At 65.3% G+C, this 56775-nt stretch carries 50 protein-coding genes and 1 pseudogene (2 of these 51 only partly in view); 30 read left to right on the plus strand and 21 right to left on the minus strand.

Annotated elements, in window-relative coordinates; genetic code table 11:
- Positions 1-52, plus strand: the end of a protein-coding gene (locus tag JMJ54_RS14660) for a carbon-nitrogen hydrolase family protein (RefSeq protein ID WP_203539304.1). 707 nt of this gene lie to the left of the window's left edge; the window shows 52 of its 759 coding nt (coding positions 708-759); its start codon lies off the left edge, out of view; the stop codon is at positions 50-52.
- Between the two features lie 102 nt (positions 53-154).
- On the opposite strand, the gene JMJ54_RS14665 is transcribed toward JMJ54_RS14660, so the two are convergent.
- From JMJ54_RS14665 to JMJ54_RS14680, 4 genes are all read right to left on the minus strand, one after another.
- The gene (locus JMJ54_RS14665) at positions 155-1288 is read right to left on the minus strand and encodes an ABC transporter ATP-binding protein (protein ID WP_203539305.1); all 1134 of its coding nucleotides are present in this window, start codon (positions 1286-1288) and stop codon (positions 155-157) included.
- A gap of 16 nt (positions 1289-1304) precedes the next feature.
- Positions 1305-2144, minus strand: a complete 840-nt coding sequence (locus JMJ54_RS14670; RefSeq protein WP_203539306.1) for a carbohydrate ABC transporter permease — start codon at positions 2142-2144, stop codon at positions 1305-1307.
- A 10-nt stretch (positions 2145-2154) separates the two neighbouring features.
- The gene (locus JMJ54_RS14675; RefSeq protein WP_203539307.1) at positions 2155-3069 is read right to left on the minus strand and encodes a carbohydrate ABC transporter permease; all 915 of its coding nucleotides are present in this window, start codon (positions 3067-3069) and stop codon (positions 2155-2157) included.
- 108 nt (positions 3070-3177) lie between these two features.
- Positions 3178-4428 carry an ABC transporter substrate-binding protein gene (locus tag JMJ54_RS14680; RefSeq protein ID WP_203539308.1) on the minus strand — a complete coding sequence of 417 codons (1251 nt, stop codon included), beginning with the start codon at positions 4426-4428 and terminating at the stop codon, positions 3178-3180.
- A 415-nt stretch (positions 4429-4843) separates the two neighbouring features.
- Here JMJ54_RS14680 and JMJ54_RS14685 point away from each other — a divergent pair, with 415 nt between their 5' ends.
- From JMJ54_RS14685 to JMJ54_RS14695, 3 genes are read left to right on the plus strand one after another with little or no spacing between them, the layout of a single operon-like run.
- Entirely contained in the window at positions 4844-6052 is a 1209-nt protein-coding gene (locus JMJ54_RS14685; RefSeq protein WP_203539309.1) for an ABC transporter substrate-binding protein, read from the plus strand.
- The gene (locus tag JMJ54_RS14690) at positions 6049-6750 is read left to right on the plus strand and encodes a response regulator (protein WP_203539310.1); all 702 of its coding nucleotides are present in this window, start codon (positions 6049-6051) and stop codon (positions 6748-6750) included. The genes JMJ54_RS14685 and JMJ54_RS14690 overlap by 4 nt, the downstream gene beginning before the upstream one ends.
- Positions 6750-8243, plus strand: a complete 1494-nt coding sequence (locus JMJ54_RS14695) for an ATP-binding protein (protein ID WP_203539311.1) — start codon at positions 6750-6752, stop codon at positions 8241-8243. The genes JMJ54_RS14690 and JMJ54_RS14695 overlap by 1 nt, the downstream gene beginning before the upstream one ends.
- Positions 8244-8389: 146 nt before the next feature.
- Here JMJ54_RS14695 and JMJ54_RS14700 read toward each other — a convergent pair whose 3' ends face one another.
- Together JMJ54_RS14700 and JMJ54_RS14705 are read right to left on the minus strand one after the other, a co-directional pair.
- Entirely contained in the window at positions 8390-9661 is a 1272-nt protein-coding gene (locus JMJ54_RS14700) for a carbohydrate-binding protein (RefSeq protein WP_203539312.1), read from the minus strand.
- Between the two features lie 173 nt (positions 9662-9834).
- Entirely contained in the window at positions 9835-11985 is a 2151-nt protein-coding gene (locus JMJ54_RS14705; RefSeq protein WP_203539313.1) for a glycosyl hydrolase family 18 protein, read from the minus strand.
- A 229-nt stretch (positions 11986-12214) separates the two neighbouring features.
- Between JMJ54_RS14705 and JMJ54_RS14710 the strand changes: the two genes are divergently transcribed.
- The 3 genes from JMJ54_RS14710 to JMJ54_RS14720 are packed head-to-tail and all read left to right on the plus strand — an operon-like array spanning position 12215 to position 17410.
- Complete coding sequence (locus tag JMJ54_RS14710) at positions 12215-15241, plus strand: hypothetical protein (protein WP_203539314.1); 3027 nt, start codon at positions 12215-12217, stop codon at positions 15239-15241.
- Positions 15238-16218 (plus strand): LacI family DNA-binding transcriptional regulator, encoded by a 981-nt coding sequence (locus JMJ54_RS14715; protein WP_203539315.1) that lies wholly within the window; start codon positions 15238-15240, stop codon positions 16216-16218. Before JMJ54_RS14710 ends, JMJ54_RS14715 begins: the two co-directional genes overlap by 4 nt.
- Before the next feature lie 4 nt (positions 16219-16222).
- Complete coding sequence (locus tag JMJ54_RS14720; RefSeq protein WP_203539316.1) at positions 16223-17410, plus strand: AGE family epimerase/isomerase; 1188 nt, start codon at positions 16223-16225, stop codon at positions 17408-17410.
- 38 nt (positions 17411-17448) lie between these two features.
- On the opposite strand, the gene JMJ54_RS14725 is transcribed toward JMJ54_RS14720, so the two are convergent.
- Genes JMJ54_RS14725 through JMJ54_RS14740 form a run of 4 tightly spaced genes read right to left on the minus strand, consistent with a single transcriptional unit; the run spans position 17449 to position 21142 of the window.
- Positions 17449-18273 carry a hypothetical protein gene (locus tag JMJ54_RS14725; protein ID WP_203539317.1) on the minus strand — a complete coding sequence of 275 codons (825 nt, stop codon included), beginning with the start codon at positions 18271-18273 and terminating at the stop codon, positions 17449-17451.
- Between the two features lie 16 nt (positions 18274-18289).
- Positions 18290-18808: a GNAT family N-acetyltransferase gene (locus tag JMJ54_RS14730; protein ID WP_203539318.1), complete on the minus strand. Its 519-nt coding sequence runs from the start codon at positions 18806-18808 to the stop codon at positions 18290-18292.
- A gap of 29 nt (positions 18809-18837) precedes the next feature.
- Complete coding sequence (locus JMJ54_RS14735; protein WP_203539319.1) at positions 18838-19872, minus strand: hypothetical protein; 1035 nt, start codon at positions 19870-19872, stop codon at positions 18838-18840.
- Between the two features lie 55 nt (positions 19873-19927).
- Positions 19928-21142, minus strand: coding sequence for an MFS transporter (locus tag JMJ54_RS14740; RefSeq protein WP_203539320.1), 1215 nt, complete (start codon positions 21140-21142; stop codon positions 19928-19930).
- A 160-nt stretch (positions 21143-21302) separates the two neighbouring features.
- On the opposite strand from JMJ54_RS14740, the gene JMJ54_RS14745 reads away from it, so the two are divergent.
- From JMJ54_RS14745 to fba, 4 genes and pseudogenes are all read left to right on the plus strand, one after another.
- Positions 21303-22472 carry a phosphoglycerate kinase gene (locus tag JMJ54_RS14745; protein WP_203539321.1) on the plus strand — a complete coding sequence of 390 codons (1170 nt, stop codon included), beginning with the start codon at positions 21303-21305 and terminating at the stop codon, positions 22470-22472.
- A gap of 116 nt (positions 22473-22588) precedes the next feature.
- Positions 22589-23887 carry a carbohydrate-binding protein gene (locus tag JMJ54_RS14750; RefSeq protein ID WP_203539322.1) on the plus strand — a complete coding sequence of 433 codons (1299 nt, stop codon included), beginning with the start codon at positions 22589-22591 and terminating at the stop codon, positions 23885-23887.
- Between the two features lie 92 nt (positions 23888-23979).
- On the plus strand, positions 23980-24864 hold the full coding sequence (locus JMJ54_RS14755) for an SEL1-like repeat protein (RefSeq protein ID WP_203539323.1): 885 nt from the start codon (positions 23980-23982) through the stop codon (positions 24862-24864).
- A gap of 226 nt (positions 24865-25090) precedes the next feature.
- Positions 25091-26083: pseudogene (fba, locus tag JMJ54_RS14760) on the plus strand (class II fructose-bisphosphate aldolase); the annotation flags it as partial.
- A gap of 54 nt (positions 26084-26137) precedes the next feature.
- On the opposite strand, the gene JMJ54_RS14765 reads toward fba, so the two are convergent.
- The gene (locus JMJ54_RS14765; protein WP_203539325.1) at positions 26138-27544 is read right to left on the minus strand and encodes a cryptochrome/photolyase family protein; all 1407 of its coding nucleotides are present in this window, start codon (positions 27542-27544) and stop codon (positions 26138-26140) included.
- A 98-nt stretch (positions 27545-27642) separates the two neighbouring features.
- Between JMJ54_RS14765 and JMJ54_RS14770 the strand changes: the two genes are divergently transcribed.
- The 5 genes from JMJ54_RS14770 to JMJ54_RS14790 all read left to right on the plus strand — a co-directional run bounded on the left by JMJ54_RS14770 (position 27643) and on the right by JMJ54_RS14790 (position 31422).
- Positions 27643-28200: a YqgE/AlgH family protein gene (locus JMJ54_RS14770; RefSeq protein WP_189462294.1), complete on the plus strand. Its 558-nt coding sequence runs from the start codon at positions 27643-27645 to the stop codon at positions 28198-28200.
- Positions 28197-28628 carry a Holliday junction resolvase RuvX gene (gene ruvX / locus JMJ54_RS14775; RefSeq protein ID WP_203539326.1) on the plus strand — a complete coding sequence of 144 codons (432 nt, stop codon included), beginning with the start codon at positions 28197-28199 and terminating at the stop codon, positions 28626-28628. Before JMJ54_RS14770 ends, ruvX begins: the two co-directional genes overlap by 4 nt.
- Positions 28629-28770: 142 nt before the next feature.
- Complete coding sequence (locus JMJ54_RS14780; RefSeq protein WP_203539327.1) at positions 28771-29742, plus strand: aspartate carbamoyltransferase catalytic subunit; 972 nt, start codon at positions 28771-28773, stop codon at positions 29740-29742.
- Positions 29739-31022 carry a dihydroorotase gene (locus tag JMJ54_RS14785; RefSeq protein ID WP_239000115.1) on the plus strand — a complete coding sequence of 428 codons (1284 nt, stop codon included), beginning with the start codon at positions 29739-29741 and terminating at the stop codon, positions 31020-31022. The genes JMJ54_RS14780 and JMJ54_RS14785 overlap by 4 nt, the downstream gene beginning before the upstream one ends.
- A 133-nt stretch (positions 31023-31155) precedes the next feature.
- Positions 31156-31422, plus strand: a complete 267-nt coding sequence (locus tag JMJ54_RS14790; RefSeq protein WP_203539328.1) for an acyl-CoA-binding protein — start codon at positions 31156-31158, stop codon at positions 31420-31422.
- A 63-nt stretch (positions 31423-31485) separates the two neighbouring features.
- Here JMJ54_RS14790 and gatB read toward each other — a convergent pair whose 3' ends face one another.
- Genes gatB through gatC form a run of 5 tightly spaced genes read right to left on the minus strand, consistent with a single transcriptional unit; the run spans position 31486 to position 36027 of the window.
- The gene (gene gatB, locus JMJ54_RS14795; protein WP_203539329.1) at positions 31486-32925 is read right to left on the minus strand and encodes an Asp-tRNA(Asn)/Glu-tRNA(Gln) amidotransferase subunit GatB; all 1440 of its coding nucleotides are present in this window, start codon (positions 32923-32925) and stop codon (positions 31486-31488) included.
- Between the two features lie 22 nt (positions 32926-32947).
- The gene (locus tag JMJ54_RS14800) at positions 32948-33691 is read right to left on the minus strand and encodes a GNAT family N-acetyltransferase (protein WP_203539330.1); all 744 of its coding nucleotides are present in this window, start codon (positions 33689-33691) and stop codon (positions 32948-32950) included.
- On the minus strand, positions 33691-35139 hold the full coding sequence (gene gatA / locus JMJ54_RS14805) for an Asp-tRNA(Asn)/Glu-tRNA(Gln) amidotransferase subunit GatA (protein ID WP_203539331.1): 1449 nt from the start codon (positions 35137-35139) through the stop codon (positions 33691-33693). Before gatA ends, JMJ54_RS14800 begins: the two co-directional genes overlap by 1 nt.
- A 7-nt stretch (positions 35140-35146) precedes the next feature.
- The gene (lpcA, locus tag JMJ54_RS14810; RefSeq protein WP_203539332.1) at positions 35147-35743 is read right to left on the minus strand and encodes a D-sedoheptulose 7-phosphate isomerase; all 597 of its coding nucleotides are present in this window, start codon (positions 35741-35743) and stop codon (positions 35147-35149) included.
- On the minus strand, positions 35740-36027 hold the full coding sequence (gene gatC, locus JMJ54_RS14815; protein ID WP_070532751.1) for an Asp-tRNA(Asn)/Glu-tRNA(Gln) amidotransferase subunit GatC: 288 nt from the start codon (positions 36025-36027) through the stop codon (positions 35740-35742). Before gatC ends, lpcA begins: the two co-directional genes overlap by 4 nt.
- 201 nt (positions 36028-36228) lie before the next feature.
- On the opposite strand from gatC, the gene JMJ54_RS14820 reads away from it, so the two are divergent.
- The 14 genes from JMJ54_RS14820 to JMJ54_RS14885 all read left to right on the plus strand — a co-directional run bounded on the left by JMJ54_RS14820 (position 36229) and on the right by JMJ54_RS14885 (position 52970).
- A complete protein-coding gene (locus JMJ54_RS14820) occupies positions 36229-37272 on the plus strand; it encodes a rod shape-determining protein (RefSeq protein ID WP_070530477.1) in 1044 nt (347 codons plus the stop codon).
- Between the two features lie 72 nt (positions 37273-37344).
- Positions 37345-38238: a rod shape-determining protein MreC gene (mreC, locus tag JMJ54_RS14825; RefSeq protein WP_203539333.1), complete on the plus strand. Its 894-nt coding sequence runs from the start codon at positions 37345-37347 to the stop codon at positions 38236-38238.
- Positions 38238-38744 carry a rod shape-determining protein MreD gene (gene mreD, locus JMJ54_RS14830; protein ID WP_203539334.1) on the plus strand — a complete coding sequence of 169 codons (507 nt, stop codon included), beginning with the start codon at positions 38238-38240 and terminating at the stop codon, positions 38742-38744. Before mreC ends, mreD begins: the two co-directional genes overlap by 1 nt.
- A gap of 28 nt (positions 38745-38772) precedes the next feature.
- The gene (gene mrdA, locus JMJ54_RS14835; RefSeq protein ID WP_203539335.1) at positions 38773-40698 is read left to right on the plus strand and encodes a penicillin-binding protein 2; all 1926 of its coding nucleotides are present in this window, start codon (positions 38773-38775) and stop codon (positions 40696-40698) included.
- Positions 40691-41803, plus strand: a complete 1113-nt coding sequence (gene rodA, locus JMJ54_RS14840) for a rod shape-determining protein RodA (RefSeq protein WP_308438013.1) — start codon at positions 40691-40693, stop codon at positions 41801-41803. The genes mrdA and rodA overlap by 8 nt, the downstream gene beginning before the upstream one ends.
- A 2-nt stretch (positions 41804-41805) precedes the next feature.
- On the plus strand, positions 41806-42738 hold the full coding sequence (locus JMJ54_RS14845) for an SPOR domain-containing protein (protein WP_203539336.1): 933 nt from the start codon (positions 41806-41808) through the stop codon (positions 42736-42738).
- 318 nt (positions 42739-43056) lie between these two features.
- A complete protein-coding gene (locus JMJ54_RS14850) occupies positions 43057-46140 on the plus strand; it encodes a bifunctional diguanylate cyclase/phosphodiesterase (protein ID WP_308438018.1) in 3084 nt (1027 codons plus the stop codon).
- Positions 46137-46757: a glutathione S-transferase family protein gene (locus tag JMJ54_RS14855; RefSeq protein WP_203539338.1), complete on the plus strand. Its 621-nt coding sequence runs from the start codon at positions 46137-46139 to the stop codon at positions 46755-46757. The genes JMJ54_RS14850 and JMJ54_RS14855 overlap by 4 nt, the downstream gene beginning before the upstream one ends.
- An 84-nt stretch (positions 46758-46841) precedes the next feature.
- On the plus strand, positions 46842-47864 hold the full coding sequence (dusB, locus tag JMJ54_RS14860; protein WP_203539339.1) for a tRNA dihydrouridine synthase DusB: 1023 nt from the start codon (positions 46842-46844) through the stop codon (positions 47862-47864).
- A complete protein-coding gene (locus tag JMJ54_RS14865; protein WP_070530493.1) occupies positions 47861-48106 on the plus strand; it encodes a helix-turn-helix domain-containing protein in 246 nt (81 codons plus the stop codon). The genes dusB and JMJ54_RS14865 overlap by 4 nt, the downstream gene beginning before the upstream one ends.
- Positions 48107-48137: 31 nt before the next feature.
- Positions 48138-49700: a bifunctional phosphoribosylaminoimidazolecarboxamide formyltransferase/IMP cyclohydrolase gene (purH, locus tag JMJ54_RS14870; RefSeq protein ID WP_203539340.1), complete on the plus strand. Its 1563-nt coding sequence runs from the start codon at positions 48138-48140 to the stop codon at positions 49698-49700.
- Positions 49701-49712: 12 nt separating this feature from the next.
- Entirely contained in the window at positions 49713-50270 is a 558-nt protein-coding gene (locus tag JMJ54_RS14875; protein WP_203539341.1) for a phospholipid:lipid A palmitoyltransferase, read from the plus strand.
- 24 nt (positions 50271-50294) lie between these two features.
- The gene (gene purD, locus JMJ54_RS14880; protein WP_203539342.1) at positions 50295-51569 is read left to right on the plus strand and encodes a phosphoribosylamine--glycine ligase; all 1275 of its coding nucleotides are present in this window, start codon (positions 50295-50297) and stop codon (positions 51567-51569) included.
- Between the two features lie 99 nt (positions 51570-51668).
- Positions 51669-52970, plus strand: a complete 1302-nt coding sequence (locus tag JMJ54_RS14885; protein WP_203539343.1) for an alpha/beta fold hydrolase — start codon at positions 51669-51671, stop codon at positions 52968-52970.
- Positions 52971-52977: 7 nt separating this feature from the next.
- Here the strand turns inward: JMJ54_RS14885 and JMJ54_RS14890 are convergent, their stop codons facing one another.
- The 5 genes from JMJ54_RS14890 to JMJ54_RS14910 form a co-directional block, all read right to left on the minus strand.
- Entirely contained in the window at positions 52978-53829 is an 852-nt protein-coding gene (locus JMJ54_RS14890) for a polysaccharide deacetylase family protein (RefSeq protein ID WP_203539344.1), read from the minus strand.
- A gap of 113 nt (positions 53830-53942) precedes the next feature.
- Entirely contained in the window at positions 53943-55187 is a 1245-nt protein-coding gene (locus tag JMJ54_RS14895) for a beta-ketoacyl-ACP synthase (protein ID WP_203539345.1), read from the minus strand.
- Entirely contained in the window at positions 55187-55924 is a 738-nt protein-coding gene (locus JMJ54_RS14900) for a 3-ketoacyl-ACP reductase FabG2 (RefSeq protein WP_203539346.1), read from the minus strand. Before JMJ54_RS14900 ends, JMJ54_RS14895 begins: the two co-directional genes overlap by 1 nt.
- The gene (locus JMJ54_RS14905; RefSeq protein ID WP_203539347.1) at positions 55921-56394 is read right to left on the minus strand and encodes a hotdog family protein; all 474 of its coding nucleotides are present in this window, start codon (positions 56392-56394) and stop codon (positions 55921-55923) included. The genes JMJ54_RS14900 and JMJ54_RS14905 overlap by 4 nt, the downstream gene beginning before the upstream one ends.
- Positions 56391-56775: the 3' end of a beta-ketoacyl-ACP synthase gene (locus tag JMJ54_RS14910; protein WP_203539348.1), read on the minus strand. 779 nt of this gene lie beyond the right edge of the window; only the last 385 of its 1164 coding nucleotides appear in the window; its start codon lies beyond the right edge, outside the window; it ends in the stop codon at positions 56391-56393. The genes JMJ54_RS14905 and JMJ54_RS14910 overlap by 4 nt, the downstream gene beginning before the upstream one ends.

Consider the following 56775-nt stretch of genomic DNA (forward strand, 5'->3'; position numbering starts at 1 on the left):
AAGCAAGGTGGCTGATCAATGGCGGGGGAGCTGTCGCTTGGTCGACGCTTAGCGAGCAGGTTGGGCTGAACGAAACGAAATCCGACATGCTGTGCAATCTGTAAAACAAAAAGCGCGGTCGAAGCCGCGCTTTTTGTTTGCCGGTACCGATGAATCAGCCCGTCGTACGATGCCGCGCCGCAACCATGTTGCCGGGTTTCAGCCGGCGCAGCGCAAGGCCGTCACGATTGAACACGTGGAAGGCCGCAGCCGGGGCCGACAGGGCGATGGTGTCGCCGATGTGCACGGCGCGTTCGCCGTCGCCGCGCACCACGACGTCCTGTCCGTTTTCCAGTGTCAGATACAGGTAGTTGGCTTCGCCGAGGTGTTCGACCAGATTGACGGTGCCGTGGAAGCGCTCGCTGCCGGCGTCGCCTTCCCACAGGTGCTCGGAGCGGATGCCGACGCTGACCTTGTCGCCGATGGCGATGCCGCTGCCGTCGACTTCGGTGCGGACGATCTGGTCGCCGGCGACCTTGACCGAGACGCCGGCGGCCGAGGCTTCGGTGACGATGCCGTCGATCAGGTTCATTTTCGGCGAGCCGATGAAGGTCGCGACGAACAGGTTGGCCGGCTGCTGGTACAGCTCGAGCGGGCTGCCGGCCTGCTGGATGTGGCCGTCGTGCATCACGACGATCTTGTCGCCGAGCGTCATCGCTTCGACCTGGTCGTGGGTCACGTAGACGATGGTCGCGGCCAGATCCTTGTGCAGCTTGGCGATCTCGAGCCGGGTCTGCACGCGCAGCGCGGCGTCGAGGTTCGACAGCGGTTCGTCGAACAGGAACAGCTTGGGTTCGCGGACGATGGCGCGGCCGATGGCGACGCGCTGGCGCTGGCCGCCGGAGAGTTCGCGCGGCAGCCGTTCGAGCAGATGGTCGATCTTGAGGATGCCGGCGGCGTGGCGGATGCGGCGGTCGATTTCGTCCTTCTTCGCACCGGCGATCTTCAGTCCGAACGCCATGTTCTTGTAGACGTTCATGTGCGGGTAGAGCGCGTAGCTCTGGAACACCATGGCGATGCCACGCTCGGCCGGCGGCAGTTCGTTGACGCGGGCATGGTCGATTTCCAGATCGCCGCCGCTGATCGATTCCAGCCCCGACAGCATGCGCAGCAGTGTCGACTTGCCGCAGCCCGACGGGCCGACCAGCACGACGAATTCGCCGTCCTGGATGTCGAGGTTGATGCCGGACAGCACGTTGTTCTTGCCGTCGTAGGATTTGGTCAGGTTCTTCAGTGCAACTTGGGACATGGCTGTTTACTCCGGATTACTTCACTGCGCCGGCGGTGATGCCGCGGATCAGTTGACGCGATGCGAACACGTACATGACGAGGACAGGCAGTACGGCGAGCGAGAGCGAGGCGAGCACGGCGTTCCAGTCGGTGACGTACTGGCCGATGAACTGCTGCACGCCGAGCGTGACCGTCTGGGTCTCTTCGCCGGGGGCGAGGATCAGCGGGAACCACAGGTCGTTCCAGATCGGCACCATGGTGAACACGGCGACGGTGGCAACGGCCGGGCGGATCAGTGGCAGGATGATCTGGAAGAAGATCTTGAACTCGCCAACGCCGTCGCAGCGTGCCGCTTCCTTCAGTTCCTTCGGCACCTGCTGGATGAATTCGCCGAGGATCATGATCGCCAGCGGCAGGCCCTGCGCCACGTAAACGAGGATCAGCGCGGTCAGCGTGTTGGTCAGTTCGAGCTTGACCACGAGTTCGAGGATCGACACGGTGCCGAGGCGGATCGGCACCATGATGCCGAAGGCCATGTAGATCGCCAGCAGCTTGCTGCCGCGGAACTTGTATTCGGACAATGCCCACGCCGCCATCGCGCCGAGCACGAGGATCAGCACCAGCGACACCAGCGTCACCGTCAGGCTGTTGCCGAAGAAGTGGATGAAGGGCGACTTGGCGAGCACCTTCTCGAAGCCGACCAGCGACCACGTCTCGGCGGTCGGCAGCGACAGCGGCGAGTCGAAAATGCCGTCCTTGCTTTTGACCGAGTTGATGATCACCAGAAGGATCGGGAACAGCGCCAGCAGCGTGTAGCCGCCGAGCACCAGATGGGTGAAGCCGGTGCCGGCCGCGCGGGTGACTTTGTGTTTCATGGCCGGCTCCTCAGAAGGCAAAGCGCTGCAGCTTGCGCTGGATGAAGTAGAAGTAGACGCCGACCCCGGAGAGGATGATCAGGAACATCGTCGTCGCCACAGCGGCGCCCATGGTCGGGCTGCCGATCTGGCTCTGGTAGCCGAAGAAGGTGCGGTAGAAAAAGGTGCCCAGCAGGTCGGTGCTGTAGTTCGGCCCGGCGATCGCGCCCTTGACCGCGTAGATCAAATCGAACGCGTTGAAATTGCCGACGAAGGTCAGGATCGTCACGAGGCCCAGCGTCGGCAGGATCAGCGGCAGGCGGATCGTCCAGAAGATGTGCCAGCTGCTCGCGCCTTCGATGCGCGCGGCTTCGATGATTTCGTCCGGAATCGCGATCAGCGAGGCGTAGATCAGCATCATCGGCACACCGACGAACTGCCACACCGAGATCAGCGACAGCGTGATCAGCGCGCTGCTTTCGTCACCGAGCCAGGGCTGGAAGTAGTCGGCCAGTCCGACGAAGCCCATCAGCTTTTCCGAGACGCCCCACAGCGGCGAGAGGATCAGTTGCCAGATGAAGCCGATGATCACCACCGACAGCAGTGTCGGCAGGAAAATCAGCGTCTGGTAGCCCTTGGCACCGCGCACGCCGTGCATCGACAGCAGCGCGGCCAGCAGCAGCGCGATCGGGTTCTGCACGAACATCACGATCAGGAAGAACTTGATGTTGTTGTTCATCGCGTTCCAGAAACCGGCGGACCAGTCCGGGTCGGTCAGGAGCTTGATGTAGTTGGCCAGGCCGACAAAGGTCTGGTGGCCCGAGTCGTGCGTGGTGAAGAACCCCAGCCTGAGCGTATCGAGCAGCGGCAGCGCGCTGAACGCCGTGTAGATCAGGAAGGCGGGGGCGAGAAAGACGGCGATATGCCAGGGAAAGGCGCGTTTCATGGCCTCACTCCGAGGAAAACGGGCAAAAAAATGGCCGGCGGCAGGGTCATGGCTAGACCCCGGGCCGGCCCAACAGCTACACAGTCGATGGCAGAGGAAGAACTGCAGTTACTTCTGTTGCGGCTTGTACCACTTGGCGAAACCGGTCTGGATGCGGGTTGCCGCATCCTTCGGCGTCATCTTGCCGTTCAGGACCTGGCTGTTGACGTTCCACAGCTCATTTTCCATGTTCGGCTCGCCGCGGTTCATGATCTGGGCGTTCAGGCGGATCGTCGACGCGCAGCTCTTGCGCCAGTCGAGCATCTGCTTGGCAACCGGATCCTTCACCGAGATCAGGTGGTTCGACAGCGAATAGAAGCCGGTGACCTTGTTGGTGTACAGGTCGGCGAATTCCTGCGAACCCAGCCAGGTCAGGAACTTGTATGCGTCGTCCTTGTTCTTGGACTTCGGGTTCACGCCCATGCCGATATCCGGATGATCCGAGATGTAGCACTTGTCGCCGGCCTTCGGCACCGGCGGCGGGAACGCGCCGTATTCGAACTTGGCGTTCTGGTTGTAGTAGGAGATGTCCCACGAGCCGACGGCGACGACGGCGGCCTTGCCCGACGCGAACAGGTTCTGCGTGTCGGCATAGGTCTGGGCCGAGTAACCCTTGGCGAGGTAGGGGCCCCACTTGCTCATTTCGTCCCAGGCGGCGACGAATTGCGGATCGGTGAACTTGGCCTTGCCGGCGATCAGCGCCTTGCGGCCTTCCTCACCCTTCCAGTACGGCGCACCGATCGAGGTGAACACGATCTGGTTGGCTTCCCACTGGTCGGCGGTACCCAGTGCCAGCGGTACCTTGCCGGCCTTCTTGGCGGCTTCGAGCACCTTGTGGAATTCGTCGATGGTCTTCGGCGGCTGGACGCCCAGCTCGGTGAAGATCTTCTTGTTGTACAGGAAGCCGTGCATCACCGCGCCCATCGGCATGCAGAACGAGGACTTGCCGTCGTCGGTCTGCCAAGCCACCTTGGCCGATTCCGGGAAATTCTGCATGCCGGGCTTGCCGTTCAGGCTTTCGAGGTAACCCTTCTTGAACAGGTCGAGCGACTTGTCGAACGGACGGCAGGTGATCAGGTCACCGGCGGTGCCGCCGGTCAGGCGGGTCTGCAGGCTCGAGTCGTACTCGGTCGGCGCGGTCGGCGCGAACTTCACCTTCACATCCGGGTACTTCTTGTTGAACGCCGGGATCAGCACGTCTTCCCACAGCGCCTTGTCGTCAGTACGCCACGATTCGATGGTCAGGTTGCCGGCTTGTGCAGCGCCGGCGGCGAGCAGCGCGGCACAGAGTGCCGTGCGGATGAAGCGGTTGCCTTGCATGTATCGACCTCCTCAGGTCTGGGGTGGTGCCCGTATCTGTTGTATGGATCGGCTTGGTACCGACCGTGGCTGCACAGTAGCATCGGCGTTTTTGTGACACGTAGTAGCCCAGGGTTTTTGACTACGTGATCACGTATGTTGATGATTTTTAATGATATGTTTGATTTCTGTGCTGGCGGGGATGTTACGTTTCATTACGTTGCCGGAACGCCGGCGCGGCGCGGCGGCTGAATTGACGGATCATGGACGCCGTTTGCAGGGCCGTCGCCGCGCTAACGCAAGTTCAACAAACGCAAGCTTTCTTTACAAAATGCCGGCCAGCCCTACTGATAAGCTGCGGCGAAAACCCATACACCCGATGCCCTTGGCCCAAATCCGTCTTCTCTGCTGTGTGTTTGCCGCGTTGTGCGCCACGATGGCTGCGCACGCCGACGACCGTTTTGACGTGCTGCACTGGTGGACATCGGTCAGCGAACGGCGCGCCGTCGACGAACTGGCCGCGCGGGCCGACGACGAGGGGATCGCCTGGCGCAATGCGGCGATTCCCGGCGGCGCCGGCATCGGGGCGATGAAGGTGCTCAAGGCACGCGTGCTCGGTGGCCGGGCGCCCGATTCGGCCCAGCTGATTGGCCCGGCGATCACAGAATGGGCCGAGCTGGGCCTGCTGCTCGAGCTCGACGATGTCGCCGCTGCGGGCAACTGGAACACCAAGCTGTTTCCGACGATCTGGACGCTGGTGCGTCAGCGTGGTCATGTCGTGGCCGCGCCGCTGGGCATCCACCGGATCAACGTGCTGTTCTACAACCGCAAGGTGTTTGCCGATGCCGGGCTGACGCCGCCGAAGACCTGGGCCGAATTCGACCGCGTCGCCGATGCACTCGCCCGGCGTGGCGTGACGCCGCTGGCGCAGTCCGGGCAGCCGTGGCAGGTCGCGACGCTGTTCGAGACACTGGCGCTGTCCGAGGGCGGGCCTGGCTTCTACCGTTCGCTGTACGCGCGCCGCAACAGCAATCTGTGGTTCGATGCCCGGGTGACCCGGGCGCTGAACCGGCTGCGCGAACTGCGCCGCTATGCGTCGCAGGGCGAGCCGTCCTGGGACGTGCTGGCCAGATCGCTGGGGCGTGGTGATACCGCGATGTTCATCATGGGCGACTGGGTCAAGGGCGAGCTGCAGGCGCTGGGCAAGGGCGTCGATGCCGATTTCGGCTGCATCGCCGTGCCGGGCACCGAAAACATGCACCTCTACAGCGTCGACAGCTTCGTGATGTTTGCCGGCAACTACAGCACGCAGCCGGAGCAGGAAAAGCTCGCCAAGCTGATGGTGAGTCCGTCCATCCAGGCGTCGTACAACCACATCAAGGGTTCGGTCCCGGTACGTCGCGATGCGGATACCGCCAGCATGGATGCCTGCGCGCGCTCGTCGTGGCGGACCTTCGCCCGCGGCGCCGACGTGCTGGCGCCGAGCATGGTGCACCGGATGGCGACCGACGAAACGCTCAAGGATGCGATCATTGCCCAGCTGCACCGCTTTTACAGCGACGATCACGTGCCGGTGGGCGAGATCCAGCGCCGCATCGCCGGGCTGGTACGCACGCTCGCGGAGCAAGGAGGAGACGATAAATGACCCGCAAGATACTGCTTGTCGACGACGACCAGAAAATCCGCACGCTGCTCAAGACCTATCTCGAGAAGAACCAGTACGAGGTGCTGCTGGCGCATGACGGTGCCAGTTTTCTGGCCGAGTTCGAGCGCAGCCGCAGCGAACTGAGCTTGGTGATCCTCGACGTCATGCTGCCCGATACCGACGGTTTCGCGCTATGCGCGCGGGTGCGAAAAAGCTCGTCGGTACCGATCATCATGCTGACGGCCAGCGCCGACGACACCGACAAGATCGTCGGCCTCGAGCTCGGTGCCGATGATTACATCGGCAAGCCGTACAACCCGCGCGAGCTGCTGGCGCGGATCAAGGCGATTCATCGCCGGATGGGCGAAGCGACGCCCGCCGCGTCGCGCGCCCTGCGCTTTGCCGGCTTCACGCTCGACACGCTCGAGCGCACGCTGACCGGGCCGGACGGCGAGACGGTGAAACTGACCGGGCTCGACTTCCAGCTGCTCAAGCTGCTGGTCGAACGGCCCGGCGAAATCCTCGACCGCAGCTGGCTGGCCGAGTCGACCCGCGGCCGCGACCTCGGCCCGCTCGACCGTTCGCTCGACGTGCAGATCAGCCGGCTGCGCCAGCGCCTTGGCGATCGCGATGCGCAACTGATCAAGACGGTGCGCGGCAGCGGCTACGTGTTTTCGGCGTCGGTCTCGGCAGACTGATGGCCGGCCGATTCATCCGGCTGATCGACCGGCTGCCGCCGCGCTCGCTGACGGCGAGACTGTCGCTGGTGATGGTGCTTGGCGTGCTCGGCGCCCAGGCGCTGGGCAACTGGATCTGGGCGAACCAGCTCAAGACCCACGCCCGCGACGAGGCGCGCAGCGCCGCGCAGTACATCGCCTTCGGCGCGGCCAGCGCGATCCGTTTCTTCCAGAGCCTGCCGACCAATTACCGGCCCATCCTGATCGAGCAGCTGCACGAAATGGGCGGCACGCGCTTTTTCGTTGCCTTCAACAAGGATGCCGTGGCGATCACGCCGATCACGCCGTCACCGCTCGCCGACGCGGTCGCCGGCACGGTCCGCGAGGTGCTGGGGCGGGAGGTGCCGCGTATTGCCGACGTCCGCGTCGGCTTCGCCTGGCCCGACGGGCTCGCGGTGTCCGACGATGGCGTGACGCTCGACGATCTGCCCGACAACTGGGTCCAGCACTCGCTGATCATCAAGCCGCGCCCGGCACCGATCCTGGTGATCCAGGCCGAAATCGAGCCGGGCGGCTGGCTGTATCTGGCGACGCTGATGCCCGACCCGTATTTCCTCGACAAGGCCGACCCGCTGTCGCGCGACCGGCTGGTGCTGCAGCTGGCGACACTGGCGGCGGTGCTGTTGCTGTCGCTGTGGGTCGTGCGCTGGCTGACGCGCCCGCTGAAACAGCTCGCCGATGCCGCCGAAGTCTTCGGTCAGGGGGGCGAGCCGCAACTGCCCGAGACCGGCAGCCTCGAGTACCGCAAGACTGCCAAGGCCTTCATCGCAATGCGCGAGCGCATCCAGCGCTACCTGATCGATCGCGAGCGGCTGTTCGCTGCGATCTCGCACGACCTGAAGACGCCGATCACCCGGCTCAAGTTGCGCACCGAAATGCTGGACGACGACGCGACCCGCGCCGAGTTCCACGAAGACCTCGACGAGCTGGACATGATGGTCAAGGGCGCGCTGCAGAGCGTGAAGGATTCGGACATCCACGAAAACCGCACCGCGATCCGGCTCGACAGCCTGCTCGAAAAGATCGTCGCCGACGCGCAGTTGTCCGGCCGCAGCGTCGCGCTGGCGGCGACCGAAACGACGGTTGTCGCCAAGCCGCTGGCGCTCAAGCGCGCCATCGTCAACCTCGTCGACAACGCGCTGTTCTACGGTGAACGTGCCGAGATCATGCTGTCCCGCCACGACGATCTGCTCGAACTGGCGATCCGCGATCACGGCCCCGGCGTGCCCGAGGAAATGCTGTCGCGCCTGTTCCAGCCTTATGTGCGGCTCGAACACGGCCGGCAGAGCAATCAGGCCGGCTCCGGCCTTGGCCTCGGCATTGCCCGCGACATCATCCAGGCGCACGGCGGCGAACTCAGGCTGGCCAACCACCCCGAAGGCGGCCTGGTCGCGACCATCGTGCTGCCGGCCGGTCTGGTGAAACCGGGTGAAATGAGCAACCCCTCCGGATAAGAGCTTGGCAAAGACACGCCCGGTCGGCGAGCGAGCCAAAGCAGGTCGGCCTCACCCGAAGCGCAGAAACCGGAATGGACGTGGAGTCCATGAGGATTTCGAGCATCGGATGAGGCCGAGATGCGAAGGCGCAGCCGCCGAATCGATCAGCGCAGCTGCAGGCTGACGTCGCCGCCAAGCGGATTCACGTTCAGCCGGTAGTGGCTGGCATCGAGCTTCGCGGTGGTGACGCTGTTGCCGCCCTGCGTTGCGGTGGCGGTGGTCACGGCGCGGTCGGTGGCGATGTCGAGCGTCAGCGTCGTCGCGTAGCGCTGGCACTCGCTGCTGGCGTCGAAACGGATGGCCGCTTGGCCGTTGCCGTCGGTGATGACGGTCGGCGCGCAGTTCTGCCGTGCGAAGCGGTAGCGGATCACGTCCGACGGCGGTGCCATCCACAGCTCGCCCGAGTCGACCTTGGATTTCACGTAATCGAGGTGGCCCTGATAGCGCGCCAGCGGGATGGTTTCCCACGAGGCATCGTTGACACCGTGCGCGGTGCGCAGCGACCAGCCGCCCTGGGCGATGGCGGCGTCGACATGCAGGTTGAGGATCTCGCTGCCTTGCGGGTACAGCGACCAGATGCCCGACTGGGTGAAGGTGTCGGCCTTGATCATGAACGGATCGGTAAAGCTGGCGGCGTTGACGCCGGCGGCCATGCCGTACTGGATGTTGCCGTTCTCGTCGACGCGGTTGGCCGCGCGACCGCCGAGATAGCCCGGTTGGCTGCGCAGATAGGCCATTGGTGCATCCGGACTGATGTCGGACGGCCAGGCGAAGAAGGTCGGCCGGTAGCCGTTCAGGTTGGCGGCGATGTCGTCCTGCGAGCCGGTGATCTGCGCCGCGCTGTTCCACGCCGCCGTGTTGGCGTCCATGTGGTTGCGGCTGTGGCTGAAGATTTCGTGGCCGTGGGCGAGGAACTGCTTGGCCGCCTGCCAGTGGTACGGCGCGCAGTTGCCGCTGATGATGCCGAACGCCGCGCGCAGCCCGCGCTTGGTGAGCTCCGGATCGGCGTAGCTGATCTGGCCGTCGGTGGTGTAGCCGCACAGGTCGTCGTGGACGAGGCTGTATGCGCCCTTGGCGCCGCCGGACCAGACCGTGTACGCGGCCGAGCTGACGCCGACCGGGTTGCAGGCATCGCCGGCACCGGTGGCGCACGGGCCGATCGGCTTCCACAGAGAGACGGCATCGGCCGGGTTCCAGCCGGCGCCGGTCCAGGCCGTGTGGGCGATCGTCGTCTCGTAACGCTGGCCCTGATACTGCACGACATTGCCGACCGCGTAGTTCGCGCCGTCGGCCCAGACGGGCAGGGCGGCTGCGCCGGCCTGGCCGGCGATCAATCCGGCGGCGACCAGCGCCAGCCACAGGCTCTTCTTGTTCATCGTCTTCTCCATCCTTATGTGTTTTGCTCCGGCTGCGTGGCCGGGCCGGGCCACTATGGCAGCGGCATGCGCCGGCCGGCCCGGCCGGCATTGCCGGATTCACGAATGGCGGGAGACTCTGAAAATTGTGTTTTCGAATCAGCGGGTTGGCGGCACTTCCGTTTTTCTCTATTTCACGAAGTGCATGACGCTTCCGCGACAAACCAGTGCGGAAAGCGGGTCTTCAGGCGCGCGAGTTGCCCGCGTGCAACCGGAATGCCGTGACCGGCGACGATCAGCTCGACACCGCCACCGGTGCGGCGGCAACCGCTGACCGCCTGTGGCCGGACAAGGTAGGAACGGTGCACCTGGACCAGCTCGTCGAAGTAGAGCCGGATCGCCCGCAACCGTAGCGTGATGTAGACCGGCGCCGTCAGTCCGCCGGCATGGATGCCGCTGTAGCCGCGTTCGGCACGGATGTAGTGCAGCCGCTCGCGCCGGCTGGCGACTTCGTGCAGCTCGGCCAGCAGTTGTGGCTGGCGCGCCAGTTCGTGCAGCTGGCGGCGGATCAGCACGACCTGGCTGGCCAGGCTGCGGAAATAGGCTTCGTCATCCGGGGAGAGCGGGTCGCGGAAGCGCAGCACCAGACTGTAGTCGGCGAGCGTGTCGTGGCTGAAGCGCGCGCCGCAGCGGTCGGCATCGACGCTCAGCACCTCGCTGCCGGCGGTTTCGTCGTCGCGGATTTCGGCGGTGTCGATGCGCGGGTCGTCGCCGAGGAAGCGCACCATCGCATCGAGCATGCATTCGAGGCTGCGTTCGCCGGCGATCGCGCCGCTGAACCGTTCGAGATCGCGCAATGGCGCGGTGCTGTGCGTGCCCGCCTGCGTCAACGGCAGCAGCTGCGTGCGCAGTGCCTCGCTGCGGTCGGCCAGCGTGTCGAGCACGGTGACGTCGATCGGTTGCGTGGCCAGGCGCCGTTTGCCGGCCTCGACCGCGGCGATCGTCTCGCCGAGCTGTGCCGGCAGCGCATTGAGCACGCGGACGAGCTGGCCGTGCTGCGCGGCCTCGTTGCGGCGGCGCGTGTGCAGGCGCCAGGCCAGCAGCAGCGCGCCGAGCAGGCCGCCGAACGCGATGCCGGCCAGCCATGGCAGCGCGGCGCGGGCGGCCAGCCGGGCCTGTTGCCAGCGTGCCGCCCAAGGATGGTGGTGCGCATAAGCCTGCGCCAGCAGGCCGTCGTTGTCGTCGCTGCTCAACTCCCACAGGCTGATTCCGGCCAGACCCTCCCGGTCGGCAAATTCAAGCTTGGCGGCCAGTGCACGGGGGCTCTCGAACGACAGCAGCAGGCCATCGCTGCGGCGGTACAGCGTTTCGGCCTGCGCGGTATCGTCCCATCGGCGTTCGAACTCGCCGGTGGCGATCATCCGGCCGATCTCGCGGTCGGTGAAGGTGCCGCTCGGCCCGGTCTGCTCGTTGTCCCAGGTGCCCAGCGGCACGCGCTGGAAGGGCTGATCAAGGCCGGCCGGCGCCACGCCCTGCCAGGCGGTGCCTTGGGTCGGCAGGGCCAGCACCAGCTTGTTGCCCGGAACGCCCTCGGCCTTGAGCGCCGTAACTGCAGCGGCAATGTTGGGTTCGCCTTGCCGGGCGTGCAGTGGCGATTTGTGGCCGGTTCGCGGGCTCCAGCTGCCGTGAAAATCGGTCGCGATCAACGAAATGAAGTCGACGTCGGCAAGCATCGCCGGAAACTGCCAGCCGGTGCGCTGTTCGGCGAGCGGGCTGATGGTCAGAGCGATCACGCAACGCGGCCGGTGCGCACAGCCGGCACGCAGTTCGCGCGTCAGCCGCTGCAGGTTGACCGCATCGTCGGCGCGCTTGCCGGTGTCCGGGTGACCGCCGACGATCGGGAAACGCCAGTCGATCTCGATGCCGTCGAAGCCGTAGCGGTCGAACAGCGCCAGCGTCGTCGCGATGAAACGCTGTCGCTTGGCCGGGTCGGCGGCGACCGCCGACAGATGGGTCGACCAGTTCCAGCCGCCGACCGAAATCAGTACGTTCAGCGCCGGGTTGCGCCGGTGCAACAGCGGCACCAGCGCGTAGTTGCCGCGATACAGTGCATCGCCCTGATGGATCTTGACCTGGTCGGCGAAAAAATCGCCCGGCGACACGCTGCCGTCGGGGCCGAGGCGGGCGTAGGCGTAGATCAGGTCGGTCAGGTGTTCGGCCGGCGCGTCGGCCAGGCTGGCGCCGTGGCCGTAGCTGGCCCAGAACGGAAAATAGCCGATGAGTCGCGGGCTTGCGTGGGCAAGCGGGGCCATCAGGCAGATCAGGATCGCAAGGCAAAACCGCATGGCGGGCTCCATCGGCACCGGCCGACCGGGGGGCGATTCTTGGGTTGCGCCGCAGCAAAGACCAGTGCCGGCCGGCAGCCGACAACCGGCTTGTCCTCGACGCCGTTTCGGGGTCACAATGGCTCTCGTTGTTTAGTAAAAACTGAATTTAAATAAACAATGCTGCAGCCCGGCCGCGGGCGCCGGATTGGCGCTGCGGATCACCGAAGGCGGCGGCAGCGAGGTCGCCATGGCTTTTGTCGTTTTCTACGATTCGTCCTTTCCGTTCGCCGGTACCCGGCCCGATCCCGGTCATCTGTCCGCCATCGGCACGCTGACCGGTGCCGGAGATCTGGCTGGCGCTCTGTCCGCCGCTGCCGCCGGCGACGTGCTGCTGCACCTGCATGGCGCCCATGTGCCGCGTGCGGCGTGGCCGGCGCTGTGCGGTTTCGTCGCGCGCGGCGGCCATCTGGTGACGCTGGGCCGGCAGCCGTTTTCGCGCCCGGTCGATGCCGACGGCGGTGTGGCCGAACAGGCGGCGCTGTTCCGCGATCTCGACATTCACGAAATGCTTGCCGTCGACGCAGGCGGCGCCGAGACGCTCGCCGCCGGTACCGAGTACCGCTGGCTCGCCGACCATCTCGCCGCATTCTCGCCGGCCGCGCCCACCGACGGCTTTGTGCTGATGCCGACCAGGGACAAGGATCAGCCCCTCGACTCTGGTTCTGCGGGGCCGATGGATGCACGGATCTACCCGCTCTTGAGTGCGCGCAACGCGGCCGGCCATGCGATCGCCAGCCCGGTGGTGCTGATCGAACGCCTGCGCGGTGCGGCCGCCGGATCGCGGCAGGTCTTCGCCAACATCGAGCCCGACGCGGCGTTCTGGGACAACGGCGGTGTCGCGGCCTTGCTGGCGCTGGTCGCCCATGCGGCGCTCGGCGTCACCGAGTGGTGGATCAAGCCCGATTACGCCTGCTATTACCCCGGCGAAACCGTCAGCCTGACCGTGCAGGGGGAGGCGCTTGGCGCAACGCCGCCGCGGCGCTGGCAGCTGGCGCTGCAGGTGTCGCTGGACGACGAACCGGTGTTCGGCAGCCGCTTCGATCTCGACATGCACGATGGTGCGGCGTCACTAAGGATTTCACTGCCCGAAGCGGTTCGCTCGGGCCTGTACCGGATCAGCGCGACGCTGCACCACGACGGTGGTGGCAGCGTGCACCTGCAGCAGGGCTTCTGGGGGCGGGACGACACGCTGCTGGCGCGCGGCGAGCGTCTTGCCGCCGGTCGCGACTACCTGATCCGTGACGGCAAACCGATGCCGGTGGTCGGCATGACGTATATGGCCAGCGACGTGCACCGCAAATTCCTGCAGCTGCCCAATGTCGCCGTCTGGGACGACGACATGGCCACGCTGGCCGGGATGGGCGTCAACTACCTGCGCACCGGCGTGTGGAGTGCATGGCGGCAGCTGATGTTCGTCGACGGCCACGCCAACGAGGCGGCGCTGCGCGCGATCGACGCCTTCATCCACACCGCCGCGCTGCATGATCTCGAATGCTGCTTCACCTTCTTCGCATTCACGCCCGAAGCGTGGGAAGGCGCGAACCCTTACCTCGACCCGCGTTCGCGCGCGGCGCAGAAACGCTTCATCCGCGCCATCGTCGGCCGCCACACCGAAACCCGCCGGGTGCACTGGGACCTGATCAACGAACCGTCCTTGTTCGACCCGGCGCGCATCTTCGTCGGCCCGCGCTCGCTCGGCGACGCGTTCGAGATGGAGGCGTTCCGCCGCTACCTGCAGGCACGCAACCCGGACCTTGCCTACTGGCAGGCCGCTTGGGACGTCAGTCCGGCACAGCTGCCAGACTGGTCGGCGCTGCGGCCGCCGCAGCCGGACGAGGTCGGCTTCAACACCACCGAAATCCTGCCGAAGCAGCACGGCATCTGGCTCGACTACGCGCTGTTCACTCAGCACGCGCATGCCGAGTGGGCGGCCGATCTGGCACAGACGATCCGCCAGACCTCACCCGGTGCGCTGGTCTGCGTCGGCCAGGACGAGGCACTCGGCCAGCAGCGGCCGTCGCCGTTCTTCTACGCCGATGCGGTTGATTACACCACGGTGCACAGCTGGTGGCTCAATGACGCGCTGGGCTGGGACAGCCTGTTCAGCAAGACGCCGAACGTGCCGAACGTGGTGCAGGAGACCGGCATCATGCACGTCGAGCGCCCGGACGGCCGCTCGCGCCGCAGCGAGGCCGAGCTGTACGCGCTGCTCGAGCGCAAGTACGCGTGGTCGTACGCGTTCGGCAACGCCGGCGCGGTGCACTGGATCTGGAACATCAACTACCACATGGACAACATCAACGAGTCGCACATCGGCGCCTGCCGCGCCGACGGTTCGATGAAGCCCGAGGCCGAAGTCACCGCCGCGTTCGGCGCGCTGTTCGGCGCCCACGGTGCGCAGCTGAGCGATCGCCAGTTGCCCGACGTCGCGGTGGTCTACCCGTTCAGCAACGACTACAGCAACCGCAGATCGACCTTGGACGCGACGCAGGCGCTGGTGCGCAGCGCGCTGTTCGAACTCGGCCTGCCGCTGCGCGCGGTCGGCGATCACGACCTCTCGGACCTGTTCGCCAACCCGCCGAAGCTGATCCTGCTGCCCAGCCCGCACAACCTCAACCGCGCCACCTGGGCGGCGCTCGAAGCGCTGCTCGACCGGCACGACATCACCGTGCTGCTGACCGGGCCGGCCGATCTGGACGAATACTGGCGGCCGACCGGACGGATTGCCGGTGCCGCTTCGCGCAACCTGAACCGCGAAGAAACGCTGCTGCTGGATGACCGGCGCTGGCGCGCGAGCTTCGGCGGCGAAGCGATCGCCCGGCTCAGCACCGGCGACGACGACGCGCTGGTCGAACGGACTATGGGCCGGGGCCGGTTGCTGTGGTGCCCGTTGCCGCTGGAACTGAATCAGCGTACCGACGTGCTCGACGCGCTGTACCGCCACGCGCTGGCCCGTGCCGGCGTCGCGCTGCCGTGGCGCTGGCTTGGTGATGCGCCCGAGGGCGTCGCACTGCATCGTCAGGCCTTTGTCGACCACACGCTTTGGATCGCCGTGTCCGAGGCCGCGCGCGATCACGCGCTGAGCTGGTTCGACGCCGCAACTGGCCGCAGCTACACGACCACACTGGCCGCCGGCCGTGCGCTGGTCTTCATCACCGATGAGGCGGGCAGGGTCGTCGGCAGCCTGCGCAGCCAGCCCGTGGCGGTAGCGTGAGCCGTCGCAGCATCAGCATCCGCGAACTCGCCGCCGCCGCCGGGGTCTCGGTCGGCACGGCGTCGCGGGCGCTCAAGCACCAGCAGGGGCTGAGCGCCGAAACGCGCGACCGGGTGCTGCAGCTTGCCGCCGAGCTCGGCTACGACACCGGCCGGCTCAAGCAGCAACCCGTCCGCCGCATCCTCGTGCTGCTGCACAGCCAGCACCCGGCCGACAGCCCGTTTTACGCGGCGTTGCTCGACGGCGCCCGTGCCCGCTGTGCCAAGGATGGCATCGAGTTGCAGGTGCGCTCGCTCGGTCCGGGGCGGCCGGTACGGCGGCAGGTGCTCGAATGCGAGCCCGACGCGCTGCTGTGTGTCGGCTTCTTCGAGCCCGAGCTGATCCACGTGATTTCCCGGCTTGGCAAGCCGCTGGCGCTGGCCGACCTGTGGGCGCCGGGGCTGGCCGCGGTGAATCCGGACAACCGGCAGGGTGCATACCTTGTGACGCAGTATTTGCTGGCAGCCGGCCGCAAGCGTATCGCTTTCCTGTCCGGCCCGCTGGCGCACTACTCGATCCGGCTGCGCGAGCGCGGCTACCGTCAGGCGCTGTTCGACGCCGGCAGGCTCGCCGACCCCAGCCTTGAAGCGCTGATCGCGCCGGGGCTGGACGTCGCCACCGGCGCGGCGCTGGCGATGCGCGAGCTGCTGGCATTGCCGGCGCCGCCCGACGCGGTATTCGCCTATAACGATGCCGCAGCGCTGGTCGCGCTGCAGGTTTGCCGCGATGCCGGTCTGCGCGTGCCAGATGATATTGCCATCGCCGGTTTCGACGACATCGCCGACGCGGCGGGCGCCGGGCTGACGACGCTGGCCGTCGACAAGGCTGCGCTCGGCCGCGCCGGCATCGAACTCGTATTGAATCAGGCGGGCGAGGGCAACCGGCTGCAGCCGGTATCGCTGATCGTCCGCGCAACTACCGCATCCACTCCGGAGTGACGTGATGAACCTGCCCGATTTTCGCGACCCCGCCGTCCTGCTCGACCACGTGCGTCATACGATGGCGTTCTACCACCCGCGCGCCATCGACCCGTCCGGCGGCTTCTACCATTTCTTCCGCGACGACGGCAGCGTCTACGACACGCATACGCGGCATCTGGTCAGCAGCACGCGCTTCGTCTTCAACTACGCGATGGCGTTCCGGCAGTTTGGTGATCCGGCGTATCTGGACGCGGTGCGCCACGGCATCGCCTTCCTGCGCGATGCGCACCGCGATCCGGCGACCGGCGGCTATGCGTGGCAGCTGCAGTGGCGCGACGGCGCCAAGGCCGTCGACGACGCGACCAACCATTGCTACGGCCTCGGCTTCGTGCTGCTGGCGTATTCGCACGCGCTGATGGCCGGTGTGGCCGAAGCGCGCGCCTGGCTGGACGAAACATGGGATCTGATGGAGGCGCGCTTCTGGGAGCCGCAGCACGGCCTGTACGCCGACGAGGCGACACCGGACTGGCAGCTCAAGCCGTATCGCGGCCAGAACGCCAACATGCACGCCTGCGAAGCGATGCTGGCGGCGTTCGAGGCGACCGGCGAAACGCGCTTTCTCGACCGTGCAGAGCTGCTGGCGCACAACATCACCGAACGGCAGGCCGCGCTCGCGCACGGGCTGATGTGGGAGCACTACGACGCCGGCTGGCAGGTCGACTGGGATTACAACCGCGACGACAAGACCAACATCTTCCGCCCCTGGGGCTACCAGCCCGGCCACCTGACCGAATGGGCCAAGCTGCTGCTGATCCTGGAGCGCCACCGCCCGCAACCGTGGCTGCTGCCGCGCGCCGAAGCGCTGTTCGATGCGGCAATGAACCGCGCATGGGATGCCGAGCACGGCGGCCTGTTCTACGGCTTCGGCCCGCAGAACGAAATCTGCGACAGCGACAAGTACTTCTGGGTCCAGGCCGAAAGCCTCGCCGCCGCCGCGCTGCTCGCTGCACGCACCGGCAACGTGCGTTACTGGAACGATTACCAGCGGCTGTGGGCGTATTCGTGGGAACACTTCGTCGACCACCGGTACGGCGGCTGGTACCGGATATTGCGCGCCGACAACAGCAAATACAGCGACGAAAAGAGTCCCGCCGGGAAGGTCGACTATCACACGATGGGGGCGTGTTACGAGGTGCTGGGCGTGCTCTGACTAGCGGACCGCAGCCGGATTCGCCGCATGTACCAAGGTCATTCGAATCCTGGACCGCATTGCGGCGAAAAGCCCTTTTCCTGATCCGACGCTACAAACTGGACGCGCGAACGGACGGCTTGCGATTTTGGAACGTGTGCGGGCCATCGATAGCTCTTCCAGACAAAGTGCCAGTCGAGGCTCGAACCAGTTCCCTTTGAAAACTCGATGCTCAGCGTGCCGGTCGTTTCGTCATGGCAATGCGGCGATTTGTCCGTTTTTGCGTCCGAATAGAAGCAGGCGCGAATCATCTCCCAGCACGAAAACGGCACGGCTTGGTGGATGACAGTCCATTGCGAGTCGGCTTTCAGGGCGACGAAGTCGGCCGATTCAAACGAGGCGCCACCACCCGAATAGGCTTCCTTGGTTGAGTGGACGAGGGCGATCGCGTTGTCGGTGGTGCTGACCGGGTACAGGGCCGGATAAATGCTTGGTGTTGCTCGGGGAGCATCCTCCGTGACTGTCATCGCGGAGTGTCGATAGGTGTCGAAATTCCAGAAACGGATTCGAGCCGATTCGGAGGGCGCCCACGAGGGCAGTTCGATCAGCATCGGCTTGGCGGCGTCGATCAGATAAATCGGTCCGGCGGGTCTGCCTTTGCCCACCCAGGCGCCCGTGGAGGCGGGGAGGCAAGGGGTCGGAAGCGACGCGCAAATTTCCGGGATGTGCAGCTGCGCCTGCCGGACCGAGGACAGTTTGACCAACGGCAATACCGTCGGTTTTGTCGCCGAAGCCGCCCCCGGGGCTAACAAATACAGACTGGTTCCGAAAAGGACAGAAAGCTGTTTCAGCTGAAAAGCTCGACGGACAAGGGAGGTCGGCACCCTGACTTCGTTACCCCTACTTGCTGGCATGCAAGGCGAGGCGCATCAGAATTTCGTCATGAAGTTCACTGTCCACCAGCAAAGCATCCGGCTCGAGCCCATAGCGCCGGAATCCGGCCCCTTCGTACAACCGCAGCGCCGCGGTATTGCCGGCGTTGACGCTCAGGTTGATCTGGCGGAGGTCGTCGACGGACTTGGCCAGCGCAACCGCTTCGCGGACCAGCGCGCCGGCCAGACCGCGCTGGCGGTAGCCGGGGGCGACGTACATGCCCCAGAGGATGGCCTTGTGGCGAAGTTTGGTCATGCTTTCCCGGCCCAGCCCGGCGGTGCCGACCAGTGCGTCACCGTCGAAGGCACCGAACAGGCCGTGATCGGGGGCCGGTGCGAGCCGGGTTTCGATCTCCGGGATCGGCCGGTCCTTTTCCGCTTCGTAACTCGAACCGAACGCCGAGGGTGTGTCGCGCAGTGCGGCGAGCCGGAGTGCCTGATAGTGCGGCGCATCGGCGGGAGTCAGGCGGCGAATGGTCGTGGTCATGGCATGGTTCCGGGGGAAGGAAAAATGGGTTAACGGACCGGTGCCAGCCGGCCTTGCAGCGATGCCGGAAGTCGCGCGATCAGCGCCGCCCGGCTCGGCTGCCAGAACGCCGACAGCATCAGCAGGGCCGAACCGATGAACAGTGCCGTCGTGGCGAAGCCGAGGCTGACGACGCCGTACTGCTTGAGCAGCGAGCTGAACGCATACAGCACGTAGCCGAGCGCCGAGACCATCAGTGCGCGGCGGTCGATGCACAGCGATACCAGTGCGATGCCGACGTACAGCACGACGACGGCGACAGCCTGCGGCATGCCGACATCGCCGTCGGTGACGCCGAGCAACATGAACACCGGGTGGACCATCAGCGGTGCGGCCAGCAGGTGCAGCCAGAAGGCGACGTCGGAGCGACGGGTCTGGCGGGTGGGGTCGCTGGTATCCCAGCGCATTGCGAAAGCAAACACGGCGATGCCGGCGACGAGCAGCAAGGGCGTCATCACGCCGTCGACGGCGGGCAATACAGAGGTGATCAGCGCAATCAGGCAGGCGACCGCGGCGGCCGAGACGCAGGCAATGGTGATCGGTACCTGAAAACGCCGCCAGTGCAGCCAGGTCGCCACCCCGGCCAGCAGACTGGCGAGGGCGACGGCGGCGGACGGCGCATGCCGCATCATCCCTTCGACGCTACTGCCGCCAAGGGCCGGCGCGGCGAGACCTAGACCGGCCGAAAACACGCTGCCGGCAAACGCCAGCAGCAGTACGATCGCCGGCAAGGCCATCCGGCGTTTGCGCACGAAGAATTCGGCCAGCCCCCAGGCGGTGGCCGCGCTCGCCAGCGAGCCCAGCACCGGCGTGACGGTACCGCCGATCCACGACACCGACACCAGCAACAGCACGCAGGCAATGACGACGAAAATGTCGTTGAAGCCGGTGATCAGCCGGAACTGTTCCTCGTCGGCCACCGGCGTTTGCCGGCGGGCGGCGACGTGGTCGCGGAAGGCGGTGGCGGTATCGTGGCTGAGGACGCCGGCGGATACGGCGTCGTTCAGGTCGTCATCGGTATACATGCGCGCTGGGACTCCGGAAGCAAAGCCACAGCATACGCAAGGCGGCAGGGCGTTGTCAGTCCAGCGTCCGCACTGTCGGCGTCCGCGCGGCGATCACGATCATCAGCGCGGCCATGGTCAGCCCGAACGCCGGCATGATGATGCGGATGTCGACGTGCAGCGCCAGCAGCGCGGTCACCATCGCGTACGAGATCGGCGACAGCCCCATCGATGCGATGGTGTTCAGGCTCATCACCCGGCCGATCTTGCTGCGCTCGGTGTACTGCTGCAGCACCGACATCATCGGCACATTGTTGCTGACGACGCCGAAGCCCAGCAGGAACTGCAGCGTGATCGCCAGCGGAATCCAGCCGGTGAACGCCTGCGCACCCAGCACGATGCCTTCCAGCACGATCACCACGATGATGATCATCAGGCGTTTTTTCGTCGGCGGGAACAGCGTCAGCAGCGTGCCGCCGACGACCATGCCGGCCGCCATCGCGCTTTGCAGATAGGACAGCGTGCTGGCCTGACCGTCGAGGTGGTCGGTGACGACGATCGGAATGCCCAGTCCCAGCGGCCCCATGAACAGCAGGTTGGCAATCGCGTAAATGATCATCAGCGAGCGCAGTGCCGGCGTCTGCAGCGCGTACTGCAGCCCTTCCTTCAGTTCGGTCAGCAGGTGGCGGCGCGCATGGTGGACGGGCACCGGGGCCTCGCGCACCAGCACGGTGAAGCCGACGCCGACGGCGAGCAGCGCGGCGGTCAGCGTGAACACCCATTCGTAGCTGAGCGTTGCCAGCATCACGCCGCCGAGCACCGGGCCGAACACGAGGCCGATCTGGTTGGTGGTCAGCATGATCGAATTGGCGCGCATCAGGTCGCGCTCGGCGACGATGCCGGGCAGCAGCGCATCGCGTGCCGGCCAGAAGAAGGCATCGAGCGCGCCGTAGGCAAAGGCGAATACCGTCATCGCCCAGATGTCGAGCAGGCCGAGGTGCAGCAGGCCGACCAGCGACAGCACGGCGATGACCCGCAGGCCGAGCGAGAACGAAATGATCCGGCTGCGACGCATCCGGTCGGCGACGACGCCGCCGACGGCCATCAGCGCGATCCGCGGCACCGAGCCGGCGATCATCACCAGGCCGAGGTCTTCCTTGGCGCCGAGCGTTTTGACCACGTACCAGGTCTCGGCAAGCATCGCGACCGCGAGGGCGAGGTTGCCGAGGATGCTGGCCAGCCAGACGAAAAGGAAATTGCGGTTGCGCAGGAGTGGCGGAGCATCGGTCATGAGGGAAAAACGCTGTGCTAGTATTTTTGACCCCCGGATTCTAAGCCCGCGAGCCGGCCGCCGACGGCCCGTCCACACTGTGCGACAAGGCCAGCAAACTTTGCGCCACCGGCTTCATGCCGCAATGTCCGATCACGACTCCCGACCAAGGAAAAAGACCATGCCCCTCCGCACGCTGACCGATCTCGCACTGGCCGGCTGCCGGGTACTGATCCGGGCGGACCTCAATGTGCCGTTCGCCAACGGCCGGATCAGCGACGACACGCGCATCCGCGCCTCGCTGCCGACAATCCACGCGGCGCTGCGGGCCGGTGCCGGGGTGATCGTGATGAGTCATCTGGGTCGTCCGGTCGAGGGCGTGTGCGGGCCGGCCGACTCGCTGGAGCCGGTTGCCCGCCGCATCGGCGAACTGCTGGGCCGCACCGTGCCGGTGATCGCCGACTGGCAGAACCATCAGGTTCTGCCGGGCGAGCTGGTGATGCTCGAAAATGTTCGCACCCTGCCGGGCGAGGCGGCGGACAGCGAGGCATTGGGCCGGCAATACGCGGCGTTGTGCGATGTGTTCGTCAACGATGCCTTCGGCATGGTGCACCGCGCCGAAGCGTCGACGCATGCCGTGGCACGGTTTGCGCCGCAGGCTGTGGCCGGCCTGTTGCTGTCGCACGAACTTGACGCGCTGGGCCGGGCCTTGCTGGCGCCGGCAAGGCCGCTGGTTGCCATCGTCGGCGGGGCCAAGGTATCGACCAAGCTGACGATGCTCGAATCGCTGGCCGACAAGGTCGACCGGCTGATCGTCGGTGGCGGCATCGCCAATACTTTTCTGCTGGCGGCGGGCCTGCCGGTCGGCCGGTCGCTGGTCGAAACCGGACTGGTCGACCAGGCTCGCAGGGTGATCGACAAGTGCCGCGCACGCGGTGGCGACGTGCCGCTGCCGACCGACGTGGTCGTCGGCCGGCGTTTCGATCCGGCCGAAGCTGCCGTCATCAAGCCGGTGGCAGAAGTGGACGAGAACGACATGATTCTGGACATCGGACCCGAATCGGCCGCGCGGATCGCCTGGCTGCAGGCCAGTGCAGGGACCATCGTTTGGAACGGACCGGTGGGCGTGTTCGAGTTCGATCAGTTCGGTGGGGGAACCGAGGCCATTGCGAGGGCGATCGCCGCCAGCCCGGCATTTTCGATCGCCGGCGGCGGAGACACGCTGGCGGCGGTGGCCCGGTTCGGCATCACCGATCAGGTCAGCTACCTCTCGACCGGGGGCGGGGCGTTCCTCGCGTTTCTCGAGGGCCGGCCCCTGCCTGCGGTCGACATGCTTGCGCAGCGCGGCTGATCACCGTCCCTCAGCAAAAGCCGGCCGCGTGCCGGTTTTTTTTTGCGCCTTGCGTCAACGCCAACCCAGATTGGTGGCGGCCGTCAATGACGACCGCATAACGACAAGGAGACACGATGAAGCCGAATACCCTGATTCCGCCGGCACTACTGCTGCTGACACTGAGCGCGACCCAGGCGCTGGGGTGCGCCCCGCCACCGCCTACACCTTCGCCGACACCGGTGACCTATCCCCAGTATCCGGGGGCGACGCCCGCACCGACGCCGGCGCCTTCCGTGGTTCCCGTTCAGGCCAACTGGTATCCCGACATGTCTTATCAGGCCGGCGAGCGTGTCAGCTACCAGTGGAAGGTCTACGTCGCCAACTGGTGGAACCAGAACGATGCCCCCGACGGCACCAGCGGTGCGTGGCGGCTGGAGAACCGCGGCCTTGGGTGGACGGCGAACGGCGTGTACCAGCAGGGTGACGAGGTCGTGTACCTCGGCTACCGCTACCGCGCCAAGTGGTGGACCCAGAACGAAGTGCCGGGCAGCAGCGAGTGGGGCGCATGGGAGAAGATCGGCTCGGTGACGCCGATTCCTGCACCTACCCCGGTGCCGACCCCCACGCCTTACACGCCGACACCGGGCGATTGCCATTCGCCGACCCCGACCCCGACGCCGGTACCCACTCCGGCGCCTACCCCTGCACCGAATCTGGCCCAGATCATCGCGCCGGTCGTCAGTGGCGACAGCGTCAGCTTTACCTGGCAGGCGACCAACTGGCAGAACGCCATGGACTGGCACGTCTATGACGACAACTATTCGGTCTCCGGGGGCGAGCCCGAATGGCTGGAAGTCCATCAGCCGCCGTTCTACCGTCACAGCAATACCTACCGTGGCTTGTGGACCGGCAAGCACCGCTTCCGGGTCGAGCTGTGCAGCCGTACACCGCTCAATACCGGTGACTGCACCCTGAGCGAGCCGGTCGAGGTCGACATCGTCGGCGGCATCGACGAGCAGCTGAAGGCGCAGGGCGACTTCATGGCCATTCCGGGCCAGCAGCCGATCATCGATCTGCTGTTCGACGAGCAGAAGCGGCCGACTTCGGTCTATCTGCAGCAGCGGGTCGATCACCCGGATTCGTGGCTCAAGCGTGTCACCGTAACGATCGATGGTCAGCCGTGGTTCGACGGCAGTGTCTTCGACGTGTCGGCGGGCATGGATCCGTGCGACTGGAGCAATTCGGACGGCCGCTGCGTGGTGGTGCACCGGCTGCAGCGCGTGGTGCACGACTACGAAGGCACGCGCTATGGCGCGGTCATCCTGCCGGCGCTGCCGGATGGCAATCATCGCATCGATGTGCAGCTGACCTACGCCGATGGTCGCGTTTATCCGGCGCCGATACGCGTCTCTCTGCCGCTGGTCACGCAGTAGCGCAGCCTCGGTTATGATCAACGCCGGTCGAAGGACCGGCGTTTTTCATTGGAGCCGGCCCCGCTCCGGGGGCTGCCGAGCAAGGATGTGGCATGAAGAAATGGATCATCGCGGCACTGTGCTGCGCGAGTATCGGGGCGCAGGCCGCCGAAAGCGTCATCGAAGCGGCGCTGGCCAAGCATGATTACGCGCTGGCGTTCGCATCGGCGAGCGCCGACGTCAAGGACGGCAGCGCCACGGACTGGACGCGTTTGCAGCTCGCGCAGTTCTACCAGCGCGGGCTGGGGACCGAGGCCGATGTCGGCGCGGCGATCCGGGTGCTGACGCCCATGGCGGAAAAGGACAATGTCGACGCGCAGCTGCTGCTGTCGGCCAGTCTGGCCAGCCGGGTGACCGACGGGCTGATCAAGCCGGACGGCAAGCTCGACTCCGACCGCTACAAGGCGCTGGCGGCACGACCGCTGTCGGCGCGCAGCGACGACCGCCGTGCGGCCGAATGGCTGTGGCGTGCGGCCGAAGCCGGCCAGCCCGAGGCGGTACAGGCCATCGCGCAGGAACTGGCTGGCAGCATCAACGGTGTGCCGCGCGACGAGGTCGCGATGTGGTTTGAAAAGGCCGGCAAGAAGGACTGGATCGCTCCGCTGAAAGCCAACGATTCGCTGACCTCGCTGAAGTTGCGCCGGGACGTGATCAACGATCCGACGCTGGGTCAGCGGCTCGAGGTGGCGGCGCGCAAGGCCGAGTGCATCGACGAGAACCTGGCGCTCAAGGATGTGCGCATCGTTGCGCCGCTGACCGACGCCCAGTACCTGACGCTCGAATTCAAGCCGCCGGTGCGCTACAAACTGATTACCGGCCACTGGCAGGAGTCGTGGTTGTTTGCCGCGTGCGGCAAGACTTTCCCGGTTGACGTCGCCTTTACCGCCGACGGCATGGGCGGGGCGCGTTTCGAGGTGATGCCCGCGCCGTCGAAGTAGGGCATTGGTCTGCTTCGGGGTAGCGCCTGTTTTCGGCAAGGTACTGAACGGAAAGGCATTTGTTTCCGGTTTTGCCGGGCGTAATGCCAACGACTGGTTTCAGTGCTTTCCCGAATGGGCGTATCCCGAATGCCGAATATCCCGATTGGGTGCGGCGCGAACGGAAGGCTAAAGTGCGTGTGATGCAATGCAACACGGCGCCAGCCGCCGCTACCGGAGAGACCCCATGCCCCTCGTCGCATTACGCCCCCTGCTCGATCACGCTGCCGAAAACGGCTACGGCGTGCCGGCGTTCAACGTCAACAACCTCGAGCAGGTGCAGGCCATCCTGCAGGCCGCTGCCGCGACCGACAGCCCGGTCATCCTGCAGGCGAGCGCCGGTGCCCGCAAATACGCTGGCGAAACCTTCCTGAAGCAGCTGATCGAAGGTGCCGTGGCCAGCTATCCGAATCTGCCGATCGTGATGCATCAGGATCACGGCGTCAGCCCGGCCGTGTGCATGACCGCGATCAAGCTCGGTTTCTCGAGCGTGATGATGGACGGCTCGCTGATGACCGACGGCAAGACCCCGGCCGACTATGACTACAACGTCGGTGTCACCCGGCAGGTCGTCGAGATGGCGCATGCCTGCGGCGTATCGGTCGAGGGCGAGCTTGGCTGCCTCGGCCGGCTTGATACCGGCATGGGCGAGGCCGAGGACGGCGTCGGTGCCGACCGCAAGCTGTCGCACGACGAGCTGCTGACCGATCCGATTCAGGCGCGCGATTTCGTTGCCGCCACCGGCGTCGACGCGCTGGCCATCGCCATCGGCACCAGTCATGGCGCGTACAAGTTCTCCAAGCCGCCGACCGGCGAGGTGCTGGCGATCGACCGCGTCCGCGCCATCCACATCGCGATTCCGAACACCCATCTGGTCATGCACGGCAGCTCGAGCGTGCCGCAGGAACTGCTGGCAGAACTGCGCGAGTACGGCGGCGAACTGAAGCCGACCTGGGGCGTGCCGGTCGAGGAAATCCAGAAGGCGATCTACTTCGGCGTGCGCAAGATCAACATCGACACCGACCTGCGGTTGGCGATGACCGGCGCGATCCGCAAGCACTTCGCGACCAACCCGGCCGATTTCGACCCGCGTGCCTACCTGAAGCCGGCGATCGCGGCGATGCGCAAGGTCTGCGAAGACCGCTACGCCGCTTTCGGCGCGGCCGGTCAGGCATCGCGCTTTCTGCAAAAGCACAACGTGATCCAGCTCGCTGCCTGAGCCGATACCGATCCGTTAATGCCCTGACCGTTTGAACAGCGCGAGCGCCAGCTCGCGCTGTTTTGCATGGTCGACCACCGGCCACGGGTAGTCGGTCCCCAGCCGCACGCCGGCTTCGCGCAGACCGATCGGATGCGCCAGCCACGGTGCATGGATTGCATCCGGGCCCAGTGCGGACAGCTCGCGGCAATAGCGGCGGATGAAACGGCCGTCCGGGTCGAATTTCTCCGACTGCGTGACCGGATTGAAAATGCGGAAATAGGGCTGGGCATCGCAGCCGGTGCTGGCGGCCCACTGCCAGCCGCCGTTGTTGGCGGCAAGATCGAAATCGAGCAGTTTTTCGGCGAAGTAGCGCTCGCCCCAGCGCCAGTCGACCAGCAGGTCCTTGACCAGAAAGCTGGCGACGATCATCCGCAACCGGTTGTGCATGTAGCCAGTCCGGTTCAGCTGGCGCATCGCGGCATCGACGATCGGATAGCCCGTTCGGCCCTCGCACCAGGCGGCGAACAGTGCCGGGTCGTTCGGGAACGGCAGGGCATCGTACTCGGGCCGGAAGGCGTGCCCGGCCACGTCGGGCCGGTGCCAGAGGATCTGCTGGTAGAAATCGCGCCAGCACAGCTCGGACAGCCACGTCTCGGCTCCGGCGCCGCCCTGGCGCCAGGCATGCGCGGCCAGTTCGCGAATGGACACCGTGCCGAAGCGCAGGTGCACCGACAGGTAGGACGGCCCCTTGATGCCCGGAAAATCGCGCGTCTCGTGATAGCGGTCCAGCCGGGTGCAAAAATCGTTGAACAGCGTTTCGCCGCCGCTGCATCCGGCCGGCAAGGCCGGTGCCTCGTCCGGCTCGAAGCCCAGTTCGCTCAGCGAAGGCCAGGGCTGCGGGGGCAGCAGCGCCAGCCGGTGGGCGTATTGCCGCACCGGATAGGCGCGGACGTAAAAGTCGTCGAGCTTCGCCAGCCAGGCACGCTTGTAGGGGGTAAAGACGCTGTACATGCCGCCGGTCTTCGTCCGGATTTCGTCCTGTTCGAAGATCACCTGATCCTTGAAGGTTTCGAAACCGATTTCCAAAGCAGCCAGCCTCGCCGCAACCTCGGCATCGCGGGCGATCGCGGCCGGTTCGTAGTCGCGGTTGGCGTAGACGGCCGTGGCGCCGAACTCCCGTGCCAGCGCCGGAATGGCCGTCGTCGGTTGTCCGTGACGGACCACAAGCTCGCTGGCACACGCGACCAGCTCGGCCTTGAGCTCGGCCAGCGTTGCGTGAATGAAGGCAACCCGTCGGTCGGCACGAGGCAGCGGATCAAGGATGTCGCGGTCGAAAATGAAGACCGGGATCACGCAGTCGTGATGCTTGAGCGCATGAAACAGCGCTGCGTGATCGAAAAGTCGCAGGTCGCGACGCAGCCAGACGAGGGCGGTAGACATGAAGCTCGAATCGGAAGTCCCTGACTTGCCTAGTCTAGCGTTTGTTGCGGCGCAGGGACGGCCTGCGTTCGGCAGCCCGCTTGTGCGATAATTGCCCCATGGACCTCGACCTTTCACGCCACTTCCTGATCGCCATGCCTTCACTGGCCGACCCGATCTTTGCCAAGACGCTGACCTTCGTCTGCGATCACAACGACAAGGGCGCGATGGGAGTCATCGTCAATCGCCCGGTCGGCATGACGCTGACGACGCTGTTCGAGCAGATCGACGTCGAGCTGCACCGGCCCGATGTGGCCGAGCTGCCGGTGTGCTTTGGCGGCCCGGTCCAGACCGACCGGGGTTTCGTGCTGCACACGCCGCTGGGCGACTGGCAGTCGACGCTGTCGGTGTCGGACGAGATGGGGCTGACGACGTCGAAGGACATCCTGCTTGCCGTCGGCGAGGGTGGCGGTCCCGAGAAAATGTTCGTCACGCTCGGCTATGCAGGCTGGGAAGCCGGCCAGCTTGAGGCCGAAATGGCCCAGAACAGCTGGATCTCGGTCGAGGCCGATCCGGAAATCATCTTCGCGCTGCCGGCCGAGGAACGCTACGATGCGGCGCTCAAACTCTTGGGCATCGACGTGGCGATGCTGTCGGACGAAGCCGGACACGCATGAGCACGATTCTGGCTTTCGATTTCGGCGAGGCGCGAATCGGCGTCGCGATGGGCAGTACCGAGCTCGGTATCGCCCATCCGCTCGAAACCATTGCCACCGTTGAAACCGACAAGCGCTTTGCCCGCATCGAAGCACTGATCACCCAGTGGCAACCGACGCTGTTCGTCGTCGGCCTGCCGCTCGGCATCGACGGCGAAGAACAGCTGGCGAGCCGGCTCGCGCGCAAGTTCGCCAGTCGGCTGACCGGCCGCTTCGGCCTGCCGGTCACGCTGGTCGACGAGCGCTACACGTCGAAATCGGCATCGATGGCGCTCGACGATACCGGCTTGCGCGGCCGCCGGCAGAAGCCGGTCCTCGACCAAGTCGCGGCGATGCAGATCCTGCAGGCCCATTTCGATCAGATCGCCGAACAGGGCGGGGCGCGGTAGCAGTGAGCCGGCACGGCCTGCTCGCCCATCTTCCTGTCCTGCCGGGCCAGCCGGCCCGGATTTTCCCCGAATTCCTCCCGCAGCGCGCCCTCCGGCCGCCGCAGCGGCGTGGCCTTTTTGCATCCATTTTTCAGGGAGCATCATGTACAACCCGCAACTGAACGCGCAGGGTGAGCTCATCCACCTGCTGACGACCGAGGGGCTGCCCAAGCGCATCCTCACCCAGATTCTCGACCGCGCCGCCGAGTATGTCGCCGCCGGCGAGGCCGGCAACAAGAAGTTCGCCACTCTGGCCGGCCGCTCGGTGTTCAACCTGTTCTTCGAGAACAGCACCCGCACGCGGACGACGTTCGAGATCGCCGCGAAGCGTTTGAGCGCCGACGTCACCAGCCTGAACATCCAGGCATCGAGCACCGCCAAGGGCGAAACGCTGCTCGACACCATCCACAACCTTGAAGCAATGGGCGCCGACCTCTTCGTCGTGCGCCATGCGCAATCGGGCGCGGCGCACCTGATTGCCCAGCACGTGCAGCCGGGCATCGCCGTCGTCAACGCCGGCGACGGCCGCCACGCGCATCCGACGCAGGCGCTGCTGGACATGTACACGATCCGCCACTTCAAGGGCGATTTCACCAAGCTGCGCGTCGCCATCGTCGGCGACATCCTGCACTCGCGCGTTGCCCGTTCGGACATCCATGCGCTGACGACGCTGGGCTGCCCGGAAGTGCGCGTGATCGGGCCGAAGACGCTGATCCCGACCGGGATGGAGAGCCTCGGCGCTCACGTCTACCACGACATGGCCGAAGGCCTGAAGGACGTCGACGTCGTGATCATGCTGCGGCTGCAGAACGAGCGGATGAGCGGCGCCTTCCTGCCGAGCACGCACGAATTCTTCAAGTACTACGGCCTGACGCCGGAAAAACTCGCGCTGGCCAAGCCCGACGCGATCGTGATGCATCCGGGGCCGATGAACCGCGGCGTCGAAATCGACTCGGCCGTTGCCGACGGTGCGCAGGCGGTGATCCTGCCGCAGGTGACCTTCGGGATCGCCGTGCGTACGGCAGTGATGGCCATCGTTTCCGAAAACCAGCGCGGCCGGGGGGCGCAAGCATGATCGAGACCAAGAACACCGTCATCCGCAATGGTCGCCTGATCGACCCCGCCCACGGTACCGACACGCAGGGCGACCTGTATCTGGCCGGCGGCAAGATCGTCGGCGTCGGCAGTGCACCGGCCGGCTTCGTGGCCGAACTGGACATCGATGCCAGCGGCCTCGTCGTCGCCCCGGGTCTGGTCGACCTGTGCGCGCGGCTGCGCGAGCCGGGCAACGAGTACAAGGCGACGCTGCAGAGCGAGATGGCCGCGTCGGTCGCCGGCGGCGTGACCAGCATCGTCTGCCCGCCCGATACCGATCCGCCGCTGGACGAACCGGGTCTGGTGATGAATCTGCGCCAGCGTGCGCGCAAGCACGATCTGGCCCGGCTGTATCCGGTCGGCGCGCTGACCGTCGGCCTGAAGGGCCGGGAAATCACCGAAATGGCGCTGCTGCGCGAGGCCGGCTGCGTGGCGTTTTCGCAAGGCGACGTGCCGATCGCCGACCTGCAGGTGCTGTACCGCGCGATGCAGTACGCGGCAACGTTCGGCTTCGAGCTGCGGCTGCGTCCGGAAGAGGCCAGCCTCGTCAACGACGGCGTTGCCCATGACGGTGACTATGCGTCGCGCCTCGGGCTGACCGGCATCCCGGTGATCGCCGAGACGATCGCCATTGCGCAGATCGTCCAGCTGATGCGCGCCACCGGCTGCAAGGTGCACATCGCCCGGCTGTCCAGCGGCGCCGGCATCGAGCTGGTCCGCGAGGCCAAGCGCGAAGGCCTGCCGCTGTCGTGCGACGTGGCGATCAACCACATCCATCTGGCCGACGTCGACATCGGCTACTTCGACAGCCAGTACCGTTTCGATCCGCCGCTGCGCAGCCTGCGCGACCGCGATGCGATCGTTGCCGGCCTGAACGACGGCACCATCGACGCCATTTGCTCGGACCACAGCCCGGTCGACGACGACGGCAAGCTGCTGCCGTTTGCCGAAGCCGAACGCGGCGCCACCGGTCTGGAACTGCTGTTGCCGCTGACCTTGGCATGGGCAGAACGCAACCGCATTGCGCTGCCGATCGCGCTGGCGAAGATCTCCAGCGTGCCGGCGGCCAAGATCGGCTTCAGCGCCGACCTGCAGGTCGGCAGCCGCGCCGACCTCGTCGTGTTCGACCCGAACGAGGCGTGGACGGTGACGCGCGAAGCGCTGCGCAGCCAGGGCAAGAACACGCCGTTTGCCGGCATGGAAGTGAAGGGCCGTGCGCGCTATACCTTTGTGAAGGGCAAGTGCGTGTACACGGTCTGAGCGAAACCGGTATCGACCGACGCCCGTCCCGGTGACGGGCGTTTTTGCGTCGGCGCTTGGCGTCGTGCAACGGCCCCGCTATACTCGGATCTGTTTTTCAAACGTGTGTTTGAAATTTGAGAGGAGAGATTACATGTCCGATCTGGCCAGCCTGTTCCAGACCGCTCAGGATGAAGTGGTGAAGCTCAACGATGCACCGGATGTGCAGACCAAACTCAAGCTCTACGCGCTGTTCAAGCAGGCGAGCGAAGGCGACGTCAGCGGTGACCGCCCAGGCGCGCTCAACTTTGTCGCACAGGCCAAGTACGACGCCTGGGCCAAGCTCAAGGGCGTGAGCAACGACGGCGCGAAGCAGCAGTACATCGACCTCGTCGAAGAACTCAAGCGCAACGACTCCTGATCGTTGCGCACAATGAAAAAGCGGCCCGCAGGCCGCTTTTTATTGGCAGATCACCGCAAGTGATTACGCGAGCTTCTGCTTCAGCAGTTCGGTCAACACGCCCGGATTGCCCTTGCCCTTGCTGGCCTTCATGCACTGGCCGACCAGTGCGTTCAGCGCCTTTTCCTTGCCGGCACGGTATTCCTCGACCGACTTGGCATTGTTGGCGATCACTTCGTCGACGATGGCTTCGAGTGCACCGGTGTCGGTTTCCTGCTTCAGGCCGTCACGCTCGATGATGGCGTCGGCCCCATTGGGATCGGTCACGCCCTCGTCCCACATCTTGCGCAGCACGTCCTTGGCGGTCTTGTTGTTGATCGTGTTGTCCGAGACACGGCGGATCAGACCGGCCAGTGCTTCGGCCGAGACCGGTGTATCGACGATGTCCTTTTCCTCGCGGTTCAGCGTCGCGGAGACGTCGCCCATGATCCAGTTGCTGGCGAGCTTGGCATCGGCGCCGGCGGCAACGGTGGCTTCGTAGTAGCCGGCCAGTGCCTTGCTTGCGGTCAGCGTGGCCGCGTCGTAGGCCGGGATGCCGTACTGCTCGACGAAGCGAGCCTGCATCGCCGCCGGCAGTTCCGGCAGTTCGCTGCGCACGCGCTCTACCCATTCGTCGCTGATCACCAGCGGCGGCAGGTCCGGATCCGGGAAGTAGCGGTAGTCGTGCGCGTCTTCCTTGCTGCGCATTGCGCGGGTTTCGCCGGTGTCCGGGTTGAACAGCACCGTCGCCTGCTGGACCTTGCCGCCATCTTCGATCAGTTCGATCTGGTACTGGACTTCGGCCTTGACCGCCTGTTCGATGAACTTGAAGCTGTTGAGGTTCTTGACCTCGCGGCGCGTACCGAACTCCTTCTGGCCTTCCGGGCGCACCGAGACATTCACGTCGCAGCGGAACGAGCCTTCCTGCATGTTGCCGTCGCAGATGCCGATCCACGTCACCAGTGAATACAGCGCCTTGGCGTAGGCGACCGCTTCGGCAGCTGAACGCATTTCCGGCTCGGACACGATTTCGAGCAGCGGTGTGCCGGCGCGGTTCAGGTCGATGCCCGACAGGCCGTGGAAGTCTTCGTGTACCGACTTGCCGGCGTCTTCTTCCAGATGTGCGCGGGTCAGGTTGATGGTCTTGTCGACGCCGTCGACATTGATCGTGATCGCGCCGCCCTCGACCACCGGCAGCTCGAACTGGCTGATCTGGTAGCCCTTCGGCAGGTCGGGGTAGAAGTAGTTCTTGCGCGCGAACACCGAGCGCTGGTTGACCTTGGCGCCGATTGCCAGACCGAACTGGATCGCCTTTTCAACGGCGGCCTTGTTCATCACCGGCAGCGCGCCGGGCAGGGCGATGTCGACGACAGCGGTCTGGGTGTTCGGTGCTGCGCCGAACGCCGTGCTGGCCGACGAGAAAATTTTCGATTGCGTGGTGAGCTGGGTATGCACCTCCAGCCCGATGACGACTTCCCATTTCATGGTGTGTCTCTCTGTGTGGCCGTCAGCGGGGCTGACGGCGATACCAATAGGAATACTGTTCAGCAAAGCCCAGGCTGGCGTACAGCGCCGTTGCCGCCGTATTGGCGGCAACGGCCTGCAGCACGCAGCGCTTTGCACCGGTGCGCCGGCCCCAGGCCAGCAGCGCGTTAACCAGCCGGCGGCCATGACCGTGACGGCGCTGCGCCGGGTCGGTAACGATGTCGTACAGCACGATGCTGTCCTGCTGGCGTACGGCAAAGCCGCAGGCGACGAGGCGCCCCTGTTCGGCCAGCGCTGCGAACGCAACCGGGCAGACGTAGCTTTTCAGCAGTGCCAGCGCGGTCGGGCGCTGGGTGGCGCTGACGCTGTTCATCGTTGCGAAGGCGTCGAACCACACGCCATCGACGTGGTCGTAAAGCGTCACGGCCGGATCGCTGGCGGTCGGGAAGTCATCGAGCATCCGCGTCTGTACGCTGGATACGTCGGTCTGCGCGTAGCCGCGTGCGCCCAGCAGCGCATCGAGTTCGCCGGAGGCGGCGGTCAGCTTGAAGATTGCCGGCTGGCCGAGCGCGTTGTAACGCTGCTCGACATAGCCAAGCTTGTCCGCATTCGCCTGCACGCCCCGGTACAGCGGCGTCACCGAGTTGGCGCGCTTGGTGTAGCCGTTGGCGAACCGCAGCACCCAGCCGTCGACCAGCTCGGTTGCCCGGGCCGGCCAGGCGCTGGTCGTCAGCGCCTCGATCTCGGTGATGCGGTCCGGCGTCATTACAGCGCCGGTGCCTTCTGGTGCCAGTCGGTGGCTTGCTGGAAGCGGTGAGCGGCGTTCAGCATCTTCGCTTCGGCAAAGTAGTTGCCGATGATCTGCAGGCCGATCGGCCGTCCGGCCGTGTCGAAGCCGGCCGGTACGCTCATGCCCGGCAGGCCGGCGAGGTTGACGCCCAGCGTGTAGATGTCCTCGAGGTACATCGCCACCGGATCGGCGTTCTTGTCGCCGAGGTTCCACGCGGTACCCGGTGCGACCGGACCCATGATCAGGTCGCAGTCGGCGAAGGCGCGCTGGAAGTCGTCGGCGATGATGCGGCGGATCTTCTGCGCCTGCAGGTAGTAGGCGTCGTAGTAGCCGTGGCTCAGCACATAGGTGCCGGTCAGGATGCGGCGCTTCACTTCCCAGCCGAAGCCTTCGGCACGGCTCTTCTCGTACATTTCGGTCAGGCCGTCGTAGTCGGCAGCACGATGGCCGTAGCGGACGCCGTCGAAGCGCGACAGGTTGCTCGACGCTTCGGCCGGCGCGATCACGTAGTACGACGGAATCGCCAGCCTGGTGTTCGGCAGGCTGATGTCGACGACGGTAGCACCGAGCTTTTTGTATTCGGCAATGGCGGCGTCAATCGCTGCTGCGACGTCGGCGGCAAGACCTTCGGCGAAGTACTCGCGCGGCAGGCCGATACGCAGGCCGGCCAGCGGTGCGTCCAGATCGCGGGCGTAGTCTTCCTTGGCGTGCTGCAGGCTGGTCGCGTCGCGCTCGTCAAAGCCCGCCATCACGTTCAGCAGCAGCGCGCAGTCTTCGGCGCTCTTGCCGAACGGGCCGCCCTGATCGAGCGAGCTGGCGTAGGCGATCATGCCGAAGCGGCTGACGATGCCGTAGGTCGGCTTGATGCCGGTGACGCCGCAGAAGCTCGCCGGCTGGCGGATCGAGCCGCCGGTATCGGTGCCGGTCGCGATCGGCGCCAGCCGTGCCGCGACGGCCGCGGCCGAGCCGCCCGAGCTGCCGCCCGGTACCGCCTTGCGGTCCCAAGGGTTCAGCACCGCGCCGAATGCGCTGTTCTCGTTCGACGAGCCCATCGCGAACTCGTCCATATTCGTGCGGCCGAGCGTGACGAGGCCGGCGGCATCGCACTGTTCGATCACGTGGGCGTTGTAGGGCGCGACGAAGTTTTCCAGCATCTTCGAGCCGCACGAAGCGACCCAGCCCTGCTGGCAGAAAATGTCCTTGTGCGCGACCGGGATGCCGGTCAGTGCACCGGCATTGCCGGCCGCACGAGCGGCGTCAGCGGCCTGCGCCTGCGCCAGCGTTTTGGCTTCGTCGATGGCGATGAAGGCATTCAGCGCGGCGTTGGCCTTGATCCGGCCGAGGTACTCGGTGGCCAGCTCGACGGCGGAGACGTCCTTGGCCGCCAGCATGCCGGACAGTTGTTTGAGTGATTTTTCGATCATGGGTAGCTCAGGCTGGATCGGCCGGGCGGTAGCCCATGCCCTGTTCGACGAGGTCGATCAGCGTGTGGATGACCTTGATGTGGATTTCCTGAATGCGGTCGGCGTAGCCGAAGTGCGGCACGATGATTTCGACGTCGGCCTGGCCCTTGAGCTTGCCGCCGTCCTTGCCCATCAGCAGCAGCACTTTCATGCCGCGCTCGCGCGCGGCTTCGACCGCACGGATGATGTTGGCCGAGTTGCCGCTGGTGGTGATGCCGACCAGCACGTCGCCGTCGCGGCCGAGGCCTTCGACGAAACGCGAGAAAATGTCGTTGAAACCGTAGTCGTTACCGACACAGGTGATGTGCGACGGATCCGACACGGCGATCGCGGCCAGTGCCGGGCGGTTGTCGCGGTAGCGGCCGGAGAGTTCTTCGGCAAAGTGCATGGCGTCGCAGTGCGAGCCGCCGTTGCCGCACGAGATCGCCTTGCCGCCGGCCTTGAGGCTGCTGACCAGCAACTGGGCGGCGGCATCGACCGAGGCGAGGAAGGCGTCGTCGGCGAGCACGCGCTCGAGAACCTGCTGGGCTTCGCGCAGATGCTGCGCTACGGTGCTGATGCTCATTCGATCACCTTCGGAACCAGGTAGAGGCCGTTCTCGACGGCCGGGGCGATCGCCTGGAAGGCATCGCGACGGTCGGGCGCGGTGGCGACGTCGTCGCGCAGGCGCAGATGGACGTCTTGCGCGTGGGCCATCGGCGCGATGCCGGTGGTGTCGACCGCGCGCATTTCTTCGATCAGCGTAAAGATTTTGTTGAGCTGTTGTTGCGTTGCAGCAAGCTCGGTGTCGGTAACGGCGATGCGGGCCAGTTTGGCGATGCGCCGTACGTCGTCCAAGGAGAGAGACATGAGCATTTTCCCCCTGCTAAGTCCTTATGATCATCAGCGCCTTAGGGTATCATGCCGGGTTTGTTTCACCCAAGCTGGCCCCGGGTATGAACGTCGGCGGAACTTATCGCCCGCAACCCGTTCTGGCTTTAAAACCTATTCTTTGGCGACGGCCCTTGCCGGCGCCCTGTACACGACCCCAATACCATTGCGAGTAAACTAATGTTCGGTCTTCTCTCCGGTTACTTCGCCAACGACATCGCGATCGACCTCGGCACCGCCAACACCCTGATCTACATGCAAGCCAAGGGCATCGTCCTCGACGAGCCGTCGGTGGTGGCGATCATGCAGGAAGGCGGTCCGTCGGGTAAGAAAACCATTCTGGCCGTCGGCGCCGAAGCAAAGAAAATGCTCGGCCGTACGCCGGGCAGCATTACCGCGATCCGCCCGATGAAGGATGGCGTGATCGCCGACTTCACCATTACCGAACAGATGCTCAAGCAGTTCATCAAGAAGGTGAACCCGAGCCGCCTGTTCAGCTCCCCCCCGCGCATCGTCATCTGCGTGCCCTGCGGTTCGACCCAGGTCGAACGCCGCGCGATCAAGGAATCGGCGCTGGGCGCCGGCGCACGCAAGGTCGAGCTGATCGAGGAGCCGATGGCTGCGGCGATCGGTGCCGGCCTGCCGGTCGAAGAAGCGACCGGCTCGATGGTCGTCGACATCGGCGGTGGTACGACCGAAGTCGGCGTGATCTCGCTCGGCGGCATCGTTTATGCCAGCAGCGTGCGCGTCGGTGGTGACAAGTTCGACGAGTCGATCATCAACTACATCCGCCGCAACTACGGCATGCTGATCGGCGAAACCACCGCCGAAGAAATCAAGAAGCGCATCGGTTCGGCCTTCCCGGGCGCCGAAGTACGCGAAATGGAAGTGAAGGGCCGCAACCTGGCCGAAGGCATTCCGCGTTCGTTCACGATTTCGAGCAACGAAATCCTCGAAGCGCTGACCGAGCCGCTGAACCAGATCGTTTCCGCCGTGAAGCAGGCGCTGGAACAGACGCCGCCGGAACTCGGCGCCGACATCGCCGACAAGGGCATGGTGCTGACCGGTGGCGGTGCGCTGCTGCGCGATCTCGACCGTCTGCTGATGGAAGAAACCGGCCTGCCGGTCATCGTCGCCGAAGATCCGCTGACCTGCGTCGTGCGCGGTTCGGGCAAGGCGCTCGACAAGCTCGACAAGGTCACGGCGATCTTTACCCGCGACTAAGGATAAGGCGTGCCGGACGCAGGGCAATGTGCCCGGCGTCCGGTTTTTCGTTGATTTCGCGCCTGACCGGTCATGCAAACCAGCCCTCCCGCTTTTTTCAAACAGGGTCCGAAGCCGCTTACGCGGCTGCTGATCTTTTCGCTGCTGTCGATCGGACTCATCGTCGGCGATGCGCAGTACAGCATGCTCGGCCGTATTCGCGAGCAGGTCTCGGTGCTGCTGTATCCGCTCCAGTGGGCCGCAACCGCGCCGTTCGCGACGCTGCGCAACACCGCCGACTTCCTGTCGCGCCAGACCGAGCTGATGGCCGAGAACCGCCAGCTCAACGACGCCCAGCTCGCGGCCCGCGCGCAGGCGATGCGGCTCAAGGCGCTCGAGGCCGAAAATGCGAGCCTGCGCGAACTGAGTGTGCGGCGCGACACGGTGGGGCAGTCGTCGCAGCTGACCGAAATCCTTTACAACGGGCGTGACCCGTTCACGTCGCGGCTGATCGTCGATCGTGGCGAGCAGCAGGGCGTCCGGTCGGGGCAGATCGCCATCGATGCATCGGGCGTGGTCGGGCAGGTCGTTCGTGTCCAGCCGCTGACCGCCGAGATCCGGCTGATTTCGGACCGCAACCAGATGGTGCCGGTCGTGGTCGAGCGCAACCAGTTGCGAACCGTCGTTTACGGCATGGGTGCGCATCAGCCGCTCGAGGTGCGCAACATGGCGCCGAATGTCGACATCCAGCTCGGCGACGTGCTGGTGACGTCGGGGATCGACGGGATCTATCCGGTCGGCCTGCCGGTGGCCAAGGTCGTCAAGGTCGAGCGCGGTTCCTCGTTCGCACGCGTCGTTTGCGCACCCGTTGCAGCCGTCGACCGGCACCGCTTCCTGTTGCTGCTCGATCATCGCAGCGACATGCCACCGTACCCCGAGGCCGCGTCGCAGCCGGCGGGTGCGGGCAAGCACAAGAAGGGTAACTGATGCCCATTTCCCATCAATTGCTGCGACCGGTGAGCATCGGTTTCATCGTGCTCAGTTTCATCGTCGCGCTGCTGGTCAACCTGCTGCCGTGGCAGGTGTCGATCGCCAACTTCGCGCCGGATTTCGTCGCGCTGTTCATCGTCTACTGGGCGCTGAACCAGCCGCGTCGCGTCGGTGTCGCCACGGCCTTCATTCTCGGCGTACTGATGGATGTCGGTGACGGCAATGTCCTCGGCCAGCACGCGCTGGCGTACTCGGTGATCGCCTATCTGGTGCTGATCCGTCAGCGGCAGATGGCGGTGTTCGCGTTCTGGCAGCAGGCACTCATCGTTTTCGGCCTGCTGACGCTGGCGCAGGTGATCATGGTCATCGTGCGCATGGCGCTCGGCGCGCCCTTCGTCGGCTGGGCCTATTTCGCCGGTAGCGTACTGGCGGCCTTGCTGTGGCCGCCGTTGTCGAACCTGATGCTGATGCATCAGCGCAAATCGGTGCCGGACGAGCTATGAGTGGCCCATCGTCGCGCGCGGAGGCGTAATGGCGCGCAATGAACTGAAGAATTCGCTGGCGGAGCGTTACGCGTTCCAGCTGCGCATCGTCACGGCGGTGCTGTTCGTGCTCGCCCTGTTCGGGCTGCTGTTTGCCCGTTTCGTCTGGCTGCAGGTGGCGCAGCACGACAAGTACCAGACGCTGGCCGAAGCCAACCGGATTTCGCTGGTGCCGGTGACGCCGGCGCGCGGCATCATCCGTGACCGCAACGGCGTGGTGCTGGCGCACAATTTCTCCGCCTATACCCTCGAAATCACGCCGTCCAAGCTGGCCGACAGTCTCGACGAGACCATCGCGCGGCTGTCGAAGATCGTCGACGTCACCGGCAAGGATCGCCGCCGCTTCAAGAAGCTGATGGAGGAAACGCGCGATTTCGAATCGCTGCCGATCCGCACCCGGCTGTCCGACGAGGAAGTGGCGCGCTTTGCTGCCAACAGCTACCAGTTTCCCGGCGTCGAGATCAAGGCGAGGCTGTTCCGTCAGTATCCGTTTCAGGAAGTGGCCAGCCATCTGATCGGCTACATCGGCCGGATCAATGACAAGGATCTGGCCAAGCTCGACGAGGATGGCGAGCTGGCCAACTACCGCGGGACCGATCACATCGGCAAGCTCGGCATCGAAGCCAGTTACGAGACCCAATTGCACGGCACGACCGGTTTCGAGGAAGTCGAAATCGACTCGGGCGGCCGGGCGATCCGCACCCTGCGCCGGACGCCGCCGCAACCGGGCAAGGACCTGACACTGTCGGTCGACATCAAGCTGCAGGAGATGGTCGAAAAGCTGTTCGGCGAACGCCGTGGCTCGCTGGTCGCGATCGATCCGCGCGACGGCGGCGTGCTGGCCTTCGTATCCAAACCCGGTTTCGACCCGAACCTGTTCGTCGACGGCATCGATCCGGACAGCTGGAAGGCGTTGAACGAATCGCCCGACAAGCCGCTGCTGAACCGGGGACTGCGTGGCGAGTATCCGCCGGGGTCGACGTTCAAACCGTTCATGGCGATCGCCGCGCTCGAAGGCAACTTCCCGCTCACAAGGCAGACGATTTCCGATCCGGGCTATTTCATCTACGGCAACAACCGCTTCCGCGACTCGCACAAGGGCGGTTACGGTTCGATGAACTTCGACCGCTCGCTGCCGCTGTCGTCGGACACCTACTACTACCAGCTCGCGGTGCAGATGGGCATCGATTACATCGCCAAGTTCATGGCGACGCTCGATCTCGGCCAGCTGACCGGCATCGACCTGCCGGGCGAACGTCCGGGGGTGCTGCCGAGCCCTGAGTGGAAAAAGAAGCGCTTCAGGACGCCGGCGCAGCAGAAGTGGTATTCGGGCGAGACCGTATCGATCGGCATCGGCCAGGGCTACAACTCGTACACGCCGCTGCAGATGGCCCACGGCATCGCGACAATCGCCAACCGTGGCGTGATGTTCCGGCCCCACGTCGTTGCAACCGTGATCGACAAGAGCAGCGGCAAGCAGACCCGGATCGAACCGCAGCCCGAGCGTACCTTGCCGTGGAAGCCGGAGAACATCGAGCGTGTCGTACGCGGCATGGTCGGCGTGACCCAGTACGGCACCGCCACGCGCATTTTTGCCGGTGCGCCATACGTCGCAGCCGGCAAGACCGGTACCGCCCAGGTGTTCAGCCTGCGCGGTGGCAAGTACAACGCCAAGGCAATCAACGAACGGCTGCGCGACCACTCGTGGTTCGTCGCCTTCGCGCCGGCCGACAAGCCGACGATCGCGCTGGCTGTCATCGTCGAGAACGGCGGTTTCGGCGCCGCCGCCGCAGCGCCGATCGCGCGTCAGGTGCTCGACTACTATCTGCTCGGCAAGATGCCGGCGGCCCTGGCCGCCGACGCATCGGCCGTAGCCTCGGCGCCGGTGGCGGCGCAGGAAGACATCAGTGATTAAGACGATCTGGAACCGGATCAAGCAGCCGATCGACCCGTGGCTGTTCCTGTTCACGCTGCTGATTTTCGCCGTCTCGGCGATCGTGCTGTTTTCGGCGTCGAACCGCGACCTCGACAAGGTGATGGACAAGGTCACCTTCATGGGGATTTCGCTGGGCGTGATGTGGTTCTTCGCGAACATCTCGCAGCAGACGCTGATGCGGCTGGCGTTGCCGGCCTACGTTGTCGGTGTGGCGCTGCTGGTGGCGGTGGCACTGTTCGGCGTCACCAGTCACGGCGCGACGCGCTGGCTGAATATCGGCATCACCCGCATCCAGCCGTCCGAGCTGATGCGGATCGCGATGCCGCTGATGCTGGCGTGGTTCTTCCATCACTTCGAAACGACGCTGAACTGGAAGCATTTCGTCGCAGCTGCCTTGCTGATGGTGGTGCCGGTCGGCCTGATCCTCAAGCAGCCCGACCTCGGTACCAGCCTGCTGATCGCATCGAGCGGCTTTTACGTGCTGTTTCTGGCCGGACTGAGCTGGCGCTTCCTGGCGGTGATGGGTGTGGCCGGTGGCGCGCTCGCCTACACGGTGACGCACTGGGAACTGTGCATCAACATCCTGCAGGAGTACCAGTGCCGCCGGATCGCGACGATGCTCGATCCGATGCAGGATCCGCTCGGGGCCGGTTATCACATCATCCAGGGCACGATCGCGATCGGCTCGGGTGGCGTGCTCGGCAAGGGCTGGCTCAACGGCACGCAGACCCACCTCGACTTCATTCCGGAGCGGACGACCGACTTCATTTTCGCCGTGTTCGGCGAGGAGTTCGGCCTGCTCGGCAACGGCGTGCTGCTGGTGCTCTACCTGCTGGTCATCGGTCGCGGCCTGACCATCGCCAGCCGGGCACCGACGCTGTTCGGCCGGCTGCTGGCCGGGGCGATTGCGCTCAATTTCTTCACCTATGCCTTTGTCAACATGGGCATGGTGTCCGGCATCCTGCCGGTCGTCGGCGTGCCGCTGCCGCTGATTTCCTATGGCGGCACCTCGATGGTGTCCATTCTCGCGACCTTCGGCCTCCTGATGAGCGTCGGCCGCGATCGCAAGCTGATGAAGGGGTAACAATGACATTGCGTGGATTGCTCGCCGTGGCGGCGCTGCTTGGTCTGACCGCGTGCAGCACGACACCGACGAAACCGGTAGCCGGCACGACGCCGGCACCGGCTGGCGGGACGCCATCGCAGTACAGCTGCGACTACAAGGCACTCGACAACGGCGGGGCGTTCTACAAGGACGACGGCCCGATGGCCGACATCCCCGCCAACATCGACCTGATCCCCGAACCGGTACCGCGCTGGGAGCCGCTGCACAAGTGGGCCAACCGCCCTTATACCGTGCTCGGACTGTCGTTCACGCCGCTGGCTGCGCCCGGCAACTCGGTCGAAACGGGCATGGGCTCGTGGTACGGCCGCAAGTTCCACGGCCAGAAAACGTCGATCGGCGAAACCTACAACATGTTCGCGATGACGGCGGCGAGTCCGGTCCTGCCGCTGCCGAGCTATGCGCGCGTCACCAACGTCAAGAACGGCCGCAGCATCATTGTCCGCGTCAACGACCGCGGTCCTTTCCACAAGGGCAGGGTGATGGATCTGTCCTTCCTCGCCGCATGCCGTCTGGGTTATGCGATGCAGGGCAGCGCCGAACTCAAGGTGGAAAGCCTGCTGCCGCCGGATGCGCCGACGTCGGTGCTGGCGCAGGCCAAGCAGCAGGTGGATGCGCCACTCCCTTTCGATGGCGACCCAAAACCGGTACCGGTCGCTAATACTGACGCCGGCGTCTATCTGCAACTGGCCGCGTTCAGCAGTCTGGCCAATGCGGAATCCTTCCGGGACCGCTATGCCAGCATGCTCGACGGCAACAGTGCCAAGCTGGTGATCCAGTCGAGCGGCGCAGTCCACCGCGTTCGCATCGGCCCGTACCCGGACCGGCAGAGTGCATTGGCGGCGGCGGAAACACTGACCGGTCAGCACAACCTGCAGGCGGTCATTGCGCGTTAAAGCATGAACCCGATCAAGGGCGGAATTTTCCGCCCTTTTTTACGGCGGTAACGAGGGCAGCATGCCGGTGTTTCTACCGCCTGTATTTGATCAGTGGCCTTTCATAAGTTGCTGTACATATTCGGCAGTATGAAAATAATTTTCAGTTATGCTGATGGACTGGTAGAAAGCCGTTCCGGCTGTCAGCATTGGCTGGCCTTGCTTCGGCGACTGCGTCCCGCAGGGGACAGCCCGGCGTTGCAGCTTGCCAAGCGGTGACCTTTGCCCCAAGAATGGGGTTTCGTAAATTTTCACTTTCAGGACGCTGCCTTGACCCGCGTGCCGGTCACCTTGCAGGACGCCGAAAGCGGCCGTTCCTTCGGCCTGATTCGCCGGATGCTGATCGCCCTTTCGATCAGCGTCGTGCTGTTTGCGCTGGCGGCGGTGACCTGGTCCATCTGGCGCAGCTACCAGGAAACGCTCGACAACGCCGAACAGCAGATGCTCACGCTGGCGCGGACCATGGACGAGCACGTTGGCCGGACGATGGACGCGAGCCTGAACACCATGTTCGCAATCCAGCAGGACGGCCTGTTCCAGACCTGCCTCGAGGCCAACGACACGGCCTGCATTCATGCCTATCTGCAGCGCCAGCTCGGCCATGCGTCGCAGATGGCGACCTTCGCCGTTGCGCGGGCCGACGGCACGCTGATCGCGTCGACGCAGCAGTACCCGGCGCCGGCGCACAACCTAAGCAATTTCCAGTATTTCAAGGCCGCACGGTCACAAGCTGCCTCGCCGTTCTACATCGCGGAACAGCAGGCCGATCCGACCGGTGACCGCTCGGTGATTCCGTTCGTCATGCCGATGAACAACCGGCGCGGCGAATTTGTCGGCGTGCTGTTCGCCGGCATCGATCCCGGATACTTCCGTCAGTTCTATCGAAGCATTGCCTCGCACAACGGGCTGGCGATCGAAATGTTCCGCGATGACGGCATCTCGCTGACGCACTATCCGGACAGCGCCTACGACGTCGGTCACGACCTGTCGCACCGGGCGTTCTTCGATTCCGACTTCGGTGGTGCGCCAAGCGGCAGCTTCACCGAACACAGCACCCGCGATGGCGTGACCCGGATCTACGGCTGGCGTCATGTCGGTGGCTGGCCGCTCGGCGTGATGGTCGGCGTCGACCGGCAGGAAGTCCTTGCATCGTGGCGCCACGACAGTTTCGTCAACGGTGGCGTGACGGCCAGCGTACTGGCGCTGGCGGCGCTGCTGGTCGTCTATGTGCTGCGGCAGTTGCGCCGGCTTGAAAGCACAGAGGACGCGCTGTACCTGACTCGCGTGGCGGTGGAGCGCGGCGCCGACATGGCGATCTGGCTCGATCCCGACGGCATCATCCGTTACGTCAACACCACCGCCTGCCATCGCCTCGGCTACGGCGAGCGGGAATTGCTGGGCATGCGGTTCAAGGACATCAACCCGACCTTCAATGCGGAAAACTGGGGGATGTTCTGGGAGCGCTTGCGCGAACAGAAGCACCTGTTCGAAGAGTTTGCGCTGAAAACACGCAATGGCGATGCCTTCCCGATCGAGTCGTACTCGAACTACATCGTCTTCAAGGGGCAGGAATTCAATTGCGCGGTCGTGCGTGACATTTCCGAGCGGCGGATGGCCGAAGAGGCCATCGTCAAGAGCGAACAGCAGCTGCGGCTGGCGCTCGATGCATCGAACACCGGCCTGTTCGACATGCCGCTCGACAGCCGTCGAGGCGCGATCACCAGCCCCGAGTACGACCGGCTGCTCGGCTTCGTGCCGGGCGAACTGGTCGAGACCTTCGAGAAGTGGAAGGAGCAGATGTATCCGGGCGATCGCGAGGTTGCGCTGAACGCGTTCCGCGATTGCTATGCCGGTACCGCACCACAGTTCGTCATCGAGTATCGCCGCAAGGTCCGGACCGGTGAATACCGCTGGTTCCTGTCGCGCGGCAAGTTCGTCGAGTTCGATGCCCGCCGCAATCCGACGCGGCTGATCGGCACGGTGACCGACATCACCGAGCGCAAGGTCGCGCAGGACCGCATCATCGAGCTGGCGAACTTCGATACCGTCACCGGGCTCGCCAACCGCAACCTGCTGCGCGACGAACTCCGGCTCGCCGTCGCCGGCGCCGAGCGCCACAGCCGGCAACTGGCCCTGCTGTTCCTCGACCTCGACCGTTTCAAGACGATCAACGATTCGCTCGGCCATACCGCCGGCGACCAGATGCTGCGGCAAGTCGCCGACCGGCTGCGGCGCATTGCCGGCAAGGGCGACATTCTGGCGCGGCTGGGCGGCGACGAATTTGTGCTGGTGCTGACCGAGATCGACAATGCGATGCATCCGGGGCTGGTTGCCGAGCAGATCCTCGCGTCGTTCGCCGATCCCTTCGTGCTCGAGGCCGGCGGCTTTGCCACGACGACGTCGATCGGCATCAGCGTCTATCCGGACGACGGTGCCGACTCGGATACGCTGATCCGCAGTGCCGACGTCGCGATGTACCAGGCCAAGAGCGCCGGCCGCAACAACTACCAGTATTTCACCGCAGACATGAATGCCCGCGTCTCCGAGCGGCTGGTGCTGGAAACCAGCATGAGCCAAGCGCTGACCGAAAACGAATTCGAACTCTACTTCCAGCCGCAGGTCTGCCTCAAGGATGGCCGTATCACCGGTGCCGAGGCGCTGATCCGCTGGCGCCACCCGGAGCACGGGCTGATTTCACCGGCCAAGTTCATTCCGATCGCCGAGGAAAGCCGGATGATCGTGCCGATCGGCAACTGGGTGCTGCTCGAGGCCTGCCGTCGCGCCGCCACGTGGATGCGCGATACGGGGCAGACTATGACGATTGCGGTCAACCTCTCGCCGCTGCAGCTGCACCAGTCCAACCTGCTCGAGATCGTCGCCGACGCGCTGGCCGACGCCGAGCTGCCGCCGCAGTGCCTCGAGCTCGAAGTCACCGAGTCGGTGGTGATGCAGGAAGTCGAACACGTGATGACGATGCTGTCGGGCATCAAGCGGCTCGGGGTCAAGCTGTCGGTCGACGATTTCGGGACCGGTTACTCGAGCCTCTCGTACCTGAAGCGTTTTGCCTTCGACAAGCTCAAGGTCGACCAGAGCTTCGTCCGCGATCTGACCACCGACCAGAACGATGCGGCCATCGTGCTGGCGATCATCGGCCTCGGCAAGACGCTCGGCATGACGGTGCTTGCCGAAGGTGTCGAAACCCCCGAACAGCTCGACTTCCTGCGTCGTGCCGGTACTGACGCCATCCAGGGATACCTGTTCAGCAAACCGCTGCCGGTCGACGAATTCGAAGTGCTGCTGCAGGCATCGCCCCGGCTGACGCTCACTCGTTCGAACGGCGATGCATTGAGGATTCAGCCATGAAGCTCGTGATCGGCAACAAGAACTATTCGTCGTGGTCGCTGCGGCCGTGGCTGGCGATGAAGATCGCCGGCCTGCCGTTCGACGAGGTCAATCACGACCTGTACGCCGCAGGCGCCCGCGACCAGCGGCTGCGCTTTGGCCCGACCGGCAAGGTGCCGGTACTGATTGATGGCGACGTCACGATTTGGGAGACGCCGGCCATTGCCGAATATCTGGCCGAAGCGGCGCCGTCGCTGTGGCCCGCTGATCGCGCTGCGCGTGCGGTGGCTCGCGCTGTCTGTGCCGAGATGCACGCGGGGTTCACTGCGCTGCGTACGCAGTGTCCGATGGATGTCCACCTGCGCACGCTGGCCAGCGTCGATGCAGCGCTCGGTGCCGACCTCGAACGCGTGGCCGCACTGTGGGCCGACTGCCGTGCGCGCTTCGGCGCCGGTGGCGACTTCCTGTTCGGTCGCTTCAGCCACGCCGACGCGTTCTTTGCGCCGGTCGCGACGCGGATCCGCAGCTACGGTCTGCCGGTTTCGCAGGCCGCGCAAGCGTATGCGGAGACCCTGCTGGCGCTGCCGGCTTTTCTGGAGTGGGAAGCCGCCGCCGGGCAAGAAGCACGCCAGGTTTGAGCGAGGAGACAGGCGGCGAATGGCGCTTGCCTAAAAATTAGGCAGGACGTAGAATCCCGCCCTTCCTCGTTGACCCGCCCGCGCATGCACATCGGCCCCTACACCCTTGCGAACAATCTGATCGTTGCGCCGATGGCAGGCGTGACCGATCGGCCGTTCCGCATGCTGTGCAAGCGTTTCGGCGCCGGTCACGCGGTGTCGGAGATGATCACGGCCGATCAGAGCCTGCGGCTGACAAAAAAAACCCTGAAACGCGCCGATTTCGACGGCGAACTGGCACCGATCTCGGTGCAGATCGCCGGTTCCGATCCCGAGCAGCTGGCGCAGGCGGCGCAATACCAGGTGGCCAACGGCGCGCAGATCGTCGACATCAACATGGGCTGCCCGGCCAAGAAGGTGTGCAACAAGCTCGCCGGCTCGGCACTGCTCAAGGACGAGGACCTCGTCGGCCGGATTCTCGACGCGGTGGTCGCCGCCGTCGACGTGCCGGTGACGCTGAAAACCCGGCTGGGTTTCTGCAACGGCGAGGAAAACATCCTGCGTGTCGCCCGTCGCGCCGAGGAAGCGGGCATCGCCGCGCTGGCCATCCATGGCCGCACCCGCGAGGACATGTACAACGGTGCGGCGCGCTATGCGCTGATCCGCGAAGTCAAACAGCAGCTGAGCATTCCGGTGATCGCCAACGGCGATATCGACAGCCCGCAGAAGGCTGCGGAAGTGCTCGCCGCGACCGGTGCCGACGCGATCATGATCGGCCGCGCGGCCCAGGGCAGGCCCTGGCTGTTCCGCGAGATCGGCCATTACCTGGCCACCGGCGAGCTGCTGCCGCCGCCCCGGGTGGTCGAGATCCGCGACGTGCTGCTCGAGCATCTGGACGCGCTGCATGCGTTCTACGGCGAGTACTCGGGCTGCCGTATCGCCCGCAAGCACATCGCCTGGTATACGAAGGGCCTCGCCGGCGGCAACGAGTTCCGCCAGCGCATGTACCGGCTGGACACCACCCACGAACAAAAAAATGCGACGCAGGCGTTCTTCGACGGCCTCCTGGCCGCGGGCGAGCGTCTGGTCTATGTCGCGACCGAACCAGAAGAACAGGGGGAAGTATGAACCGGGAAGATCCAAGCGATCCGATCGCCGCGGTGATCCACGCGTCGCTGACGCAGTATTTCGACGATCTCGACGGTGAAGCGCCGTGCGCCGTGTACGACATGGTGCTGGCGCGCGTCGAGAAGCCGTTGTTGCTGCTCGTGCTCGAGCGCGTCGGGGGCAACCAGACGCGGGCGGCCGAAGTGCTCGGCATCAACCGCAATACCCTCAGGAAGAAGCTGCAGACCTACGATCTGCTGTAAACCGATTTGGAATGACCTTCAGGAGAGCAGTATGAGCAAGATTCAGCGTGCGCTGATCAGCGTGTCCGACAAGTCCGGCGTTCTCGACTTTGCCAAGGCGCTGGCCGCACAAGGCGTCGAAATCCTTTCGACCGGCGGTACCGCCAAGCTGTTTGCCGACAACGGCGTGCCGGTGATCGAAGTCGCCGACTACACCGGCTTCCCGGAAATGCTCGATGGCCGCGTGAAAACGCTGCATCCGAAGATCCACGGCGGCATCCTCGGTCGTCGCGACCTCGAGTCGCATGTCGCCAAGATGGCCGAGCACGAGATCGGCAATATCGACCTCGTCTGCGTCAACCTGTACCCGTTCGAAGCGACGATCGCCAAGCCCGACTGCAGCTTCGACGACGCGATCGAGAACATCGACATCGGCGGCCCGGCGATGGTGCGCTCGGCGGCGAAGAACCACGCCCACGTGGCCATCGTCACCGACGCCAGCGATTACGCCGGCCTGATCGACGAAATGAAGGCCAACGGCGGCGCGCTGACGCTGGCGACCCGCCGCAATCTGGCCAAGAAGGCCTTCAGTCATACCGCGGCCTACGACGGCGCGATTTCGAACTACCTGACCGCGCTGAACGACGACGGTGAGAAGGCCGCGTACCCGAACCGGCTGAATCTGCAGTTCGTCAAGGTGCAGGACATGCGCTACGGCGAGAACCCGCACCAGAGCGCGGCATTCTTCCGCGACCTGCACCCGGCTGCCGGCACGCTGGCCGGTTACAAGCAGTATCAGGGCAAGGAGCTCTCGTACAACAACATCGCCGACGCCGATGCGGCGTGGGAAGCGGTCAAGCAGTTCGAAGAGCCGGCCTGCGTCATCGTCAAGCACGCCAACCCGTGCGGCGTCGCCGTGGCGACCGATCCGTACGCGGCGTACCGCCTCGCATTCGCGACCGATACCACCAGCGCATTCGGCGGCATCATCGCCTTCAACAAGCCGATCGACGTCGATACCGTCGAAGCGGTCAGCAAGCAGTTCATGGAAGTGCTGATCGCCCCGGCCTACACGCCGGCCGCGCTCGAACTCCTGGCCAAGAAGGTCAACGTTCGCGTGCTCGAAGTCGCGATCGAATCGGGCGAGAACAAGTTCGACCTCAAGCGCGTCGGTGGTGGCCTGCTGGTGCAGACGCCGGATACCCATGCACTCAAGCTGGCCGACCTCAAGGTGGTGACCAAGAAGCAGCCGACCCCGGAACAGCTGAAGGACCTGCTGTTCGCGTGGAATGTCGCCAAGTTCGTCAAGTCGAATGCCATCGTCTTCTGCGGCAAGGGCCAGACGCTCGGCATCGGCGCCGGCCAGATGAGCCGTGTCGATTCGACCAAGATCGCCGCGATCAAGGCGCGCAACGCGGGTCTCGAACTGCGCGGTTCGGTTGCCGCGTCGGATGCGTTCTTCCCGTTCCGCGACGGTGTCGACGTGATCGCCGAGAACGGCGTTGCCGCCATCATCCAGCCGGGTGGTTCGGTGCGTGATGACGAAGTGATCGCTGCTGCGGACGAGCATGGCATCGCCATGGTCGTCACCGGCGTGCGCCACTTCCGTCACTGAGCCGGAGGCGCGATGAAACGATGGTTGGCAATCGCCGCCACGACGCTTGCGCTGGCTTCGCCGGCGCAGGCCGATTGCGGCAACATGGGCGAATGGCTGGGCAGCGCGTGCAGCCACATCGGCAAGATTGCCGATGAAGGCAGCTGGGACGCGTACGTCACCGGCTATACCTGGCACGATCCGAGCACCTGGACCGACGAGAAGCTCGAAGAGCTGAACGACAAGGCCTGGGGCGGCGGTCTCGGCAAGCATCTCGTCGACGAAAACGGCAATCACGACATGCTGTACGGCATGATCTTTTCGGATTCGCACAAGGATCCGGAGCTGATGCTCGGCTACGCCAAGATCTGGTTCTGGCCGTCGTACAGCGTCGTCTCGGTGGGCGCCGGCTACACCATCGGGCTGACGTCGCGGCAGGACATCATCAACGGGATCCCGTTCCCGTACATCCTGCCGGTGGTGTCGCTGCGCGTGTGGCGCGCTTCGGTGATGGGCACGTTCATCCCGTCGCTGAGCAGCGGCCTCAACAGCGGCAACGTCGGCTTCGTGTTCGGCCGCTACGAATTCTAAACAGGGCGGTTTTGGAGTGATTCAATGAATATTCTCGTCATCGGTAACGGCGGCCGCGAACATGCGCTGGCATGGAAAATCGCCCAGTCGCCGCGCGTCGGCAAGGTTTTCGTCGCGCCGGGCAACGCCGGTACCGCGCTCGAACCGAACCTGACCAATGTGCCGATCACCGACATTCCGGTGCTGATCGAGTTCGCCAAGCGCGAGAACGTCGCGTTCACGCTGGTCGGGCCGGAAGCACCGCTGTCGAAGGGCATCGTCGATGCGTTCCGTGCCGAAGGGCTGAAGATCTTCGGGCCGACCAGGGCCGGCGCGCAGCTCGAATGGTCGAAGGATTTCGCCAAGGCCTTCATGAAGCGCCACGGCATTCCGACCGCCGACTACGAAACCTTCAGTGACGCCGCCAAGGCGCATGCCTACATCGATGCCAAAGGTGCGCCGATCGTCATCAAGGCCGACGGCCTCGCTGCCGGCAAGGGTGTCGTCGTCGCGATGACGCTGGACGAAGCCCATGCGGCCATCGACATGATGCTCGAGGGCAACAAGTTCGGCGACGCCGGCGCCCGCGTCGTGATCGAGGAGTTCCTGACCGGCGAGGAAGCGAGCTTCATCGTCATGGTCGACGGCAAGAACGTGCTGGCGATGGCGAGCAGCCAGGACCACAAGCGCCTGCTGGACAACGACGAAGGCCCGAACACCGGCGGCATGGGCGCATACAGCCCGGCACCGGTGGTGACGCCGGAAATCCATGCCAAGGCCATGCGCGAAGTGATCCTGCCGACCGTGGCCGGCATGGCCAAGGATGGCGTCGTCTACACCGGCTTCCTCTACGCCGGGCTGATGGTCGGCGAAGACGGCTCGGTCAAGGTCGTCGAGTTCAACTGCCGCTTCGGTGATCCGGAAACGCAGCCGATCATGCTGCGGCTGAAGAGCGATCTGGTGACGCTGGTCGAGCACGGCATCGAAGGCACGCTCGATCAGGTCGAGGCCGAGTGGGACCGTCGTGTGGCGCTGGGCGTAGTGATGGCCGCTGCCAACTATCCGGAAACCCCGCGCGCCGGCGACGTGATCACCGGCTTGCCGGGTGAACTGGAAGACGGCCACGTCTTCCACGCCGGCACCAGGCTCGACGAGCAGGGCCGCCCGGTGACCAGCGGTGGCCGCGTGCTGTGCGTGACGGCGTTCGGCGAAGGATTCAAGCAGGCGCAAAAGCGCGCCTACGAAATCCTCGACGGCGTGCATTTCGACGGCATGCAAGCCCGCCGCGATATCGGCTGGCGTGCAATTGCGCGCAAGTAAGCACATCGCCCGTTTCAAGGCCGCCTTTGGGCGGCCTTTTTATTGGCGAGTGCGTATGCTGAAGACATTGGTTCGGTGATGGGACCCGGGAGGCGTTTGATGGTTTATCGTCGTGGCTTGCGGTGTGCGCTGCTTGTCCTGCTGATCGCGGCACTGAGTGCTTGCGGCTTTGCCCGGCGCCTGGCGCGGCTTGACGCGAACAGCAACGAGATCGCCCGCAACGGCGTGGTTGCAGGCACCGTCGCGCTGGGTGATCTGCCGCTGGACCACGTCGAGATCGTCCTGCTGCGCATCGATCCGGACGGTCTGCATCTCGTGGCGCAAAGCCATCTTGGCGAGGGCGGTTATTTCGTATTCATGGTGCCGCAGCAGGGGCGTTATCTGCTGGCGGCGTTTCACGACCGTGACGGCAATGGTCGGGCCGACGAGCTTGAAGCCGGTGCGATGACCGGCTTGCCTGCCGGGCTGGCGCTTGGCCCAGGCGTGGAGTCGGAGCAGCAGCGCATCGTGCTGAACGCAAAGATGGCGCCGCTGCCGGCGGATGTCCGCTCTGCGCTGCAGACGGGCAACATTCCGGCGGGGGTGCGCAAACTACAGGCCTTCGCCGGGCGCATCGCCTCGCTCGACGACGCGCGTTTCGGTCGTACTTTCGGTGCCAAAGGCCTGTGGGCGCCGCTCGATTTCGCATCCGAGATGGGGATCGGCGTGTATTTTCTGGCGCCGTATCGCAGCGACCGGATTCCGGTGCTCTTCGTCCACGGCATCGGCGGATACCCGCAGCAGTGGTCGCGGATGATCGCCAGCCTCGACGGCAACCGATTCCAGCCCTGGGTTTTCCAGTACCCGAGCGGCATGCGGCTGCGCCAGAGCGGCGACGCGCTGGCCGACCTCCTGCAGAACCTGCAGAAACAGTACGGTTTCAGCCGGATGATGATCGTGGCGCACAGCGTCGGCGGACTGGTGTCGCGGCAGGCCATCCTGCGCATGTCGAAGGCGGATCAGAATCAGCCCGTGACGCTGTTTGTCACGCTCTCGACGCCGTGGGGCGGCGATGCGCTGGCACAGCTCGGCGTCAGCCGCTCGCCGGTGACGATTCCGTCGTGGCAGGACGTCGCTGCCGACAGCGAATTCCTGCGCAACCTGCTCGACCAGCGGCTGCCCTCATCGCTGACGCATCAGCTGTTCTTCGGTTATCGCGGCAGCAACCTGCTGGTGCAGGGCAACAGTGACGGGACGATTGCGCTGTCGAGCCAGCTGGCGATGCCGGCTCAGCAGGAAGCCGCGCGGGTGCAGGGCTTCGATGAAACGCACGATTCGATCCTGACCAGCAAGGTCGTGATCGAGGCGGTCGACGCTGCGCTGGAGCAATCCTTCGTCACCCATCGCCTGGCGGGCCGCTAGGGCTGCGCTACTGGAACCAGGGCTTGGGCCACTTGGTCCGGGCGTAGCTGTCGCGTTCGCCGCGTACGCGCGCCGCGTGCTCGACCGCGTGGCCGTCGGTGTAGAACGGCGGGTCGGCGAGCGGCAAGCCGACGTTGGCGGCCTCCTCGACGAGGATCTGCAGGTACTCGGTCATATGCGATGCGGTGTACGGATTGGTGTCGTGAAAACCGACCACGACCGGGATGACGCCATCGACTTCCGGCATCCGTCCTGCGGCGATGGCATCGCGCACGCGTTCGAGATCGGTGTTGATGTTGCTGCGCCTGCGCAGGCTGGCGTACCAGCCGTAGATCTTGCCGTCGAAAGCGCGGACGTCGGCCAGCAGCATCGCCATGCCGAGCGAGCGGTAGGCCGCCGTGGTGCGGTCGTCGAAGCGCCAGTCGGGCGGGCGGATCAGCGACGAGACTTCGCCGCACAACGCTTGCAAGTGCGCGCGACCAATCTGCAGCGACTGCACGAGTTCGTCGGTCGGCAGCGCGGTGTGCGGAATATGGCCCCTGGCGGTGCCGGCGTGAACGCCGACGCGATGACCGGCCCAGCATTCGGCCCGGATCAGCGCTTCGCCTTCGACGCTGCCGCCGTGGGATTCGTGTTCGGTCTGCACGAAGAAGATCGCCTTGGCGCCGGGGGTGACGGGATTGTCGGCCAGCTGGGCGAGGATGCGGGCAGTCGGTTGCGACGACCACAGGCTCGGGCCGTCGTCGAAGGTCAGCAGGAAGCGGATCGGCGCCGCACCTGCGAGCGGGACGAGCAGCAGCAGCACGACCCCCAGGGCAAGGCGTTGCAGCGCCGTGGTCGAAACGGTGGAGCGGAACATCGCGAACACGGGAAAGGAAAGTCGCGAGTATATCGACCCGACCGGCGCGGGGGCATGGCAATGGTCACGTTCCGCATCGCCAAGGCCGTTCGTCCGGACGGAGGCGGCCGGGCTTAGCGCGCTCGCTTGAAAATCAGCGATGTGTTGATGCCGCCGAAGGCGAAGTTGTTGCTCATCACATAATCGCAGTCCAGCTCGCGTCCGCCGGCCGTGATGTAATCCAGCGCCGCGCAGCGCGGGTCAATATCGCGCAGGTTGACCGTCGGCGCGAACCAGCCGTGGCGCATCATTTCGATGCTCCACCACGCTTCCAGCGCCCCGCAGGCGCCGAGCGTGTGGCCGACATAGCTCTTCTGAGACGAGATCGGCATCCGTGCACCGAACACCGCGTGCGTTGCATGCGTTTCGGCGATATCGCCTTGCTCGGTGGCCGTACCGTGGCCGTTGACGTAGCCGATCGCCTCTGCCGGCAGGCGTGCGTCCTGAAGCGCCAGCTTCATCGCCTGGGCCATCGTCGCCGCCTGGGGCTGGGTCACGTGGGTGCCGTCGCAGTTGGTGCCGAAGCCGACCAGCTCGGCGCGGATCGTCGCCCCGCGCGCGATGGCGTGCTCGTATTCCTCGAGGATCAGCGTGCAGGCGCCTTCGCCGATCACGAGACCGTCGCGGCCGGCATCGTAGGGACGCGGCGTCAGCTGCGGCTCGTCGTTGCGCGTACTGGTGGCGAACAGCGTGTCGAACACTGCGGCCTCTGTCGCCGACAACTCCTCGGCGCCGCCGGCGATCATCACGTCGGCTGCGCCGTACTTGATCGCCTCGTAGGCGTAGCCGATGCCCTGGCTGCCCGACGTGCACGCGCTCGACGTGGTGATCACCCGGCCGGTCAGGCCGAAGAACACGGCGATGTTGACCGGTGTCGTGTGCGCCATCATCTTGATGTAGCTGTTGGCGTTGACGCCCTCGGTCGTCTTTTCGTAGATCATCCGGCCGAAGTCGCCGATCGCAGGCGGCGAGCCGGCCGACGAGCCGTACGACACGCCGACGCGGCCGCTGCCGAGCAGGGCGGTGTCGCCGAGCAGGCCGGCGTCGACGAGCGCCAGCTCGCTGGCACGGCAGGCCATCAGCGCGATCCGACCCATGCTGCGCGTGCGCTTGCGCGTGTACGTTTCGGACGGCAGCGCGAAGGCAGCAGCCGGCGCGCCGAGGCGGGTGTTGAGGCCGACGTACTCCTCCCATTCGGGCAGGTAGCGGATCGCGTTGCGTTCGCTGCGCAGCGCGGCGTCGATCGTCGGCCAGTCGCAGCCGAGCGGGCTGATGCCGGCCATGCCGGTGACGACGACGCGGCGGGTATTCGTGCTCATCAGGCCAGACCTCCGTTGACCGAAATCACCTGCCGGGTGATGTAACCGGCATCGTTCGACAGCAGGAAGGCCACAGCCGCTGCAACTTCCTCGGGCTGCCCCATGCGCTGGGCCGGAATGGCCTTCAGCGCATGTTCACGGACTTCGTCGCTGACCATCTCGGTATCGATCAGCCCCGGTGCCACGCAGTTGACGGTGATCCTGCGCTTGGCGAGTTCGACCGCCAGCGCCTTGGTCGCACCGATGATGCCGGCCTTCGCGGCGCTGTAGTTGACCTGGCCACGATTGCCGATCAGCCCGGAGACCGACGATAGCGTGACGATGCGGCCGGGCTTGCGCGTCTGCACCATCGGCATCACCAGCGGGTGCAGCACATTATAGAAACCGTCGAGATTGGTGTGGATCACGCCGTCCCATTCTTCGGCCGTCATGGCCGGAAACGCCGCGTCGGCGGCAATGCCGGCATTGCAGACGACCCCGTACGGCGCTCCGTGTTCGGCCAGATCGGCTTCAAGCGCCGCCCGTGCCGCAGCCCGGTCGGCGACGTCGAACTGGAGGACGCGGGTGCGGATGCCGAACTGCGTTGCGAGTTCGCCGGCCAGTGCATCGGCCTCGTCGCGGCGCGACCGGCAGTGCAGAATCAGGTCGTAGCCGTCGCGGCCGAGGCGGGTGGCGATGGCGCGGCCGATGCCGCGCGATGCGCCGGTGACCAGTACGGTTTGCGTGTGTGTATTCATGCCTGCTTCAGGTATTCGTCGAGATTGTCCGGCTGATAGGCCGAGATTTGCGCGCGGGCGACCGGTCCGCCGTCGATGTCGATGCGGCAGTCCATTACCGCGACGCCGTTGTCGGCCTGGAATTCGCGCACTACCGTGACGGTCAGCGTCTGGCCGATGCGGAATGCCGGCTGGTCGCAGTCGTAGCGCCGGGTGCCGACCAGAAAGCCGACCTTGACCGCATCGCCGCGCGATCGTGCTTCGAAACCGGCCAGGGCGGCGATCGTCTGCGCCATGTATTCGACGCCGACCCAGCCGCCGACGGCCAGGCCGTCGCAGAACGGCGAATCGGCACGGATCGTCGTCACCGCGGTCAGTGTATTGGGTGCCGCTGAAACGACGCGATCGAGCAGCACCATCCGGCCGGAGTGCGGCAGGTAGTCGGCGATCGGCAGGAATGGCGGCGAGGGTTGCGGGCAGGGCTGGTTCATGTCCGCTCCAGAATCAGGGCGATATTGTTGCCGCCGAAGGCGAACGATGTCGACAGCACTGCGCGGGTATCGGCACGCTGCCCCGGCACGACCAGCGGCAGCATCGCGATCTCCGGATCGGCTTCGCCATCCCAGAGGTGCGGAGGCAAGCGGTGCGCCGGGTCGGTCAGCGTGATCCAGCACAGCGCGGCTTCGATTGCGCCGGCGGCGCCGAGCGTATGGCCGGTCAGCGGTTTGGTCGAGCTCGCCGGCACGCCGGGCAGGGCGGTGGCGACGGCAAGGCTCTCCATCGCGTCGTTCTGCCGCGTCGCGGTGCCGTGCAGGTTCACGTAGCCGATGTCGGCTGCGGTTTTGCCTGCGCGTTGCAGGGCGGCTTCGATC

The sequence above is a fragment of the Jeongeupia naejangsanensis genome (assembly GCF_016865585.1).
Taxonomy (GTDB): Bacteria; Pseudomonadota; Gammaproteobacteria; order Burkholderiales; family Chitinibacteraceae; genus Jeongeupia; species Jeongeupia naejangsanensis.

Excerpts from the sequence above, each read along its gene's own strand:
- JMJ54_RS14875 (WP_203539341.1), top strand. The coding sequence starts at position 49,713 with ATGAAACGATGGTTGGCAATCGCCGCCACGACGCTTGCGCTGGCTTCG.
- JMJ54_RS14755 (WP_203539323.1), top strand. The coding sequence starts at position 23,980 with ATGAAGAAATGGATCATCGCGGCACTGTGCTGCGCGAGTATCGGGGCG.
- JMJ54_RS14745 (WP_203539321.1), top strand. The coding sequence starts at position 21,303 with ATGCCCCTCCGCACGCTGACCGATCTCGCACTGGCCGGCTGCCGGGTA.
- dusB (WP_203539339.1), top strand. The coding sequence starts at position 46,842 with ATGCACATCGGCCCCTACACCCTTGCGAACAATCTGATCGTTGCGCCG.
- JMJ54_RS14705 (WP_203539313.1), bottom strand. The coding sequence starts at position 11,985 with ATGCGGTTTTGCCTTGCGATCCTGATCTGCCTGATGGCCCCGCTTGCC.
- JMJ54_RS14695 (WP_203539311.1), top strand. The coding sequence starts at position 6,750 with ATGGCCGGCCGATTCATCCGGCTGATCGACCGGCTGCCGCCGCGCTCG.
- JMJ54_RS14740 (WP_203539320.1), bottom strand. The coding sequence starts at position 21,142 with ATGACCGATGCTCCGCCACTCCTGCGCAACCGCAATTTCCTTTTCGTC.
- ruvX (WP_203539326.1), top strand. The coding sequence starts at position 28,197 with ATGAGCACGATTCTGGCTTTCGATTTCGGCGAGGCGCGAATCGGCGTC.
- JMJ54_RS14765 (WP_203539325.1), bottom strand. The coding sequence starts at position 27,544 with ATGTCTACCGCCCTCGTCTGGCTGCGTCGCGACCTGCGACTTTTCGAT.
- JMJ54_RS14685 (WP_203539309.1), top strand. The coding sequence starts at position 4,844 with ATGGCTGCGCACGCCGACGACCGTTTTGACGTGCTGCACTGGTGGACA.
- JMJ54_RS14855 (WP_203539338.1), top strand. The coding sequence starts at position 46,137 with ATGAAGCTCGTGATCGGCAACAAGAACTATTCGTCGTGGTCGCTGCGG.
- JMJ54_RS14710 (WP_203539314.1), top strand. The coding sequence starts at position 12,215 with ATGGCTTTTGTCGTTTTCTACGATTCGTCCTTTCCGTTCGCCGGTACC.
- JMJ54_RS14895 (WP_203539345.1), bottom strand. The coding sequence starts at position 55,187 with ATGAGCACGAATACCCGCCGCGTCGTCGTCACCGGCATGGCCGGCATC.
- purD (WP_203539342.1), top strand. The coding sequence starts at position 50,295 with ATGAATATTCTCGTCATCGGTAACGGCGGCCGCGAACATGCGCTGGCA.
- JMJ54_RS14865 (WP_070530493.1), top strand. The coding sequence starts at position 47,861 with ATGAACCGGGAAGATCCAAGCGATCCGATCGCCGCGGTGATCCACGCG.
- JMJ54_RS14730 (WP_203539318.1), bottom strand. The coding sequence starts at position 18,808 with ATGACCACGACCATTCGCCGCCTGACTCCCGCCGATGCGCCGCACTAT.
- JMJ54_RS14905 (WP_203539347.1), bottom strand. The coding sequence starts at position 56,394 with ATGAACCAGCCCTGCCCGCAACCCTCGCCGCCATTCCTGCCGATCGCC.
- JMJ54_RS14735 (WP_203539319.1), bottom strand. The coding sequence starts at position 19,872 with ATGTATACCGATGACGACCTGAACGACGCCGTATCCGCCGGCGTCCTC.
- JMJ54_RS14680 (WP_203539308.1), bottom strand. The coding sequence starts at position 4,428 with ATGCAAGGCAACCGCTTCATCCGCACGGCACTCTGTGCCGCGCTGCTC.
- JMJ54_RS14665 (WP_203539305.1), bottom strand. The coding sequence starts at position 1,288 with ATGTCCCAAGTTGCACTGAAGAACCTGACCAAATCCTACGACGGCAAG.
- JMJ54_RS14885 (WP_203539343.1), top strand. The coding sequence starts at position 51,669 with ATGGTTTATCGTCGTGGCTTGCGGTGTGCGCTGCTTGTCCTGCTGATC.
- JMJ54_RS14900 (WP_203539346.1), bottom strand. The coding sequence starts at position 55,924 with ATGAATACACACACGCAAACCGTACTGGTCACCGGCGCATCGCGCGGC.
- mrdA (WP_203539335.1), top strand. The coding sequence starts at position 38,773 with ATGGCGCGCAATGAACTGAAGAATTCGCTGGCGGAGCGTTACGCGTTC.
- gatA (WP_203539331.1), bottom strand. The coding sequence starts at position 35,139 with ATGATCGAAAAATCACTCAAACAACTGTCCGGCATGCTGGCGGCCAAG.
- JMJ54_RS14700 (WP_203539312.1), bottom strand. The coding sequence starts at position 9,661 with ATGAACAAGAAGAGCCTGTGGCTGGCGCTGGTCGCCGCCGGATTGATC.
- purH (WP_203539340.1), top strand. The coding sequence starts at position 48,138 with ATGAGCAAGATTCAGCGTGCGCTGATCAGCGTGTCCGACAAGTCCGGC.
- JMJ54_RS14845 (WP_203539336.1), top strand. The coding sequence starts at position 41,806 with ATGACATTGCGTGGATTGCTCGCCGTGGCGGCGCTGCTTGGTCTGACC.
- mreD (WP_203539334.1), top strand. The coding sequence starts at position 38,238 with ATGCCCATTTCCCATCAATTGCTGCGACCGGTGAGCATCGGTTTCATC.
- JMJ54_RS14800 (WP_203539330.1), bottom strand. The coding sequence starts at position 33,691 with ATGACGCCGGACCGCATCACCGAGATCGAGGCGCTGACGACCAGCGCC.
- JMJ54_RS14720 (WP_203539316.1), top strand. The coding sequence starts at position 16,223 with ATGAACCTGCCCGATTTTCGCGACCCCGCCGTCCTGCTCGACCACGTG.
- JMJ54_RS14780 (WP_203539327.1), top strand. The coding sequence starts at position 28,771 with ATGTACAACCCGCAACTGAACGCGCAGGGTGAGCTCATCCACCTGCTG.
- mreC (WP_203539333.1), top strand. The coding sequence starts at position 37,345 with ATGCAAACCAGCCCTCCCGCTTTTTTCAAACAGGGTCCGAAGCCGCTT.
- JMJ54_RS14770 (WP_189462294.1), top strand. The coding sequence starts at position 27,643 with ATGGACCTCGACCTTTCACGCCACTTCCTGATCGCCATGCCTTCACTG.
- JMJ54_RS14675 (WP_203539307.1), bottom strand. The coding sequence starts at position 3,069 with ATGAAACGCGCCTTTCCCTGGCATATCGCCGTCTTTCTCGCCCCCGCC.
- gatC (WP_070532751.1), bottom strand. The coding sequence starts at position 36,027 with ATGTCTCTCTCCTTGGACGACGTACGGCGCATCGCCAAACTGGCCCGC.
- JMJ54_RS14820 (WP_070530477.1), top strand. The coding sequence starts at position 36,229 with ATGTTCGGTCTTCTCTCCGGTTACTTCGCCAACGACATCGCGATCGAC.
- JMJ54_RS14690 (WP_203539310.1), top strand. The coding sequence starts at position 6,049 with ATGACCCGCAAGATACTGCTTGTCGACGACGACCAGAAAATCCGCACG.
- gatB (WP_203539329.1), bottom strand. The coding sequence starts at position 32,925 with ATGAAATGGGAAGTCGTCATCGGGCTGGAGGTGCATACCCAGCTCACC.
- JMJ54_RS14785 (WP_239000115.1), top strand. The coding sequence starts at position 29,739 with ATGATCGAGACCAAGAACACCGTCATCCGCAATGGTCGCCTGATCGAC.
- JMJ54_RS14890 (WP_203539344.1), bottom strand. The coding sequence starts at position 53,829 with ATGTTCCGCTCCACCGTTTCGACCACGGCGCTGCAACGCCTTGCCCTG.
- lpcA (WP_203539332.1), bottom strand. The coding sequence starts at position 35,743 with ATGAGCATCAGCACCGTAGCGCAGCATCTGCGCGAAGCCCAGCAGGTT.
- JMJ54_RS14790 (WP_203539328.1), top strand. The coding sequence starts at position 31,156 with ATGTCCGATCTGGCCAGCCTGTTCCAGACCGCTCAGGATGAAGTGGTG.
- JMJ54_RS14750 (WP_203539322.1), top strand. The coding sequence starts at position 22,589 with ATGAAGCCGAATACCCTGATTCCGCCGGCACTACTGCTGCTGACACTG.
- JMJ54_RS14670 (WP_203539306.1), bottom strand. The coding sequence starts at position 2,144 with ATGAAACACAAAGTCACCCGCGCGGCCGGCACCGGCTTCACCCATCTG.